Below are 52609 nucleotides of genomic sequence, written 5' to 3'. Positions count from 1 at the left end.
TGCGCGGCGGCCTTCTCCTTGGCGGTGAAGAGGCCGGTGCACTCGAGCGCGATGTCGACGCCGAGTTCCTTCCACGGCAGGGTCGAGGGATCGCGCACGGCGGTCACCTTGATCGGGCCGCGGCCGACGTCGATCGTGTCGCCGGCGACCGTCACGGTGCCGGGAAAGCGACCGTGGACCGAGTCGTAGCGCACGAGGTGCGCGTTGGTCTCGACCGGGCCGAGGTCGTTGATGGCGACGACCTCGATGTCGGTCCGGCCGGACTCGACGATGGCGCGGAGCACGTTGCGACCGATGCGACCGAAACCGTTGATGGCGACACGAACAGCCATGGAAATTCCTCCTGAGAGATCAGCATGTCCCGGCGAGGGACGGAAAAATCGAGGATGCGAGGGGGCACGCATCCCCGCCGACCGGACCCGCACCCTGGGGCGAATGGGCCGGTGCGGCCGACGGGGACACGGTTCTCATTCGGCCGCCTTGCGGCCACCCTTCTTCGGCGCCGGTTCGGAGGCGATCACCGCCGGCTTGGCGGCGATGACTTCCGGGGCCTCGACGTAGGGGCGGCCGTAGTAGCTGGCGAGCAGCAGGCTCTCGAGCTCGGAGATCAGCGGGAAGCGCGGGTTGGCGCCGGTGCACTGATCGTCGAAGGCCTCGACCGCGATCTTCTTGACGGCGGCCAGGAAGTCGGCCTCCGCCACGCCCGCCGCCTGGATCGACGGCTGGATGCCGAGGTGGGCCTTGAGGCCGTCCACCCAGGCGACCAGCTTCTCGACCTTGGCGCCGGTGCGGTCGCCCGCCTCGGTCAGGCCGAGGTGATCGGCGATCTCGGCATAGCGGCGACGGGCCTGCGGCCGGTCGTACTGCGAGAAAGCGGTCTGCTTGGTCGGGTTGTCGACCGCGTTGAAGCGGATGACGTTGGAGATCAAGAGCGCGTTGGCGAGGCCGTGCGGCAGATGGAAGGTCGCACCCAGCTTGTGCGCCATCGAGTGGCAGACGCCGAGGAAGGCGTTGGCGAAGGCGACGCCGGCGATGGTGGCACCCGAATGCACCTTCTCACGCGCCACCGCGTTGGCCGCGCCCTCGGTGTAGGAGGCCGGCAGATAGTCCTTCAGCAGCTTCAGCGCCTGCAGCGCCTGACCGTCGGAGAACTCGTTGGCCATCACCGAGACATAGGCCTCGAGCGCATGGGTCACCGCGTCGATGCCGCCGAAGGCGGTGAGCGACTTCGGGAGGTTCATCACGAAGTTGGCGTCGACGACCGCCATCGTCGGGGTGATCTCGTAGTCGGCGAGCGGATACTTCATGCCCTTGGTGTCGTCGGTGACGACGGCGAAGGGAGTGACCTCCGAGCCGGTGCCCGAGGTCGTCGGGATGGCGACCATCTCGGCCTTCACGCCCATCTTCGGGAACTTGTAGATGCGCTTGCGGATGTCCATGAAGCGCAGGGCGAGGTCCTCGAAGTGGACGTCGGGGTGCTCGTACATCACCCAGATGATCTTGGCGGCGTCCATCGGCGAGCCGCCGCCGAAGGCGACGATCAGGTCGGGCTTGAAGGCGGCCGCACGCTCGGCACCCTTCTTCACCGCGGTCAGGGTCGGATCGGCCTCGACGTCGGCGAAGACCTCGACCTCGATGCCGTTCTTCTTCAGGAGGCCGATGATCTCGTCGGCCATGCCGGTCTGGAACAGGAAGCGATCGGTGACCAGAAGCGCGCGCTTCTTGCCCTCGAGATCCTTCATAGCCTCGACGATCGCGCCGCGACGGAAGTAGATCGACTTGGGGAGCTTGTGCCAGAGCATGTTCTCGGCCCGCTTCGCCACCGTCTTCTTGTTGATCAGGTGCTTCGGCCCGACGTTGTCGGAGATGGAGTTGCCACCCCACGAGCCGCACCCGAGCGTCAGCGACGGCGCCAGGTTGAAGTTGTAGAGATCGCCGATGCCGCCGTGCGACGAGGGCGTGTTGATCAGGATGCGGGCGGTCTTCATCCGCTCGCCGAAGGCCATCACCCGCTCGGGATGACGGTCCTGGTCGGTGTAGAGCACCGAGGTGTGGCCGATGCCGCCGAGCGCCACCAGTTCGGCCGCGGCGTCGAGGGCGGCGGCGAAGTCGGCGCGGCGATAGAGCGCCAGCGTCGGCGACAGCTTCTCGTGGGCGAAGGGCTCCTCGTCGCCGACGGTCTCGACCTCGCCGATCAGCACCTTGGTGGTGGCCGGCACCGTGACGCCGGCGCGCGCGGCGATCTTGACCGCCGACTGGCCGACCACGTCGGCCGAGAGGTGGCCGTTCGGGAACACCACGCGACGCACCTTCTCCAGCTCGTCGGGCGACAGGATGTAGCCGCCGTGGGTGGAGAAGCGCTCGCGCACCGCGTCGTAGACCGAGGAGACCGCCACGACCGCCTGCTCGGAGGCGCAGATCATGCCGTTGTCGAAGGTCTTGGACATCAGGATCGAGGCGACGGCGCGCTTGATGTCGGCGTGCTCGTCGATGACCACCGGCGCGTTGCCGGCGCCGACGCCGATCGCCGGCTTGCCCGACGAATAGGCCGCCTTGACCATGGCCGGACCACCGGTCGCCAGGATCAGGTTGATCTCCGGATGCTTCATCAGCGCGTTGGAGAGCTCGACCGAGGGCGTGTCGATCCAGCCGATGATGTCGGCAGGGGCGCCTGCGGCGATCGCCGCGTCGAGCACCAGCTTGGCGGCGGCGCAGGTGGCGAACTTGGCGCGCGGATGGGGCGAGAAGACGATGCCGTTGCGGGTCTTCAACGCGATGAGCGACTTGAAGATCGCGGTCGAGGTCGGGTTGGTCGTCGGCACGATGCCGCAGATCAGGCCGATCGGCTCGGCGATGGTGACGGTACCGCCGACGGTGTCCTCGGCGACGATGCCGCAGGTCTTCTCGTCCTTGTAGGCGTTGTAGATGTATTCGGAGGCGAAGTGGTTCTTCACCACCTTGTCCTCGACCACGCCCATGCCGGTCTCCTCGGCCGCCATCATGGCGAGCGGGATGCGGGCATCGGCCGCGGCGAAGGCGGCGGCGCGGAAGATCGCGTCCACCTTCTCCTGGTCGAACGTGGCGTAGACCGCCTGGGCGGCCTTCACGCGTGCGACGAGGGCGTCGAGTTCGATGAGCGACGACACGGGCATTTCTGGGCTCCTCATGGATCGCCGAGGGCGGGCATTTTGCCTCTCGCCACCGGCGGCGACCCGAACCTCCGGGCCGCGGCGACGCACGCCTGTCGTGCGCCGGATGTTCGCGAAGATACGCCGTTTTCGTCGCGTCTTCGACTTTCTTCTAATGAAAACGATTTCACGTCATCCTGCAAGAGGGCGAAGAGCCCGAACGGCCCCAATGCGTATTCGCACCTAGCATTTGTGGCGGATCTCGCCGACCAGCCATGCAGAAACCGCGCCGCTCGCGATGAAAACGTTTTCATCATCTCCGTTCACATCCGCGCATCGGCAGCCGGACACGCGAATCCCCGCCGCGTGGGTGACGCGGCGGGGACAGGGTGCGGACAGACGATGTCGGAGCGACGACGGCCGCCTCAGGCGACGGCGCGCGGCAGCGAGCCGTCCTTGTAGCGCGCGGCCATGACCGACAGCGGCACGGGGTCGATCTTCGAGGCCTGGCCGGCCGCGCCGAACTGCTCGTAGCGCGTCTTGCACAGTGCCTTCATCGCCGCCATGGCGGGCTTCATGTAGGTGCGCGGGTCGAACTCGCCGGGCTTCTCGGCGAAGACCTTGCGGATCTGGCCGGTGATCGCCATGCGGCAGTCGGTGTCGATGTTGACCTTGCGCACGCCGTGGCGCGACGCCTCGAGGATCTCCTCGATCGGCACGCCGAAGGTCTGGGGCATCTCGCCGCCGTAGGCGTTGATGATGTCCTGCAGTTCCTGCGGCACCGACGACGAGCCGTGCATGACGAGATGCAGACCCGGCGCGCGCTTGTTGATCTCCTTGACCACGTGAAGGGCCAGGATGTCGCCGTCGGGCTTGCGGGTGAACTTGTAGGCGCCGTGCGAGGTGCCCATGGCGATGGCGAGCGCGTCGACGCCCGTCGCCTTGACGAAGGCGACCGCCTGATCGGGATCGGTGAGGAGCTGGGAGTGGTCGAGCACGCCCTCGGCGCCGTGACCGTCCTCCTTCTCGCCCATGCCGGTCTCGAGGGAGCCGAGCACGCCGAGTTCGCCTTCGACCGAGACGCCGACCATGTGCGAGGTCTCGACCACCTTGGAGGTGATCATGACGTTGTGGTCGAAGTCCGCCGGTGTCTTGCCGTCGGGCATCAGCGAGCCGTCCATCATCACCGACGAGAAGCCGTTGACGACGGCCGAGAGGCAGGTCTCGGGCGAGTTGCCGTGATCCTGATGCATGCACACCGGGATCTTCGGATAGAGTTCGATCGCCGCCTGGATCAGGTGCTTCAGGACGATGTCGTTGGCGAAGGCACGGGCGCCGCGGCTCGCCTGCAGGATCACCGGGGCATCGGCTTCCGCCGCCGCGCCCATGACCGAGAGCATCTGTTCCATGTTGTTGATGTTGAAGGCGGGCAGCGCATAGCCGTGCTCGGCGGCATGGTCGAGCAGCTGGCGCAGGGAGACGAGAGCCATCGTTCGAACTCCTTCCGGGGGTTCGTTGCAGGGAAGACGAATTGCGTGGGGTGCGAAGCGTCCGGGCCGACCGAGCCGGCGGGAGAGGCCGCCGGGCGGCGAACCGTCCGGCAGGCTGGCGAGAGACCGGGCGGACGCGCCGCCCGGCTCTGCGTGTCTCGGAGTCCTCACGCCGCCTTGGGCTTGAGGATGCGGAGCATGACGGCCGACAGGACGGTGCCGGCGACGATCGCGATGACGTAGCCCATCAGATGGGTGACGGCGTTCGGGATCGGCAGGACGAAGATGCCGCCGTGCGGGACCTTGAGTTCGGCACCGACGCCCATCGAGATCATGCCGGCCAGAGCCGAACCCGCCATCAGCGACGGGATGACCCGCAGCGGATCCTTCGCCGCGAAGGGGATCGCGCCCTCGGTGATGAAGGAGATGCCGAGGAAGAAGGCGGCGTTGCCGGCCTCGCGCTCGTCTTCGTTGAAGCGGTCGGCGAAGAGCTTGGTGGCGAGCGCCAGAGCCAGCGGCGGGGTCATGCCGGCGGCCATGGCGGCGGCCATCGGGCCGTAGACGGCGTTGTCGGCCGAGGCGATCAGGCCGGTGGCGAAGGTATAGGCCGCCTTGTTGACCGGGCCGCCCATGTCGAAGGCCATCATCGCACCGATGATCGCACCCAGCACGACCGCATTGGCGGTCTGCATGCCCTTGAGCCAGGCGGTCAGCGCCGACAGCGCCGAGGCGACCGGCTGGCCGATGACGTAGATCATCAGCAGGCCGACGATGGTGGTGCCGAGCAGCGGCAGGATCAGGACGGGCTTCAAGCCGTCGAGATTGCGGCCGAGGTTGATGTTGTCGTTGAGGAACTTGACGACGTAGCCGGCGAGGAAGCCGGCGAGGATGCCGCCGAGGAAGCCGGCACCGATGGTGCCCGCGAGCATGCCGCCGATGGCACCGGGGGCGATGCCGGGACGGTCGGCGATCGAATAGGCGATGAAGCCGGCGAGGATCGGCACCATCAGGGCGAAGCCGGACTTGGCGCCGATCTGGAACAGGGCCTGACCGAGCGTGCCGGCATGTTCGGGCTGGTAGACGTAGATGCCGCCCAGAGCAAACGCGATGGCGATGAGGAGACCGCCGGCGACGACGAAGGGCAGCATGTAGCTGACGCCGGTCATCAGGTGCTTGTAGACGCCGGCGCGATCGGCCGAGCGGGCGGCCTTCTCGGCGGCGACGCGGTCGGCGAGCGGCGTGGCGGCGGAGGCGGCGGCACCCTGGACGGTGGCCTCGGCGAAGGCCTTCTGGACGAGGGCCTTGCCGTCGCCGATGGCGGCCTTGGTGGAGGAGGAGAAGACGCGCTTGCCGGCGAAGCGGGCGAGGTCGACGTTGGTGTCGGCGGCGATGATCACGAGGTCGGCGCGGGCGATCTCCTCGGCCGTCAGCGCGTTCTGCGAACCGACAGAGCCCTGGGTTTCCACCTTGACCTCGTAGCCGAGCGCCTTGGCGCCGCTCTCGACACCTTCGGCGGCCATGAACGTATGCGCGATGCCCGTCGGGCAGGATGTTACGGCGACCACGAATTTCGACATCTGTTCCTCCTGGCGGGGTCGACCCCGCTCTTCCTCCTGGTGGAGATCAGGCCACCGGCGACGTCACCTCGACGGCGTCGGCGAGCTTTTCGACATCGGCCTTCGGCCCGAGATGGGGTCCGATCCGATCGAGTTTGGATGCGGGGAAGGCGACCGCGAGCCGCGCGATGCGCTCGAGATCGGCGCCTTCGACGAGGCCGGCGACGAGGCCGGCGACCATGCTGTCGCCGGCGCCGACGGTGGAGACCACGGTCTTGGGCGGCAGTTTCGCCGCGAGCATGCGCTCGGCGGTGACGAAGAGCGCGCCCTCCTCGCCGAGCGACACGACGACGAGGCCGATGCCGCGAGCGATCAGCATGCGCGCCGCCTCGACGAGGTCCTCGCGGCGGGAGAGCGACCGACCGACGGCGCTCTCGAGCTCGTGGCGGTTGGGCTTCACCGCGTGGATCGCCAGGCCGCTCGACAGCAGTCGCGCCAGCGGCGCGCCCGAGGTGTCGACCACGACGCGGGCGCCGTGCTTGACGAGATCCTCGGCGAGCACCGTCCAGGCGTCGTCGGGAAGCGATTCCGGCACCGAGCCGGCGAGCACCACCGGACGGCCGGGCACGACCGAACGCAGCAGCGCCGCGCGCACCGCGTCGAACGTGCCTTCCGAGATCTCGAGCCCCGGCAGGTTGATGTCGGTCGTCTCGCCGTTGGCGAGATTGGCGATCTTGATGTTGGTGCGGGTCTCGCCGGCGGTCCGCACGAAGCGGTCGCCGATACCCTTGGCGGCGAAGAACTCGGTGAAGCCGTCGTCGTTGGCCCGACCGAGAATGCCGGTGGCGGCCACCGGCACGCCCCAGTCGGCGAGGCAGCCGGCGACGTTGACGCCCTTGCCGCCGACGTTCGACAGGGCGGCGCGGGCGCGCTGCACGGTGCCGACGACGAAACGGTCGAGGGTGACGGTGAGGTCGATCGCCGGATTGAGCGTCACGGTGACGGCGAGCGGATGGGCGATGTCGGTCATGACTTCGCTCCTTCCAGCGCGCGCACCTGATCGGCGCTGTCGCAGGCGAGCGCCCTTGCGGCCAGCGCCTTCAGTTCGGCGACGGCGGCCGCGCGGATGCGGGCCTTGACGCCGGCGACGTCGCGCGGGGTCATCGACAGCTCGTGGACTCCGAGACCGGCGAGGATTGAGGCGCCGAAGGGATCGCCGGCGATGCCGCCGCACACGCCGACCCATTTGCCGGCCGCTTCCGCGCCCGCCACCGTCCGTTCGATCAGCCGCAGCACCGCCGGGTGCAGGCTGTCGGCCTCGCCGGCGAGATCGGGATGCTGCCGGTCGATCGCCAGCGCGTACTGGGTGAGGTCGTTGGTGCCGATCGAGAAGAAGTCGACATGCGGGGCGAGGACGTCGGCCATCAGGGCGGCGGCCGGGACCTCGACCATGATGCCGATCGGCACGACCGGCGCGTCGAGTTCGGCACGGACCCGTTCGCAGACGGCGCGCAGCGCGATGACTTCGCCGACCGAGGTGATCATCGGGAACATGATCAGCAGCTTCCGCCCGGTCTTGGCGGCGCGGTAGAGGGCGCGCAGCTGCGGCAGCATCAGATCGGGCCGGCGCAGCAGGAGACGCGCGCCGCGCACGCCGAGGAAGGGGTTCTCCTCCTTCGGCAGTTCGAGATGGGCGACCTGCTTGTCGCCGCCGATGTCGAGGGCGCGCACGATCAGCGGGCGATCGCCGAGCGCGTCGAGCATCGCGGCATAGATCTCGTACTGCTCGTCCTCGCTCGGCGTGGCGCCGCGCTCGAGGAAGAGGAATTCCGTCCGCATCAGGCCGACCCCCTCGGCGCCGAGGTCGATCGCCATGCCGACCTGATCGGGCGTGTTGACGTTGGCGGCGATCTCGAAGCGACGCCCGTCCGTGGTGGTGGCCGGCGCGGCACGATCCTCGGCCTCGCGCGAACGCTTGGCGGCATCGGCCGCGATCCGGGCGCGCGCCGCTTCCAGCGAAACCGCATCGGGCTGGAGCCAGAGGCGGGCGCCGCCACCGTCGATGATCGCCTCGACGCCTTCGGCGAGATCGAGCGCGGCATCGCCGGCCGCGACGATCGCCGGAAGACCCAGGGTGCGGGCGAGGATCGCGGTGTGCGAGGTCGGACCGCCACGGGCGGTGACGAGGCCGACGACGCGGGCGGTGTCGAGACCGGCGGTGTCGGACGGGGTGAGATCGTCGGCGACCAGGATCACCGGGCCGTCGAAGGCGACGGCGGCGGTCGCCGCTTCCAGCTCGGGGGCGAGTTCGAGCAGGACGCGGCGACCGACGTCGCGCAGATCGACCGCACGGGCGGCCAACAGAGGATTGCCGAGAGCGGCGAGCGAGGCGGCGGTGCGTTCGACCGCCTGATGCCACGACCACGCGGCGCCGTGGCCTTCGACCATCAGGCGGCAGGCGGCGGTGACGAGATCGGTGTCGGCGAGGAATTCGCCCTGCGCCTCGAAGATGGCGGCCTCAGCCCCGCCGAGACGGCGGCGGGTGTCGTCGGCGATCGCCGCGAGCTTCTGGCGGGTGGTGTCGAGGGCGCGATCGAGCGCGCCGCCGCCTTCGACCAGATCGACCGGCACGTCCGGCACGACGATCTCCGCCGCCCGCAGCACGTGGACGCGACCGATCGCCAGACCCGGCGAGGCCGAGATGCCCGGCAGCGCCGGCAGCGCCGACGGCGGCGTCCAGCCACCGACGACCGCGGCCTTGGCGGCGGCCTTGGCGGCATCGGCCTTTTCCTGGGCGGTCAACGCGACGATGGCGGCCTTCATCGCGGCGAGCGCCTCGGCGGCGCCTTCGCCCTCGGCCGAGACGACGACGGTCTCGCCGTCGCGCAGGCCGAGCTGGAGCAGGGAGACGAGATTGCGCGGATCGGCGACGACGTCGCCGGAGCGGACCTGGACGCGCGCCTTCTGGCGGCGCGCCGTCTCGATCCAATGGGCCGCCGGACGGGCATGGAGACCGTTCGGATAGTCGCAGACCCATTCGAACTTCTCGGCGAGGTCGCTCGCCGGCGCGGCGGGGGCGGCCGCGGCGGGCGTCTCGCCGAGCGCGGTGATGACCGCGGACGGATCCTCGGCCGCGATCACCGCCTCGAGCGCCGCCTCGTCCTGCAGGAGCCGGGTCAGACGGCGCAGGATCGAGATGTGGGCATCCGACTGGGCGGCGATGGCGACGACGAGGCGGACGGTCTGGCCGTCGTTCCAGGTCACGCCCTCGGGAATCTGGAGAATGGCGAGGCCGTTGTCGCGGATCAGCGCGCGGTCCTCGACCATGCCGTGGGGGATCGCGACGCCGCGGCCGAGATAGGTGTCGGCCACCTGCTCGCGACGCAGCATGGATTCGACATAGGCGGGATCGATGCGGCCGCTCGCCACGAGCAGCTGCGCCGCTTCGCGGATCGCCGCCACCTTGGACGCGGGAGCCCGAGTGCGACGCACCCGGTCGACGGAGAGAAGGCTGGAGCCGGACGCCATGGGATCATCCTCGATCGCAGGTACGGACTGAAAACGATTTCATTTCTCGATCGCGCATAAAGACCTTTGTCCCTGGCGCTGTAAACGGCGCACAAATGCGTATTGCGTAAAAAGATGGGGATGAGTTATGAATTTTGGATGGAAACGTTTTCACCCAACGCCGCGGGCACGCCCAATGCCGCGAGCCACCATGTCGTGGGCATCCGCGACGTCGCGACCCGCGCCGGCGTCTCGCCCGCCACCGTGTCGCGCGTGCTGACCGGCGGTCCTGCCAGTCGCGAGACGCGCGAGCGCGTCGAGGCCGCCGTCCGCGAGACCGGTTACCGCCCCAATCTCTCCGCCCGCCGCCTGCGCACCCGCGCCTCGCGCACGATCGGTCTGATCGTCTCCGACATCCGCAATCCGTTCTTCACCTCGCTGTCGCGCGCGGTGGAGGACGCCGCCTATCGCGCCGACATGCGGGTCGTCCTCTGCAACACCGACGAGAACCCGACCCGCGAGGCGATGTATCTGCGGCTGATGCAGGAAGAGCGGATCACCGGTCTGATCATCGCCCCGACGCGGGCGACCGCCGATCGGCTGGAGACCATGACCTTCGACTTCCCCGTCGTGCTGGTCGACCGCGCCGGTCCGACCGGCGCGCACGATTCCGTCGTCATCGACAACTCCGCCGCCGTCGACACGCTGATCTCGCATCTCCTGGGTCGCGGTCATCGCCGCATCGGCGGCCTCTTCGGCAACACCTCGTCGACCGCCCAGGAGCGCCATCGCGGCTATGCCGCCGCCATGCTCGCCCACGGTCTGGCGCCCGAGGCACGGATGATCGAACCCTCGGCGGAAGCCTCCGAGCGTGAACTCGCCCGCTGGCTGACCGAACCCGACCGCCCCGACGCCTTCGTCGGCTCCAACGGTCAGATCGTGCTGGGCATGGCCCGCGCCGTCCGCAGTGCCGGTCTCGCGATCGACGACGACGTCGTCCTCGCCGGTTTCGACAACGAGATGTGGACCGAGATGATCGGCCGCGGCCTGACCGTCATCGAACAGCCGGTCGAGGAGATCGGCCGCTCGGCGATGGACCTGCTCTTCCGCCGCCTCGAACGACCCGACGTCGCGCCCTGCAAGATCGTGCTCGCCGGCCGCCTGATCGACCGCGACGAAGCGACGGCGCCCCGCGCGGCGGAGTGAAGCGGCGCGAAGCCAGAAAAGCAGCGGCCGAATGGGCCGCCCATCTCGACCTCGAAGACAAAAAGAGCCCGGGTGGATCGCTCCACCCGGGCTCTTTTTTTGTCCATGACGTCGCCGTCAGATCTCGTCGTCTTCGGCCTCTTCCGGGCCCTTCATCGACTTGAGCTTGGCGAAGATCTTGTCGGCGTCGAGTTCGTCCTCTCGGCCCTCGCCGCGGATGCCCGAGCCGTAGTTGCCGGCGCCCTCGAGCGCATCCGGCGTCACCGTCTCGTCGACCGACAGCAGCGTCGCCGCGCCCGGATCGCCGGCCTCGCGGATCGGCATCGACTTCGCCGCCTTCTCGACCTCGAGGTCGAGCTCGAGCTGCGAGCAGAGGCCGAGCGTCACCGGATCGGACGGAGCGAGATTGGCGGCGTTCCAGTGGGTGCGCTCGCGAATCTGCTGGATCGTCGTCTTGGTGGTGCCGACGAGGCGCATGATCGCCGCGTCCTTGAGCTCGGGATGATTGCGCAGCAGCCACAGGATCGCGTTGGGGCGATCGTGACGGCGCGACACCGGCGTGTAGCGCGGACCGCGACGCTTGGCTTCCGGCACGCGCACCTTCGGATCGGCGAGCTTGAGGCGATGCGCCGGATCCTTGACCGCGCGATCGATCTCCTCGCGGGTGAGCTGGCCGGTGATCAGCGGGTCGAGACCCTTGATGCCCTGCGCCGCCTCGCCGTCGGCGATGGCCTTCACCTCGAGCGGATGCAGCCGGCAGAAGGCGGCGATCTGGTCGAAGGAGAGCGCGGTGTTCTCCACCAGCCACACGGCGGTGGCCTTGGGCATGAGAGGCGTATTGGTCGGGGTCGCCATCGGATGGACCTTCCTCGAGGCTTCTCCCGGCCGGCCGGCGGGGGGAAGCGGAACTGTCACCATGAAAGGGGATGCGCGTTCATAGCGCGAAACGATGCATGGTGCAAATCATCGGTTCGCGCCCCGTCCTGCCTCACCCGACCGTCAGCACGATCTTGCCGACGTGGGCGTTGGTCTCCATCCGCCGGTGCGCCTCGACCACTTGCGCGAGCGGAAAGGTCGAATCGATCACCGGCCTCACCGCCCCCGCCTCGACCAGCGGCCAGACCTTCTGGCGCAGCGCCTCGGCGATCGCGCCCTTGAAGGCGGCGTCGCGGGCGCGCAGCGTCGAGCCGGTGTGGGTGAGACGCTTCAGCATCACCCGCATGAAGTTGAGCGTCACCTTCGAGCCGCGCAGGAAGGCGATCTGGACGATCCGCCCTTCCACCGCCGCGGCCTCGTGGTTGCGCTCGATGTAGTCGCCGCCGACCATGTCGAGGATCACGTCGGCCCCGTGACCCTGGGTGAAGTCCTTGACCTCCTTGACGAAGTCCTGGTCGCGATAGTCGATCGCCAGATCGGCGCCGAGCGCGCGACAGCGCGCGCACTTCTCCGCCCCGCTCGCCGTGGCGATCACCGTGGCGCCGAAGGCCCTGGCCAACTGGATCGCCGCGACGCCGATGCCCGAGGTGCCGCCGTGGACGAGGAAGACCTCGCCGGCCTTCAGCCCCGCCCGGTCGAAGACGTTCGACCACACGGTGAAGACCGTCTCCGGCAGGCTCGCGCCCTCGACCATCGACAGCCCCTTGGGCAGCGGCAGGACGCAACGCGCGTCGACAGCAGCCCATTCGGCGTAACCGCCACCCTGGAGCAGCGCCACCACCGCGTCGCCGACCGCGAGCCCCGTCACGCCCGCGCCGAGGGCCGCGACGGTACCGGCGATCTCGAGGCCGGGGATGTCGGAGGCGCCCTTCGGCGGCGGATAGCCGCCCTCGCGCTGCAGCACGTCGGGCCGGTTGACGCCGGCCGCGGCCACCTTCACCAGCACCTCGCCCGGCCCCGGCGCCGGCACCGGCCGGGTTTCGAGCACGAGCGCCTCCGGTCCGCCGGGTTCGGGAATGGCGACGACGGTCTGCGTGGCGGGAATGTCGATCATGGAGGACCTCTCGGGGCCACGCCGCGTCACAGCGGCGAGCCGTCCTTGCGGGTGAAGACGAAGCGACCGTCGACGAAATTCGCCGCCAGATCGTCGTCGGGATAGCCGACCGCATCGCCGGGTGTGCGATCGCCGACCACCAGGATCAGCACGTCCTCGGCCGAGCGGTTGAGGAACTGGTGACCGTCGCCGGTCGCATGCGGGAAGCCGGCGCAGGCGCCGGGCTTCAGCACCTGCTCGCCGGCGTCGGTCACCAGCACCACCTCGCCCTCGAGCACCCAGACGAACTCGTCCTGCTCGGTGTGCCAGTGGCGGAACGACGACTGGCCGCCCGGCGCGATGCGCACGAGGTTGACGCCGAATCGGGTGATGCCGGCGTGTTCGCCGAGACGGCGATACCAGCGCTTGCGGTTGGGCGCGTCGTGCGGCGGCGGAACGGCGGAAGCGTTCGATTCCGGTACGTCGAAGGGATCGAAGGCGGGGGCGCGCGGTGCGGGCATGGCGTTTCTCCCTCGTCGAAGAACCGCCCGACCCTAGTCCGTCGCCCCCTCGCTGTCACTTGCGCGAAGGATTGATCGCCCCGACCCCGAGCACGCTCTCGACCACGCCGTTGGCGTGCACGGTCACGCGTTCGGGCGCCGTCGCCCAGCTCTTGCGCCCGCCGACCCACAGCGGCACGCCGCCGCCGAGCAGGATCGGAATCTGGAAGAGATGCAGGCGCTTGACGAGGCCGGCGTCGAGGAAGGCGCGGATCGGCCCGCCGCCGCCCACCACCCAGATCCGCCGGAACCCCGAGCGTTCGCAGTCGATGGCGATCTCGACCGCCGTGCGGTCGTCGAAGACGGCGAGCCCGTCCTCGTCGATCCGCCCCGACTTGGTCATGACGAAGGCCGCCTTGCCCGCATAGGGCCAATCGGGGAAACGTCGGCAGTCGCGATAGGTCGCCGACCCCATCACCACCGCGTCGATCCGCGCGGCGAAGGCGTCGTAGCCGTAGTCGACCGCCTCGAAGGGCTTCAGCCAGCCGATGCCGCCGTCGCGATCGGCGATGAAGCCGTCGACCGAATGGGCGATGTAGACGACGACCTCGGGCATGCGTTCTCCGACGTGTTCGGGCGACCCGGTTTGGCGTGCCGCCGGTCGAGTTCTATACTGAGTCGCGCGAACCGGCCTCTCCCGCCGGCGCCAAGACGGATCCGGCCATGGCCTTCATCGACGACGAACCCGTGAAGAAGAAGCTCGCCCACGAGATCGGGCAGGACGTGTCGCTGGTCTCGGCCGAGGAGCTCGAGGAGCGCATCGCGATCCTGCGCGCCGAGATCGAGCGGCTCGAGACCGAGGTCGGCAAGCGCCGCGCCTCGCGCTCGGCCGCCGAAGCCGTGTTCCGCCTTTGACCGAAGCGCTCGCCCAGATCACCCCGCCGGTGGAACCGCCGGCCGCCCGCGCCGCCCCCCGCGTCGCGGTCGTCGATCTGCGGCTGACCGACTTCCGCAACTATGCCGGCCTGACGCTCACCTGCGACACCCGCCACGTCGTGCTGACCGGTGAGAACGGCGCCGGCAAGACCAATCTGCTCGAGGCGCTGTCGCTGATGACGCCCGGTCGCGGCTTCCGTCGCGCCCGCCTCGACGAGATGGCCCGCCTCGGCGGCGCCGGATCCTGGTCGGTCTTCGCCCGCCTCGAAGGCCCCGACGGCGAGGTCCGCCTCGGCACCGGCGCCGAGGCCACACCGGGCGAGGACGAGACCCGCCAGCGCCGCGTCCGCATCGACGGTACGCAGGCCAAATCCGCCGACGATCTCCTCGAACACTGCCGCGTGCTGTGGCTGACCCCGGCGATGGACGGGCTCTTCTCCGGCCCCGCCGGCGACCGCCGTCGCTTCCTCGATCGGCTGGTGCTCGCCGTCGATCCCGGCCACGGCGCCCGCGTCTCGGCCTACGAGCGCGCCATGCGCGGGCGGAACCGGTTGCTCGAGGACGAACGCCTCGACCTCGACTGGATCGCCGCGATCGAGGAACAGATGGCCGAACTCGGCGTCGCCGTCGCCTCCGCCCGGGTCGAGACGGTCTCCTGTCTCGAACGGCTGATCGAGGCGACGCGGGCCGATGCCCCCTTCCCCCATGCCGAACTGGCGCTGGAGGGCGAGATCGAGGCGCTGGTCGCCCGCGGCGGTCCTTCCGCCGAGGCCGAGGACACGTTCCGCGCCCGCCTGCGCGACAGCCGCCGCCGCGACCGTGCCGCCGGCCGCACCCTCGACGGGCCGCATCGTGCCGATCTCGTCGTCCGCCACGGACCGAAGGCGATGCCGGCGCATCTCTCCTCGACCGGCGAGCAGAAGGCGCTGCTGCTCGGTCTGGTGCTGGCCCATGCCCGCCTCGTCGGCGAGACCGCCGGCCGGGCACCGCTCCTCCTCCTCGACGAGATCGCCGCCCATCTCGATCCCGTCCGCCGCGCCCAGCTCTTCGACGTGCTGGAGGCGCTCGGCGCGCAGTGCTGGATGACCGGGACGGATGCGAGCGCCTTCGCCGGCCTCGGCGACCGCGCGTCGCAGTTCGAGGTGAGCGGCGGCGCGGTATCCCGTCGCAGCTGATCGGAAACGGCGCGAATCCGCCGGCATCCGTATTCGACCGAAGCGGGAAGAACCCGCACCCCTTACCCGAAATCAAGAGCCGCGACCGGCCCCGACGTCATCTTCCGCTCGTTTTCGAGGGGAAACACATGTCCGTCGGTCTGCAACGTCGTGATCTGCTGCGCGGGCGCCTCGCCCGGCCGGCGATCGCCACTGCCCTGCGCCCACCCGGCGCGGTCGAGGAGGCGCTCTTCGCGACGCGCTGCGACGGTTGCGCCGCCTGTGCCTTCGCCTGCCCCGAGAAGGTGATCCGTCTCGATCGTGATCACCGGCCGATCCTGTCCTTCGCCCACGGCGAATGCACCTTCTGCGACGCCTGCGCCAAGGCCTGCCCGGCCGGCGCCATCGTCACCGAGGGCGGCCGCCCCTGGACGTTGCTCGCCGAGATCTCCGGCCGCTGCCTCGCCGTCGGCGGGGTCCACTGCCGCTCCTGCGGCGATGCCTGTCCGACCGCGGCGCTGCGGTTCGTGCCCATCGCCGACGGCCGCTTCCTGCCGCTCGTCGACGAGGCGACCTGCACCGGGTGCGGCGCCTGCGTCGCCCCCTGCCCGGTCGCCGCGATCACCATCGCGCCCGCCACCGTTTCCGAAGGAGTCCCCGCATGAACGTGATCGGTGTCCTCGTCCATGCGTTGCCGGACAACGTCGCCGACGTCTCCGCCGCGCTCGCGAGCATGGCCGGCGTCGATGTCCATGCCGCCACCGACGACGGTCGGCTGGTGGTGACCGCCACCGATGCCGACGGCCGCTGGGCCTCCGATGCCCTGATGGCGATGAACCAGATCGCCGGCGTGATCGGAACGTCGCTCGTCTACCACGCCCACGAATCCGAAACGTCCGAAGAACCGGCGGCCACCGCCGCCTGATCCGAAACCGCCGACCGGAGCCCGATCGCGGGCAAGCCCGCCGCGATCCGCCGACTGACCCCGAGGAGGTCGCCGAAGATGACGATCCATACCACCCGCCGCGACGTGCTGAAGGCCCAGGCCGCCGCCGCCACCGCCGCGGTGGCCGGCATTGCCGCCCCCGCCGCCGCCGCCCCCGTGGGCGACGCCGGCATCCGTTGGGACAAGGCGCCCTGCCGCTTCTGCGGCACCGGCTGCTCGGTCCTGGTCGGCACCCGCGACGGCCGAGTCGTCGCCACCCAGGGTGACCCGGAAGCCCCGGTCAACCGCGGCCTCAACTGCATCAAGGGCTACTTCCTGTCGAAGATCATGTACGGCCAGGACCGGCTGACCAGGCCGCTGCTGCGCATGAAGAACGGCAAGTTCGACAAGGACGGCGACTTCACGCCCGTCACCTGGGACCAGGCCTTCGACATCATGGCCGAGAAGTGGAAGGCCGCGCTGAAGGCCAAGGGCCCGTCGGCGGTCGGCATGTTCGGTTCCGGCCAGTGGACGGTGTGGGAGGGCTATGCCGCCTCCAAGCTCTACAAGGCCGGCTTCCGCTCCAACAACCTCGACCCCAACGCCCGTCACTGCATGGCCTCGGCCGTGGTCGGCTTCATGCGCACCTTCGGCATCGACGAGCCGATGGGCTGCTACGACGACCTCGAGCACGCCGACGCCTTCGTGCTGTGGGGTTCCAACATGGCCGAGATGCACCCGATCCTGTGGTCGCGTCTCACCAACACCCGCCTGACCAAGCCGGGCTCGGAAGTCCACGTGCTCTCGACCTTCGAGCACCGCTCCTTCGAGCTCGCCGACAACGGGATGATCTTCAACCCGCAGACCGACCTCGCCATCCTCAACTACATCGCCAACCACATCATCCAGACCGGGGCGGTGAACAAGGAATTCGTCGCGAAGAACGTCAACTTCACCAAGACCGCGACCGACATCGGCTACGGCCTGCGCCCGAAGCATCCGCTGGAAGAAAAGGCCGTCAACGCCTCCCACAAGGTCGACGCCGGCAAGATGGAGCCGATCACCTTCGAGCAGTACGCCGAACTGGTGAAGCCCTACACGCTCGAATACGTCGCCGAACTCTCCGGCGTTCCGGCCGAGAAGCTCGAGCGGCTGGCCAAGCTCTACGCCGATCCGAAGAAGAAGGTCATGAGCCTGTGGACCATGGGCTTCAACCAGCACGCCCGCGGCTCGTGGGTCAACTCGTTGATGTACAACGTCCATCTGCTCGTCGGTAAGATCTCCGAGCCGGGCAACTCGCCCTTCTCGCTGACCGGCCAGCCCTCGGCCTGCGGCACCGCCCGCGAGGTCGGCACCTTCTCCCATCGCCTGCCGGCCGACATGGTCGTGACCAATCCCGAGCACCGCAAGGTCGCGGAAGCCATCTGGAAGCTGCCGGAAGGCACCATTCCCGAGAAGGTCGGTCTGCACGCCGTCGCCCAGAACCGGGCGCTGAAGGACGGGACGCTGAACGCCTACTGGGTCCAGTGCACCAACAACATGCAGGCCGCCCCGAACATGAACGAGGAAGGCTACCCGGGCTATCGCAACCCGGCGAACTTCATCGTCGTGTCCGACCCCTATCCGACGGTGACGGCGCTCTCCGCCGACCTGATCCTGCCCACCGCCATGTGGGTGGAGAAGGAAGGCGCCTACGGCAACGCCGAGCGTCGCACCCAGTTCTGGCGCCAGCAGGTGACCGGCCCGGGCGAATCCCGCTCCGATCTCTGGCAGGTCGTCGAATTCTCCAAGCGCTTCAAGGTCGAGGAGGTCTGGCCCGCCGACCTCATCGCCAAGAAGCCCGAACTCGCCGGCAAGACCCTCTACGAGGTGCTGTTCAAGAACGGCCAAGTCGACAAGTACCCGGTCTCTGAGACCTACGAGGGCTTCGAGAACCAGGAATCGAAGGACTTCGGCTTCTACCTGCAGAAGGGCCTGTTCGAGGAATACGCGAGCTTCGGCCGCGGCCACGCGCACGACCTCGCGCCCTTCGACACCTACCACAAGGCCCGCGGCCTGAAGTGGCCGGTGGTCGACGGCAAGGAGACCAACTGGCGCTTCCGCGAAGGCTACGACCCCTACGTCAAGCAGGGCGAGGGCGTGAAGTTCTACGGCTACAAGGACGGCAGGGCGAAGATCATCTTCGCCCCCTACGAGCCCGCCGCCGAGAGCCCGGACAAGGATTGGCCGCTGTGGCTGGTCACCGGCCGCGTGCTCGAGCACTGGCATTCGGGTTCGATGACCCGCCGCGTGCCGGAACTCTACAAGTCCTTCCCCAACGCCGTCGTCTTCATGCACCCCGACGACGCCATGGCGCTGGGCCTGCGCCGCGGCCAGGAGATCCGCATCTCCACCCGTCGCGGCGAGGTGACGAGCCGCGTCGAGACCCGCGGACGCAACAAGCCGCCGAAGGGCGTCGTGTTCTTCCCGTGGTTCGACGAAGGCCAGCTCGTCAACAAGCTCACCCTCGACGCGACCTGCCCGCTGTCGAAGGAGACCGACTACAAGAAATGCGCCTGCAAGGTCGAGCGCGCCTGACGCGCCGATGTCGCAACGCCATTCCGGGGCGGGTCTCCCGCCCCGGATCGAGCCCCGAGAGCAGAGCACGCCCCCAATGTCCCGCACGCCACAGAGATCCCAAGGGCTCCGGAGCCCCGAACGCCGGAAGGTCCTCGAGACCGCCGCGCGCGGGATCGCCGGCGTCGGCGTGGCCGGCGCGCTGCTCGCGACCCATCAGCGTTCCGCCGAGGCCATGCCGACCCAGGCGATCCGCCCGCCGGGCGCGCTCGCCGACGAACGCGCCTTCCTCGCCGCCTGCTCGCGCTGCGGCCTGTGCGTCCGCGCCTGCCCCTACAAGACGCTGAAGCTCGCCGATCTCGGCGACCACGTCGCCTCCGGCACGCCCTTCTTCGTCGCTCGCGAGATCCCTTGCGAGATGTGCGAGGACATCCCTTGCGTGAAGGCCTGTCCGACCGGTGCGCTCGACCATGCGCTCGTCGACATCAACAAGGCCAAGATGGGCACCGCCGTCCTCGTCGACGAGGAGAACTGCCTGAACTTCCTCGGCCTCAGGTGCGACGTCTGCTATCGCGACTGCCCGGTGATCGACAAGGCGATCACCCTCGAGGTCGAGACCAACCCGCGCACCCGCAAACACGCGATCTTCCGCCCGACCGTCCATGCGGCCGACTGCACCGGCTGCGGCAAGTGCGAGAAGTCCTGCGTGCTGGAACAGGCCGCCATCAAGGTGCTGCCGCTGCGCGTCGCCCGCGGCGAGCTCGGCCGTCACTACCGGCTCGGCTGGGAGGAATTCAAGAAGAACCAGGGACCGCTGGTGAAGGGCATCGAGGACCTCCCCGATCGCGCCCCCGACGACGTCACGCCGCCCTCCGGCGTCCCCGACGCGCCGCCGATCATCGATCCGACGAAGCAGGGGAAGTGGAAGCCATGACCGCGCTCGCCCCCACCCCTGCCCCGGCTTCCGGCGACCGCCGCGACCACGCGACCCGCGTGGCCCAGAAGGGCGCCTCGACCCGCGGCTTCCTCGCCCGCAACCGTTTCCTGCTGCTGCGCCGCCTCTCGCAGGCGACCGTCTTCGCCCTGTTCCTGACCGGGCCGCTCTTCGGCCTGTGGATCGCCAAGGGCACCATCGCCTCGTCGATGACCTTCGGTGTGCTGCCGCTGACCGATCCGCTGGTGCTCGCCCAGATGCTCGCCGCCCGCCATGCGCCGGAAGGTCTGGCGATCCTCGGCGCCGCGATCGTCGTCGCCTTCTACGCGCTGGTCTCCGGCCGCGCCTATTGCGCCTGGGTCTGCCCGGTCAATCCGGTGACGGATCTGGCGCACTGGACCCGCGAGAGGCTCGGCCTCCAGACCAAGGGCTGGCAGCCGCGACCCGAGACCCGCTTCTTCGTGCTGGCGATGATCCTCGTCGTCTCGGGCGCAACCGGCACCATCGCCTTCGAGCTGGTCAACCCGATCACCCACGCCTTCCGCGTCGTGGTCTTCGGCGCCACCGCCTCGCTCGCCTTGGTCGCCGCGGTCTTCGTCTTCGATCTCTTCGTCGCCCGCCGCGGCTGGTGCTCGCACCTCTGCCCGGTCGGCGCCTTCTACGGGCTCCTGGGCTCGGGCGCGCTGGTCAAGGTCTCGGCGTCGAAGCGCGCGGCCTGCGACCACTGCATGGACTGCTACGCCGTCTGCCCCGAGCCGCACGTCATCTCGCCGGCCCTCGAGGGCGGCCGGAAGGGCCTCTCGCCCGTCGTCCTGTCCCGCGACTGCACCACCTGCGGCCGCTGCATCGACGTCTGCGACCGCGGCGTCTTCCACTTCACGCATCGTTTCGACGCATCCGAGACCACCGCGGTCCTCGCCGCCGGGTCGAACTCACCGGGAGAAAAACCATGAGGAAGCTCATGCTCGTCGCGGCGCTCGGCGCGGCCGCCCTCGCCTTCGGCATCGGCTCGGCGACGAGCCAGCAGGCGAGCGACGTCAAGTCGCTGCGCGGCAACTCGCCGATCGTCGACCTCGCGCCGGCCGACACGCCGCACCAGAACGTCTCCGGACGCTTCGACCGCGCCTATCGCCAGCAGCCGCCGCTGATCCCGCATCAGATCGATCGCTACCAGATCGACCTGAAGGCCAATCAGTGCCTGCAGTGCCACGACTGGTCGAACGCCGCCAAGAACGGCGCCCCGACCCTGTCGATGACCCACTATCTCGATCGCGACGGCCGTCAGACGGACACGGTCGCCGGCACCCGCTGGTTCTGCAACCAGTGCCACGTTCCCCAGGCCGACGCCAAGGAACTGGTCGAGAACACCTTCAAGCCGTCTCAGACCAAGTGACCGCGCGTCGAGGCACCCTCCTCCGCCGATCCGACGTTCGGAGCGACCAAAATGACCAATGAGACCTCACCCGCCGAACGCCCCGGCTTCCTCAAGCGCCTGTGGCGGCTGTTCTGGTCGCCGTCCGGCTCGATCGCCCTCGGCCTCCTGCTCGTCGTCGGCTTCGCCGTCGGCGTGCTCTTCTGGGGCGGCTTCAACTGGGCGCTCGAGATGACCAATCGCGAGGAGTTCTGCATCTCGTGTCACGAGATGAAGGACAACGTCTACGCCGAGTACAAGAACACGCCGCACTTCCAGAACCATTCCGGCGTGCGCGCCACCTGTCCCGACTGCCACGTGCCGAAGGACTGGCAGCACAAGATCGTGCGCAAGATCCAGGCGACCCAGGAGCTCTGGGGCCACTTCGTCACCCAGTCGATCTGGACCCGCGAGAAGTTCGTCGACCGCCGCATCGAGCTCGCCAAGCACGAATGGGCGCGGATGAAGAAGACCGACAGCCGCGAGTGCCGCAACTGCCACGGCTTCGACTACATGGACTTCACCAAGCAGGAGACCCGGGCCGGCAAGCAGCACCAGATCGCCATCGACACCGGCAAGACCTGCATCGACTGCCATCAGGGCATCGCCCATCGCCTGCCCGAAGGCGGCCGCGACGCCTACGAGAAGCTGATGAACGAGATGAAGTCCGGCGCCGATCTCGGTACCACCGACGCGTTGAAGAGTTACGCTTCGGCTCTTCCCAAGAAGTGAGATCCCCCCTCGGATCTCCTTCGGGAGCCGCCGCGATCGCCCCCTCGCGATCCGGCGGCTCTTCTCGTTTCGAGCCGACCGCGCAACACCCGGGAGCCCGCCCTTGCCGACCGTTCTCATCCCCCTCGGCCTCGCCTTCCTGATGTTCGTCGTCGGCACCGAGACGCGGCTCGCCGACTTCCCGACCCTGGTGCGCGAGCCGCGCGCCGTCGCCCTCGGCCTTCTCGCCCAGTTCGTGGCGCTGCCGCTCGTGGCCCTGCTCGTCGCCCGGCTCTTCGGCCTCGCCCCCGCCGACGCGATCGGCCTCGTCCTCGTCGCCGCCGTGCCGGCCGGCGTCACCGCCAACTTCGTGACGCTGATGGCGCGCGGCGAGGTCGCGCTCTCGGTGGTCGTGACGGTTGCGACCAGCCTCGCGGCACCGCTCGTCGTGCCCTTCTGGACGCGGCTCGCCTTCGCGACCTGGGCCGACGCGCGGGTCGACGTCGTGCTGCCGCTCGGGTCCACCATCGGCGCGATCCTGGTCGCCACCGTGCTGCCGCTCCTCCTCGGCATCGCCGCCGCGGCCCGCCGGCCCGAGGCGATCGCCGCCGCCCGCGTCGTCTTCCGCCGCGCCTCCGGCCTCGTCTTCGCAGTGATCGTGGCGACCGCGATCACCGCGCAATGGTCGATGCTCGGCCCCGCCGCCCTCGCCGTCGCCCCCGCCGCGATCGCCTGGAACCTCGCGACCCTCGCCCTCGTCACAGGCGCCGCCCGCCTCGCCGGCATCGCCCCCGCCCGCACCGCGGCGCTCATCCAGACCACCGGCCTGCGCAACGTCGCGCTCGCCCTGACCGTGGCGGTGACGCTGCTCGGCCGGGCGGACGTCGCGGTCGTCGCCGTCGTCCACGTCGCGGTGATGAACGCGGTGGCGCTGGTCCTCGCCGCCCGCGCCCGCCGCTTGTCGGAAGTCAAGGCGTGAGCGATCGTCGAGGGGTTGTATCGGCACATCGCGGGGTCCGCAGGAACGGAACACGATGACCGGACGACCGACGGGCAGGGGATGGATGACGACGCTGCGCCGCAGGGCGCATGCGCTGACCTGTGCCTTCCTCGTCGTCTTCGTCGTCGCCGGCCTGCGCGCCCAGGCGCTCGCCGCCGCGATCGGCGACGAGACCTGCATCGCCATGGGCGGCACGCTCGCACGCGCCCCCGCCCCGACGGCCGATCCGAGCGATCTCGCCGATCCCTGCCATGCCTGCTGCGACCTCGGCCTGTGCACGAGCGCGGCCGCCCTGCCGCCCTCCGAGCCGGCACGGCTCGCGATCCCGCACGCCTTCCGCGTCCGCGCCGCTTCGCCCGTCCGCCCGACGGCACCGCGTCGCCGCAGACGTCGCGGCCCCGCGCCCCGCGCCCCCCCGAGCCTCTGACGCCCGTTCCGGCGCGGCCCTTGCCGCCGGCCGACCCCGTGCCTCCGCCCGGTTCGTGGAGGAACGACGAGGCGCGCCGACGAGGCCACGCGAAACGCGAGGGAAGGCTGCCTGCTCGCCGCCCTCGCGGATCGCCCCGACCGCCCGGCCCCACTTTCCCGCCGAAACACCCGTCCACCCGCGGTTCTCCACCGCGGGAGAATGAATTTGCGCACGCCGCGGCGAGGCTTGACCATCGTCAAGGAAGCTGGACGGCCCCATGACATGGTCGGCACCGGAAAGGGACGCGGTTCGTCGGCCATGGTCGTCGAATCGAGAGACGGATCTCCGTCGCCTCGCCCGGACGCCGCGAAGCCGGACCCGCCGGCCCGCGTCGGCGGTCGCGCCCCGACCCGCGGAGAAACAGAGAGTTTCGCGAACCGAATGGACGTTCCGCCGCCGTCGCGCCCCGCGCCGGCGAAGGGAGAACGCGTGCCGTCGAACCGGGACGGAACGCGTCGCCGCGTCGCGTGGCCGAGCCTCGCGCCGGTGGTCGTCCGAAGGCTCGCGTCCCCGAGCAGGAGCGCGATCATGAGATCGATACTGAAGACGTCCGTGGCCCTGGCCTCCCTCCTCGGTCTGACGACCGTCGGAGCCTTGGCCGCCGACAACCTCGACGACGTGATGAAGCGGCGCGGCCTGAGCCAGAAGGACATTCTGGCCGCCGCCAAGACCTATACGCCCACCGGCAAGCGCGACGAGTTCATGGTCTTCTCGTCGGGCGGTCAGTCCGGCCAGATCATCGTCTACGGCGTGCCGTCGATGCGCATCCTGAAATACGTCTCGGTCTTCACGCCCGAGCCCTGGCAGGGCTACGGCTACGACGACGAGTCGAAGAAGATCCTCGACCAGGGCAAGATCGACGGCCGTCAGCCGAACTGGGGCGACACCCACCATCCGGGCCTGTCGGAGACCGACGGCAAGCCGGACGGCCAGTTCCTGTTCATCAACGACAAGGCCAATCCGCGCATCGCGGTGATCAACCTGCACGACTTCGAGACGCAGCAGATCGTGGTCAACCCGATCCTGCAGTCCGAGCACGGCGGCACCTTCGTCACGCCGAACACCGACTACGTGCTCGAGGCCGCCCAGTATCCGGGCGTGCTCGGCCGCGGCTACGCCCCGCTGTCGGAGTTCAACGACAAGTTCCGCGGCGCGATGACCTACTGGAAGTTCGACCGCTCGAAGGGCCGCATCGACGAGGCCAAGTCCTTCTCGATCGAACTGCCGCCCTACACCCAGGACCTGTCGGACGCCGGCAAGGGTCCCTCGGACGGCTGGTCCTTCACCAACTCGTTCTGCGCCGAGCGTTACGTCGGCGGCATCGAGAGCGGCAAGCCGCCGTTCGAGGCGGGCTGCTCGGCCAACGACGCCGACTATCTGCACGTCATCAACTGGAAGAAGGCCGCCGAACTGGTCGCGGCCGGCAAGTCCACCAAGATCAACGGCCACGACGTGCTGCCGATGAAGACGGCGATCGAAGAGGGCATTCTCTTCCTCATCGCCGAGCCGAAGTCGCCGCACGGTGCCGACGTCACCCCGGACGGCAAGTTCATCATCGTCGGTGGCAAGCTCGACACCAACGTGACCGTCTATTCGTGGGAGAAGATCAAGGCGGCGATCGACGCCAAGCAGTTCGCGTCGAAGGACACCTACGGGATCCCGATCCTCGACATGAAGCAGGTGGTCCACAAGCAGGTCCAGCTCGGCCTCGGCCCGCTGCACACGCAGTTCGATTCGAAGCCCTGCGTCGCCTACACCTCGCTCTACGTCGACAGCCAGGTCGCCAAGTACGACTATTGCGAAGGCAAGGTGCTCGACAAGATCTCGGTCCACTACAACATCGGCCATCTCATGGCGATGGAGGGCGAGTCGGCCACTCCGGCGGGCAAGTACCTGATCGCTCTCAACAAGCTCGCGATCGACCGCTTCAACCCGGTCGGCCCGCTGCATCCGCAGAACCATCAGCTCATCGACATCTCCGGCGACAAGATGGAACTGCTCTACGACATGCCGATCCCGCTCGGCGAACCGCACTACGCGGCGTCCATCTCGGCCGACAAGCTGAAGCCGGGCGTGCGCTACAAGTACGGCACCGACAGCCGCACCGGCGACACCAGCCCCTTCTCGGTCCGTCCGGGTTCGGAGAAGATCGTCAAGACCCCGGGCAAGGTGGAAGTCTTCGCCACCGCCATCCGTTCGCACTTCACGCCTGAAATCGTCGAAGTCAACGAGGGCGACGAGGTCACCTTCCACATCACCAACGCCGAGCGCGCCGAGGACGAGACCCACGGCTTCGCGGTGTCGACCTACATCGGCAACCTCAGCCTCGAGCCCGGCAAGACCGCGTCCGTCACCTTCAAGGCGGATCGCGCGGGTGCCTTCTCCTACTACTGCACCGAGTTCTGCTCGGCGCTCCATCTGGAGATGGAAGGCTACCTGATGGTCAAGCCGAAGGGCGCCGCCGACACCGGGCCGGACAAGGCCAAGGACGCGGTGACCTACACCAAGACCGACTTCGACAAGCAGTACAACACCAACATCGAGACCCAGAAGGTCATCGACTCGGTCGTCAAGTACATCATGTCGACGAACTACAAGGACTTCCCGACCGTCGTCGCCCTCGTCGAGGACGCCGTCGACCAGCTCAACTTCGCCAAGGACGCCAAGTCGAAGACCGACGACGCGGCCAAGAAGGAAGACTGGCAGCAGGGAACCCTGTGGGCGAACCAGTGGTGGCAGTACCAGGTCAAGGCCGCCGACATCGGTCTGCGCGTCAAGACCTACCTCGAGCAGAACGGCGCCAAGGTGGTCGCCAAGTGACGCTCGCCTGAGCCGAGACGGCGCGGGGGTCTCCCCCGCGCTCCCGCCGCCCTCCCCACGGGCGGCGACATTCCCGAACTCCGGAGGGGCGGGCGACCGCCCTTCTTCGTTCCGGTGCCGGGCAAGGGGCACCTCGGAACATCCGCTCGCGCGCCCGCGCGCGAACCCGATCATCCGACACCGAAACGAAGGTGCGACATGCTGCGTTCGACGATCATCGCCCTCGGCCTTCTCGCCGCGAACCTGGGCAGTGCCTCCGCCCAGCCCGCCGCCGCCGACGGCAAGACCCTGTTCGCCACCAAGAGCTGCGTCGCCTGTCACGGCCGCGGCGGCGCCAAGGCGATCCAGACCTATCCCGAACTCGCCGGCCAGGACGCCAAGTACCTGCTGGAACAGATGACCGCCATCGCCGAGGGCGCCCGCCTCTCCGGCCCCGATGCGCGCGGCTATCCCCGCACCCAGGGCATGAAGGACATCATGCATCTGGTGAACCCGGCCGAACGCCAGGCGATCGCCGAGTATCTCTCGAAGGAACCGGCGCCGAAGGTGCGTCCGCTCGACCCGCCGATCGACGAGGCCCGCATGGCGGCCGGTCGCGAGGCCTATCAGAAGGGCGGCTGCCAGACCTGCCACGGTGCCGACGGTCTCAAGCCGCTGCCGACCTATCCGATCATCGGCGGCATGAAACGCGACTATCTCGTCCTCCAGTTGACGGAAGTCAGGGACGGCGTCCGCCAGAACGGCAAGGTCAAGACGATGCTGCCGTTCGCCAAGAAGCTGGACGACGCCAAGATCGCCGCCATCGCCGACTATCTCTCGCAGATCGATCGGACGGCGAAGTGAAGACCCCGATACGCCCCGATCGGAGACCGGACATGAAGAAGACTTTCGCTCTCTCCCTCGCCCTCGGCGCGATGTTCGCGGCCGGCGCCGCCTTCGCCGCCGGCAATGCCGCCGTCGACCAGCAGAAGTTCGAGGAGAACAAGGCCAAGAAGGAATGGATGAGCCAGGGCGGCGAGCGCGAGGAAGCCCTCACGCTGAAGCCCGACCCGAAGAACGGCCGCGAGGTCTACGAGGTCTGCTCGGCCTGCCACATGCCGGAAGGCTGGGGCCTCACCGACGGCACCTTCCCGCAGCTCGCCGGCCAGCATCGCACGGTCATCATCAAGCAGCTCGCCGACATCCGCGACGGCCACCGCGACAACCCGACCATGTATCCCTTCGCCCTGCCTTCCGAGATCGGCGGCACCCAGGCGATCGCCGACGTGTCGGAATACATCGCCGGCCTGAAGATGAATCCCGACAACGGCGTCGGCAAGGGCGACGACCTCGAGCTCGGCAAGAAGCTCTATGCCGACAACTGCGTCCGCTGCCACGGTGCCAACGGCGAGGGCGATGCCGCCAAGTTCTATCCGCGCATCCAGGCGCAGCACTACGAGTATCTCGTGCGCCAGTATCGCTGGATCAAGGAAGGCAAGCGCCGCAACTCCAACCCCGAGATGGTCGAGCAGATCAAGAACTTCTCGGACCGCGACACGCTCGCCGTCCTCGACTACGTCTCGCGGCTGAAGCCGGCGCCGGAACTCGTCGCGCCGGCCGGTTGGAAGAACCCCGACTTCCAGTGATCGCGGTTCGCCCGCACCTCGTCGCCCGCGCGGCTCCTCCACCGTGCGGGCCACGCCCCGAGAGCCGCCGGATCGACGATCCGCGCGGCTCTCGCCGTCTCGTGCGACGCATGGCTCCCGCGTATCCATCAGCGGCTTAGCATATCTCAAGGACCCCGGCCGCCGCCGGATCCACTCTCTCGGCAACGAGGGGGTGCGTCGCCGGCACCTCGCCGAACGCAGCCGCCCAGGCGGCAGGAGATCGCCCGATGACGTCAACTTCCCCGGCCGCCGGCCGTCCGAGCACAGCTTCGGGACGCCCCGCCGTTCTCTTCCGCATCCTCGCACTGCTCGCCCTGCTGGCGCTCGGCGGCAGCTACTACGCGCCGGCCTGGTGGGTGTCGCTGAAGGCGCCGAACTATCCGGCCCAGACCTTCCCCGACGGCGTCAAGATCCTCTTCCACGTCGATCGCGTCGCCAACGGTTGTTCGCTGCGCCAGTCGACCGAGGTGGTGGAGAAGGAGGCCCTCGACTGCGTGCACGAGATGGACACGATCAACCATTTCGTCGGCATGTACCCGATCGCCTCGGGCGGTCCGGTCGAAAAGCTGCTGTCGCCCTTCCTCTTCGCCTTCATCGGCGTGCTGATCCTCGGCTTCGCCACGCCCGGAACCCGCAACCGCACCGTCGTCATGGGGCTGGGCTTCGCCGCCGTGGCGACCTGGATGCTGATGTCGGTCTATTCGGCGAACGGCGTGCAGTACGTCGGCCGCAGTTGGGTCGCCGGCCTCGTCGACAGTCTCGGCCGCGCCGAGGACGAGACCAAGGACGAGAACCTCCACCCGGTCGTCCGCCAGTTGAAGGAATCGCTCGCCAAGAGCGGCATCGTCGTCGACGTCAACGCCCCCAAGGCCGACGCGACCGCCACCAAGGCCCAGCTCGTCGAGGTCTTGAAGATCGTCCACGACATGAAGGCCCCGGTCGAGCTCGGCGTCGAGCCCAAGCCCTGGTCGAACCGCGGCATCGACGTCATGGCCTGGCACTACGAGGAGAGCCTCGGGCGCTGGTTCAACGAGCCGGTGAAGAACGGCCGCCTCGTCGCCATCATGCGCGTCGCGACGCATGTGACGGTCGCCGCCGTGCTGATCGCCATGGGCCTGTTCCTGTGGATCGCCCGTCGGCCGCGCTCGATCCTCTTCGCCGCCATCCCGGCGGTGCCGATGATCCTGCCGCTCGGCTTCATCGTCGAATACGCGTCCTGGCTCTGGTGGTACGGCCACAGCCTCAACGCCATGGGCGCCTTCACGCTGAAGCCCTTCATGCCGACCGTCTTCGGCGACGGCAAGGTGGCGCAGTTCTCCACCCACTCGTACCCTGCCCTCGGCTTCGGCCTGATGTGCGCCGTGGCGCTCCTGATGGCGATCGCGGCCCTGATGCGCCGCAATCTCCCCGAGGCGGCCAAGGACTGAGGCGGACCATGTCGCGCACCCTCCCCCTCGCGACCCTGCTGCGCTCCGTCGCCACGCTCGTGGCGACGGCGGGAGTGACGGTCTTCGTCGGCTGGGGCGCGATCCACTGGGCCGAGATGCGCGGCGTCGACGACCTCACCCGCGACGCCGGCTTCGCCGACCACCATCCCCCCGCCCCCGACCCGCGGTCGGAGGAGGAGATGGAGAACCTCCGGCAGTTCCCCGCCGGGGCGGTTGCCCTCCAGCCGCTGATCGACGCCACGCCGACCGGCGGCACGCTCCGCCTCGAGGCCCGGATCTACGCCGCGCCCGGCCGGATCGACCGGACGATGCGGATCGAGGGCACACAGGGTGGCACGATCGTCGACGGCGGCGGCATCGGCTCGATCCTGACGGTCGAGGCCGCCGACGTGCTGATCTCCGGCCTCACCCTGCGCAACTCCGGCGACCGCCACGAGACCACCGACAGCGCCGTCCGGCTGCGCGGCCGCAACGGCGTCTTCCGCGACAACGTCATCGAGGACTGCCTCTTCGGCTTCGAGCTGAAACAGGCCGACGGCAACGTCATCCGCCGCAACCGCATCGGCTCGAAGGACCTGCCGCAGGCGCTGCGCGGCGATTCGATCCGCGTCTGGTACTCGAACGGCAATCGCATCGAGGACAACGACATCACCGGCGTCCGCGACACGGTGATCTGGTACTCGAAGGGCAACAGCCTGACCGGCAACCGCATCGTCGACAGCCGCTACGGCATCCATCTGATGTATGCCCACGAGAACAGGCTGGAGAAGAACAGCTTCCTCTCCGACACCGTCGGCATCTTCCTGATGTATGCCAACGACAACGACGTGATCGACAACGTCGTCCACTGGGCGCAGGGGCCGTCGGGCATCGGCATCGGCTTCAAGGAATCGTCGGGCACCAAGGTGATCTCCAACGATCTCTTCGCCAACGCGCGCGGCATCTTCATGGACGCCTCGCCCTACGACCCCGACAGTTTCAACCTCTTCCGCGACAACCGCATCGCCTACAACGGCACCGGCATCGCCTTCCATTCCGACTGGGAGGGCAACACGTTCGAGCACAACGCCTTCCTCGGCAACCACGTCTCGGTGACGGTGCTGGGGACGGGCGGCGCGGCGCGCAACCGCTGGAACGCCAATCACTGGGACGACTGGCAGGGCTTCGACCGCAACCGCGACGGCACCGGCGACACGCCCTACGAGATGTGGAGCTGGGCCGACCGGCTGTGGATGGACGTGCCCGACGCCCAGTTCTTCCGCACCGCGCCCTCGCTCGAGCTGGTCGACTTCGTCGAGCGCCTCGGCTCGCTGGTCGAACCGCGTCTGATCATGCGCGACGCCGCCCCCCTCGTCGACCTGCCCGCGGGCGTCGGCGCCCACGGCGTCCGGTCTCCGGAGAAGAAGTCATGAGCGACCCAGACAGGCCCGAACCGCGTCTGACCAAGGGCGGCGAGGAGCGGCGACGCTTCCTGCGCACCGTGGCGGTCGGCACCGGCGTCGTCTGCGCCACGCTCGCCGGCCTCGCGCAGCATCGCTTCGCCCATGCCACGCCCTTCCTCCGACCGCCCGGCGCGCTCGACGAGGAGGCCTTCCTCGCCGCCTGCATCAAGTGCGGCCAGTGCGTCCAGGTCTGCCCGATCCAGGCGATCGAACTCGCCGACCTCGCGGCGGGCCTGTCGAACGGCACGCCCTACATCGTCGCCCGCGACCAGGCCTGCGACTTCTCCTGCGACGCCACCCAATGCATCCTCGCCTGCCCGACCGGCGCGCTCTCGCATGAGATCGACAGGAAGGAACAGGTGAAGATGGGCGTCGCGGCGCTCGCCCGTCCCGACGCCTGTCTGGCGCGCAAGGGCCAGGGCTGGAAGGGTCCGGCCCGCGGCGGCGACTTCGACGGCGTGCTGCGCTGGGCCGAGATCGACCGCTGGAAGGCCCAACCGATCGCCGGTCACCCCTACGACCTCGAGATCTGCGATCTCTGCGTCACCACCTGCCCGATCGACGGCGCCATCGCGCTCGAGCCGCTGAACCCGGCCGATCCCGCCGATCGCCGCCGCACTCCGGTGGTGAAGGCGTCCTGCGTCGGCTGCGGCGTCTGCGAGATGATGTGCCCGGTCGATCCCGTCGCCATCGCCGTCACCCCGACCCCGGTCGGCCGCGAGCCGGAAAGGAAGCGGTCATGAGCAACGGTTTCTTCTCCCGCCTCGTCGAGGGGCTGGCGCAGATGTTCGGCAAGACGCCGGAAAAGCCGGCGCTCGAGGACATGACGCCGGAGATGGTCGATCTCCTCGCCTTCAAGAAGTCGCCCGACGAGCGCAAGCGTCGCAAGGCTTTCCTGATCGCCGAGAAGATCGAGGGACACCCGACCTCCAACACCTGGCGCTGGCGCCGCTGGATCTCGATCCTGGTCGTCAACGGCCTCTTCGTCGCCTCCTACTGGGCCGACCTGCAGCTGATCGAGGGCGCGCTGACCGCCAGCCGCGTCTTCGGCTTCCACTTCGCCGACCTCAACTCGTCGCTGCAGCTGATGCTCGCCCACGGCCATGTCGTCATCAATCTGGTGATCGGCGTGACGACGGTGCTGGCGCTCTACGTGCTCGTCGGCGGCCGCACCTTCTGCTCCTGGGTCTGCCCCTACCATCTCCTCTCCGAGATCGCCGAGAAGCTGCACCTGAAGCTCGCCGAGAAGCGTCTGGTGAAGGACCACGCCCTCGATCGCCGCCTGCGGCCGATCCTCTTCGTGGTCTTCGCGGCCCTCGCCTTCTTCTCCGGCTACACGCTGTTCGAGACGATCTCGCCGGTGGGCATCCTGTCGCGGGCCATGACCTACGGCACCGCCGTCGGCCTGATCTGGGTGCTGTTGCTGCTGTCGATCGAGGTCCTGTGGTCGCGGCGCTTCTGGTGCCGCCACGTCTGCCCGATCGGCTTGACATATGGTATGGCAGGGGCCGTCGCTCCGGTCAGAATCCTCCATGTCGCCGAGCACTGTCTCCACGAGGGAAAATGCCGCGACGTGTGCCTGGTCCCCCATGTTCTGGAGGCGACCAAGCTGGGCTTTGGCCGCCGGACGGAAACCCCGATCGGACCCGACTGCACCCGCTGTGCGATGTGCGTCGACGTCTGTCCGACGGGCGCCCTGCGGTTCGACATCGTCGGTCTCACCAGGCGGCCGGAAGCCGCCCCGAGCGAGACCTGACGGGATTGGATGGGATCGCGCACAGGCCGAGGGGCCCGAGGCGCGATCGTGGCGGGGAAACCGCCCGGACGGACGGACGACATGATCTCGCTGAAGGGTGTCACCAAGGCCTTCGGATCGCAGACGACCCTCGACGGGATCGATCTCGACATCCCCGCCGGCCAACGCATCGCGCTGATCGGCTCCAACGGCGCCGGCAAGACGACGCTGTTCCGCTGCCTGCTCGGCGAATACGTCCATCAGGGCACGGTGACGATCGACGGCCTCGCGCCGCGCGACCACCGCACCGAGGTGCTGCGCCACGTCGGCTTCGTGCCGCAGATCGCACCGCGCCTCGAGATGCCGGTCGGCGCGCTGGTGCGCTGGGTGGCCGAAGTCGCCGAGACCCGCGCCGAGGACATCGAACGCGTCGCCGCCCGCATGGGCCTCGACCTCGCGCCGATCGCCCGCCGCCCCTTCGTCCGCCTCTCCGGCGGCATGAAACAGAAGCTCCTCATCGCCCTCGCCCTCGGCCGGCCGACGCGGCTCCTCGTCCTCGACGAGCCGGCCGCCAACCTCGACCCGGCGGCCCGCGCCAGCCTCTTCGACCTGCTCGCCGAGCGGCCGGAGGCGACGATGATCATCTCCTCGCACCGGATCGACGAGATCGCCGCGCTGGTCAATCGCGTCGTCGAACTCGAGCGCGGCCGCATCGTCCTCGACGACACCGTCACCGACGCCGGCAGCCTCGGCTCGACCTTCGCCGTCACGATCGAGACCGCCCGCGACGAGCCGAGCTTCGCCCGCGCCGCCGGCGACTGGGGTCTTTCCCGCGACGGCGCCCGCTGGACCGGCACCATCGCCGGTCCCGACCGCCTGCGCTTCCTCGGCTTCGTCGCCCGCCACGCCGGCCTCGTCTCGGCCTTCGCGCTGGAAGACGTCACCGCCGGCCGTGGCGCCGCAACCGACACCGCGGAGGTCGCCGATGTCCTCGCGGCCGATCGCTGACCTCTTCGCCCGCCGCGACGTGCTGCGTCTGATCGGCGGCACCTCGATCGCCGGGCTCGCGCCGCTCGCCGGCTGCGCCCCCGTGGAAGCCGCGCCGCGGCCGATCCGCTGGGGCCGCGACACCTGCGAGTTCTGCCACATGGTCTTCGCCGACCGGCGTTTTTCGGCCGAGGTCTGGGACCCGGAGGCCGGCCGCGCCCACATCTTCGACGACTTCGGCTGCGCCGTGCTCGCCACCTCCGAGAGCGGTCTCGTCGACCGCGCCGAGGTTCCCTTCTGGGTCAGCGACGACGCCGATCCCGCCCGCTTCGTCGATGCCCGCAAGGCGCGTTACCGCAACGACGCGACGACGCCGATGGGCTATTCCCATTCCGCCGGCACGAGCCCGAAACACCGCCTCGCCTTCGCCGAAGCCGTCTCGGCCATCCGCGACAAGGCGAACTGCGAACATCGCGGCTGAGCCCGAGGAGACATCATGCGCGCCCCCGACACCACCCCCGGCCAGATGCCTTCGCCCCGGCACGCCTTCCGCACCGGCTTCTTCGCCACGCTCCGGCTCGAGATCGCCGAGGCCTTCCGCGCCCGCTGGTTCGCCATCTACTCCGTGGTCTTCTTCGCGCTGGTCGGCGTGCTGCTGACCTTCGGCCTGACGGAGAGCCGCGTTCTCGGCTTCACCGGCCTGTCGCGCACGCTCGTCACCTACATCCAGCTGACCATGGCGATCGTGCCGATCTTCATCCTGATCACCACGGTGCGCTCGCTCGCCGGCGATCGCGAGGCCGGCGTCTTCGAATGGGTGCTCGGCCTGCCGGTCGGCATCGGCGCCTGGTACTTCGGCCGCTTCGCCGGCCGCTGCCTGCTCGCCGCCGCCCCCGTCGTCGGCGCGCTCGCCGTCGCCGTCCTCTACGGCGTGGCGCGTGGCGTCGCGGTGCCCTGGCTCGAACTCGGCTTCGACGTCGGCCTGCTGCTCGCGATGATCTTCGCCTTCGTCGGCATCGGCTTCCTCATCTCCGCCTTCGCCCGTTCGGTCGACACCGCCCAGACCGTCGCCTTCCTGCTGTGGCTGGCGCTGGTGCTGGCGCTCGACCTCGTCCTCCTCGGCGCGCTGATCCGCGGCCGCCTCGCGGTGGAGGGCGTCGTGGCGATTGCCATGCTGAACCCCTTGCAGGTCTTCCGAACCGGGTCGATGCTGTTGTTCGATCCGCAGTTGGTCCTCCTGGGTCCGACCGCCTTCACCGTCTTCGACATCTTCGGGCGCGTCGGCTTCATGATCTGGTCCTTCGCCTATCCCCTTCTCCTCGGCACGCTCGCCGCCGTCGGCGGCTGGGCGATCCTGCGCCGGGGCGATCTGCCGTGAAGGAACCGATCGTGTCCGATCTGACCCTCGCCCCCTCCGGACGCCTCGGCCTGTGGATCCGCGCGGTGCGCCCGCGCACGCTGACGATCTCGCTCGCCCCCATCCTCGTCGCCCTCGCCGAGGCCCATGCGGCGGGCGGGCGGATCGCCTGGATGCCGGTCGCCGCCGCGACGATCGCCGCCCTCGCCATCCAGATCGCCACCAATCTCGCCAACGACGCCACCGACGGCGAGCGCGGCCTCGACGGCCCCCGCCGCCTCGGTCCCACCCGCATGACCGGCTCCGGCCTGATGTCGGCGACGGAGGTTCGCCGCGGTGCGATCGTCGCGACCCTGATCGCCGCCGTCTCCGGCCTCGTCGCCGTCTGGTACGGCGGCCTGCCGATCCTCTTGATCGGCCTCGCCTCGATCGCCGCCGCCTGGGCCTATTCCGGCGGGCCGCGGCCGATTTCGGGAACGCCGCTCGGCGAGATCTTCGTCGTCGCCTGTTTCGGCGTCGCCGCCGTCGTCGGCATCGAATGGCTGGCAGTCCGCATGGTCACGGTCCATGCGGTGCTGGTCGGCGTGGCGATCGGCCTGCCTGCCGCCGCGGTGCTGACGGTCAACAACCACCGCGACCGCGTCGAGGACGAAGCCAACGGCCGCCGCACGCTGGCGATCCTGCTCGGCCCCGGCCGTACGGTGGCGCTCTATGCCGCCGAGACGATCGGCGCCGTGGCTCTCGCGGCGAGCCTCGCCCCCGACTGGCGCGGTGCGGCGCTGATTGCCCTGGCACTGGCGCCCGCATCGCTGATCGCTTGGCGTCTGACCCACGTGCCGATCGGCCGCGCCCTCAACGCCCATCTCGGCGCCACCGCCGGTTTCCAGATGGTGCTGGCGATCCTGATGGCCATGGCGCTCGGCGGAGGCGCCCCATGATCTCGCGGCGCGCCCTCCTCGCCGGCGGGCTGGCGCTGCTCGCGAGCCCGGCCCGCGCCGGCGATCTCGTGGCGGTCGAACCGCGCGCCGTCTCCTTCGCCGTCCAGGACCGCGAGGGCCGCGACGTCGCCGCGAGCGCCTTCGTCGGCCGTCCGGTGCTGGTGCATTTCTGGGCGAGCTGGTGCGGCTCCTGCCGGGTCGAATTCCCCGAACTCGACGCCTTCCGCCGTGACATCGCCGCACATGGCATCGACGTCGCCGCCGTCTCGCTCGACCGCCTCGGCTGGCCGGCGATCGACGCGACGACTTCCGCGCTCGGCATCCGCAATCTGGCGATCTTCCACGACCGCAACCGCGACGCCGCCCGCGGCCTCGGCATCGTCGGCCTGCCGACGACGCTGCTGGTCGACGCGAAGTCGCGCGAGATCGGCCGCATCGTCGGCTCGGGGGCCTGGGGCGAGGCGGCCTTCCGCGACCGCCTCGTCGGTCTCGTCAGGGCAGCCGGCTGAAACCGCGCCCCACGGCCTCCGCGACCGCCCGTGCCGCAGCTTCCGGATCGGCTGCCGTCATGATCGCCGAGACCACGGCGACGCCGTCGGCCCCCGCCGCGATCACGCCTTGCGCGCGGCTCGCGTCGATGCCGCCGATCGCCACGATCGGCAGCCGCGTCGCCGCCCAGATCGCCGAGAGCCCGTCGAGCCCCAGCGCCGGCGCCGCATCGGCCTTGGTGCCGGTCGGATAGACCGGACCGACGCCGATGTAGTCGACATGGGCGAGATCCTCCTCGACGAGGTCCTCGGTCCGGGTGATCGACAGGCCGATCACGGCCTCGTCGCCCATCAGCCGCCGCACGTCCGCCGGCCGCATGTCGGACTGGCCGACGTGGACATGGGTGATGCCCGCCGCCAGCGCCACGTCGACGCGGTCGTTGACGAAGAGCGGCACGCCGACCCCCGCCAATGCCGCCGAGAGGCTCCTCGCCCGCTCGACGAAGCGGCGGGTGTCGATCGCCTTCTCGCGCAGCTGCACCGAGGTGACGCCACCCCGGACCGCCGCCGCGACGATCGTCTCGATCGCCCGGTCGCCGGCCATGTCGGGGTCGGTCACGAGCATCACCGCGAGCGCGGCCCGGTCGAAGTCCCGCCCGCTCACGGCGCCACCCTGGTCGCCGCTGCGACCTCCTCCGGGGTGATCCGTGCCAGCGTGTCGAGGAAGGCGGTGCGGAAGGTGGCGGGGCCGCCGTCGGCGACCCTCGCCGCCCGCTCGCTCGCCGCGTTCCACAAGGCCAAGGCCGCGATCGCCGCGTCGAAGGGGTCTTCCGAGACGCCGGCGAAGGCGGCGACCGCCGCCGACAGCGCACAGCCGGTCGCGGTCACCCGCGTCGCCAGCACGTCGCCGCCGGAAAGCGCCACTTCGCGCCGCCCGTCGGTGACGTAGTCGATCGCGCCGGTGGCGATGACGACGGCGCCGCTGACGCGGGCCAGACGAATCGCCGCGTCGCGCGCCTCGTCGGTCGAGTTGCCGCTGTCGACGCCCTTGCCCGCCCCGGCCATGCCGGCGACGGCCATGATCTCGGAGGCATTGCCGCGCACCAGCGTCGGCTTCTCCGCCATCAGCCGTTCGACGGCGCGGTTGCGCAGCCCCGTCGCCCCGGCGCCGACCGGATCGAGCACCCAGGGCTTGCCGAGCGCGCGCGCCTTGGCCGCGGTCGCGACCATCGCGTCGATCCACGGCGTCGACAGCGTGCCGATGTTGATCACCAGCGCGCTCGAGAAGGCGACGAATTCCTCGACCTCCTCGATCGCGTGGACCATGGCGGGCGACGCCCCCATGGCGAGCAGCGCGTTGGCGGCGACGTCCATCGAGACGTAGTTGGTGATGTTGTGGACGAGAGGGCCCTGGCCACGCAGCCGGCCGAGCAGATCGGCGGCGACGCGGGCGGCGTGATCGTTCGAGACCGCCTCGAGCTTCGAGGCGGACGTGGGGATTCCGGACGTGGTCGACATGGCGCTCGTCTCCCTTCACCGGCATCCCGCCGGCCAGGTTCCACGGGTATCGATCTCAGCCCATGACCATGGGCACCCCGGGAGCGCGGCGGAGATTGGCGGCAGTCGGCGGAAAGATCAAGCCCGCGGAACGCGCGGCGTCGCGTCCGACCCGGCGAGCGGGTGATGGTCTTCGACCAGCGCCCGGAGGCGTTCATCGAGGACGTGGGTGTAGATCTGCGTCGTCGAGATGTCGGCATGGCCGAGCAACTGCTGGACGACGCGCAGATCCGCCCCGTGCGCCAGGATGTGGCTGGCGAAGGCATGCCGCAGCACGTGCGGCGACACCGCCGCCGCCGGCAGGCCGATGCGCATCGCCAGCGCCTTCAGATCGCGCGCGAAGGCCTGTCGCGTCACGTGGCCGCTCTCGCTCCACGACGGGAAGAGCCACTTTCCCCCGCCGCGCCCGGCCGCGCCGCAGGCGACGAGATGGGCCGAGAGCGCCGCCTTCGCCCGCGCCGACAGGGGCACCAGACGCTCCTTGTCGCCCTTGCCGCGGATCATCAGGAAGGGCGCCTCGCCGCGCACCGCGCTCGCCGGCAGCGAGACCAGTTCGGAGACGCGCATGCCGGTGGCATAGGCCGTCTCGACCAGCGCATGGAGCCGCGTCGCGCGCACCCGCTCGGCGGCGGTCGGCGGCGGATCGCGCGCGTCGTCGGCGTCGGCCCGCGCCGTCTCGATCAGGCGATCGACCTCCGCCTCGGTCAGGACCCGCGGCAGCGCCTGCCGCTTCTTCGGCGCGTCGATCGTGCCGGTCGGATCGTCGGGGCGGATGCCCTCGGCATAGAGGAACTTGTGAAACTGGCGGATCGCCGAGAGGTGCCGCGCCTGCGTCGTCGCCTCGAAACCGCGGGCGGCGAGTTCGCCGAGATGGGCGGCGACGTCTTCCGGCGTCGCCTTCTCCGGTCCCTGGCCGCGGCGGGCGAGGAAGCCGACCCAGTCGGCGAGATCGCGGCCGTAGCCGTCGAGCGTCGCCGCCGCGGCGCCGCGCTCCACCGCCATGCTCTCGAGGAAACTCTCGACGAGAAGACCAGCGCCCATCGGCCGCTCCTCGGTTCAGCGCGTCCCGATGCGCTCCTGGGGAACCTTGATCACCATCTCGCGCGGCTTGGGCTCGACGAAGGTGGCGAGCGCGTAGACCGCGCCCCCCGCGAGCCCGGCGAGCACGACGAGCACGACGAGGATCCGCGTCAGCGTCGGCATCGCATCATCTCCGGCATCGGTCTTCTCCGGCATCGAATCGCTCGGCGCGCCTCGGGCGCGTCCGCCCCGACCCTCTCCGATGCCGCCCCCCGACGCAAGTCGCGGCTGCCTCCCGCCGGCGATCCGCGCGCGCGATGCTTGACGGCGGCCCCGTCTTGGCCGCAAAGGACGGGAGCCGCGGCCCGGCCGGCCGCGCGGGAAGAGACCATGACCAACGACATCCGGCGCGTCGATGCGTCGACCCTCGATCGCCTCAAGGAAGCCCTCGGCAATCGCTCGCTCGTCTTCATCGGCATGATGGGCGCGGGCAAGACGACGCTCGGCCGTCGCGTCGCCGCGCGTCTCGACCTGCCCTTCGTCGACCTCGACCAGGAGATCGAGAAGGCGGCCGCCCTCAGCGTCACCGAGATCTTCGCCAGGCACGGCGAGGCCCATTTCCGCGACGGCGAGCGCAAGGTGATCGCCCGCCTGCTGCGCGACGGCCCGCAGGTGCTGGCGACCGGCGGCGGCGCCTTCATGAACGCCGAGACCCGTGCCGCCATCGCCGAGGCCGGCCTGTCGGTGTGGATCGAGGCCGATCCGGCCGTGCTCTTCCAGCGCATCCGCCACAAGCCGACGCGCCCCCTGCTGCAGAACCCCGACCCGGAGGGCGTGCTGCGCCGTCTGGTCGCCGAACGTTACCCCGTCTATGCGCTCGCCGACGTCACGGTGAAGTCGCGCGAGACCTCCAAGGACGTCATGACCGAAGAGATCCTCGCCACGCTCGCCGCCCACCTCGACGTCGCGTCCCCCGCCGGAGCCACGCCATGACCGCCCTTCCCCCGACCGTCGTCCCGGTCGATCTCGTCGATCGCGCCTACGACATCCTGATCGGTCCCGGCCTTCTCGCCCGCGCCGGCGAGGAACTCGCGCGCCGCTTCCCGGGCGCCCGCTTCGCCGTGATCACCGACGAGACCGTCGCCGAGCGCCACCTCGAGACGCTTGCCGCGAGCCTGACCGAGGCCGATCTCGGCTTCACCACCATCGTGGTGACGCCGGGCGAGGGCTCCAAGAGCTTCGAGATCCTGGAGAGCGTCGTCGACGGTGTGCTGTCGGCCCGGCTCGAGCGCGGCGACCTGCTGGTGGCGCTCGGCGGCGGCGTGATCGGCGACCTCGTCGGCTTCGCCGCCGGCATGGTTCGCCGCGGCATGCGCTTCGTGCAGATCCCGACGACGCTGCTGTCGCAGGTCGACAGCTCGGTCGGCGGCAAGACCGGCATCAACACCCGCCACGGCAAGAACCTCGTCGGCCTGTTCCACCAGCCGAGCCTCGTTCTCGCCGACACCGCCGTGCTCGACACGCTCGACCCGCGCCATCTGCGCGCCGGCTATGCCGAGGTGGCGAAATACGGCCTGATCGACGATCCGAAGTTCTTCGGCTGGCTCGAGCAGAACCACGCCGAGATCTTCGCCGGCGGCCCCGCCCGCATCGGCGCCATCGCCGCCGCCTGCCGCGCCAAGGCCGCCGTCGTCCGTCAGGACGAGAAGGAGACCGGCGTGCGCGCCCTGCTCAACCTCGGCCACACCTTCGGCCATGCCTTCGAGGTCGCGACCGACTACGACGCCGAACGGCTGGTGCACGGCGAGGGCGTGGCGCTCGGCATGGTGCTGGCGCATCGCTTCTCCGCCCGCCTCAACCTCGCCTCGCCCGACGACGCGAACCGCGTCGCCGCCCATCTCGCCGCCGTCGGCCTGCCGACGAGGATCGCCGACATTCCCGGCGGCGTCGGCTCGGTCGACGGGCTGATGCAGGCGATCTATCAGGACAAGAAGGTCAAGCGCGGCCGCCTGACCTTCATCCTCACCCGCGGCATCGGCGAGGCCTTCGTCGCCGACGACGTGGTGCCGGACGAGGTCCGCGGCTTCCTGGAGACCGAACTGGCGCGTTGATCAGGCCGGTTCCGCCTCGATCGACAGGGCATGGACGCGCTCGGCGAGCTCGTCCCTGACCACCTCGTTGATCATGCGATGACGCTGCAGCCGAGACGTCCCGGCGAAGGCCGGGGCGGCGATGCGGATCAGGAAATGCGTCTCGCCCTCGGCGTGCGAACCGCCGTGGCCATGGTGCTTCTCGGATTCGTCGATCACCTCGAGCCGGGTCGGGCTGAAGGCGGCGGCGAGCTTCTCGGTCATGCGGGAACGGTAGGACAAGGCGGTCTCCGGAAGATGGTGTCGTCAAGGAAATCTTAACCACGAGGGCGTCGGATCGGAACCGGTCCAGACGCCCGATCGATCACGCTTTCGCGCGACGATCTTGATGCGCCGCCCTCGAACCCTCAATATCGCCCGATGCCCTTGGATTTCGACCTCTTCGAGCACATCCGGATCAAGCCCGACCCCGAAATGGTCGCGCGCCGCACGCTGCCGCCCTGCGAATGGGAAGGCTGCGACGGCGCCGCGACCCATCGCGCCCCCAAGGGCCGCGGCCACGACGGCGAGTATCACCGCTTCTGCCTCGACCACGTCCGCCTCTACAACAAGTCCTACAACTACTTCTCCGGCATGCCGGAAGAAGCGGTCACCGACTATGTCGAGGAGGCCCGCACCGGCCATCGGCCGACCTGGAACATGGGCTCGAACCCTGATTCACGCGAGCGCCCCGCCCGCGCCGAGGACTTCGAGATCCCGCGGACCTGGACGCGCCGCTCCGGCGATCCGCGCATCCAGTTCGCCCGCTTCCGCGCCCAGCAGCAGGTCCGCAAGCAGCCGGCGCGCCGCGCCAGGCCGCTGGAGAAGAAGGCGCTGGAGACGCTGGGCCTCGACGAGACCGCGAGCGCCGAGGACATCCGCGCCCGCTACAAGGACCTGCTGAAGCGCCACCATCCGGACGCCAACGGCGGCGACCGTTCGCAGGAAGGCCGCCTTCAGGAGATCATCCACGCCCACAAGCTGCTGCGCGCCGCCGGCCTGTGCTGACGGCCGCCGGGGCGGCCGTCGCCGATCGGGGCGTCACGCCGCCTGCGCCTCGGCCGCCTCGTCGGCTTGCCCCTCCTTGCGGACGCGACCGCCCCACCAGCCGGCGAGCAGCGAGCCGGTGAAGTTGTGCCAGACCGAGAAGATCGCGCCGGGAACGGCGGCGACCGGGTCGAGATGGGCGATCGCCAACGCCACGGCGAGGCCGGAGTTCTCCATGCCGATCTCGAAGGCGATCGCCTTGGCCTTGCGGTGGTCCATGCCGACGCCGCGCGAGGCGCCGTAGCCGAGCGCCAGGCCGAGCCCGTTGTGCAGGGCGACGGCGGCGAAGGCGATCACCGCGACGGTCGCGAGCTTGGCGGCGGAGAGCGCCACGACGATGGCGATGATCAGGATGATCGCCACGACCGACACCAGCGGCACGAAGCGGGTCGCCCGCTTCAGGAGGTCGCCCGCCAGCATGTTGAGCGCCATGCCGAGGGCGATCGGCGCCAGCACCACCTTGACGATGTCGTAGAGCAGCGCGCCGGCGTCGATCGGGATCATCGTGCCGGCGAGCATCAGGAAGACGAAGGGCGTGACGATCGGCGCCAGGATGGTGTTGAAGCTCGACACCGTCACCGACAGCGCCGTGTCGCCCTCGGCGATGAAGGTCATGACGTTCGAGGCCGTGCCGCTCGGGCAGGCGCCGACCAGGATCAGGCCGGCGGCGAGCGACGGCGGCAGCGCCAGCAGCTTCGCCACGGCGAAGGCGACGGCCGGCATGATGGCGTAGCGCAGAGCCACGCCGGCGATCACGTCCTTCGGCCGCTTGAGCACGAGGGCGAAGTCCTCGAGGCTCATCGTCAGGCCCATGCCGAGCATCACCAGGCCGAGCAGCCACGGAATGGCGGGCGCGAACCCCTTGAAGGTGCCCGGCGCGAGATAGGCCGAGGCGGCACACAGCACCACCCACAGCGGGAACAGCCGGGTGAAGAGCTTGGCGAAGCGATCGATGCGTTCCATGCGACGACGTCCTGTCCGGGTCGGGGATCGCGCCGCGGTCGGCCGGCGGCGCGGCCCTGCGATAGGATGCCGTCCGCCCCTCGAGAACCGCCGTCGCCGGGACCCTGCCCGTCGCTGCCGTGCCGAACATCCGAAAAACGCCTGACCTGCTCCGCGCCTCGAGGCTGGTACAGCCGCGCCCGCCCGGCTAGAGTGCCATCCCGAACGCAACGACTTCCCGAGGCGGCGACACCGGCGCGGCTCCCCGCGCCTCTGGGCCAGCCTTGCCCCGGGACGGAGGAATGATGAGCGAATCCGTGAAGCCCGCCGGCCTGCCCGACACCACCGTCTCCGTCCGCGACACCTTCGGCTTCGAGAGCAACCTCACGGTACCGGCTTACCGCGAGGCGAACGAATACGTTCCCGAGCTCGACGCCGACTATCTGTTCGATCGCGACACGACGCTCGCCATTCTCGCCGGCTTCGCCAAGAACCGCCGCGTGATGGTCACCGGCTTCCACGGCACCGGCAAGTCGACCCACATCGAGCAGGTCGCCGCCCGCCTCAACTGGCCCTGCGTCCGCGTCAACCTCGACAGCCACATCTCCCGCATCGACCTGATCGGCAAGGACGCCATCGTCGTGCGCGACGGCATGCAGGTGACGGAATTCCGCGACGGCATCCTGCCCTGGGCCTACCAGAACAACGTCGCGCTGGTCTTCGACGAATACGACGCCGGCCGCCCGGACGTGATGTTCGTGATCCAGCGCGTGCTGGAGTCCTCCGGCCGCCTGACGCTGCTCGACCAGAACCGGGTGATCAAGCCGCATCCCGCCTTCCGTCTCTTCGCCACCGCGAACACGATCGGCCTCGGCGACACCTCGGGCCTCTACCACGGCACGCAGCAGATCAATCAGGCGCAGATGGACCGCTGGTCGATCGTCACCTCGCTGAACTATCTGCCGCACGACGAGGAAGTCGGCATCGTCCTGTCCAAGGCGAAGCACTACCGCGACAGCACCGAGGGTCGCGACATCGTCTCCAAGATGGTCCGCGTCGCCGACCTCACCCGCAACGCCTTCGTCGGCGGCGAGCTCTCCACCGTGATGAGCCCGCGCACCGTCATCACCTGGGCCGAGAACGCCGAGATCTTCGGCGACCTGGGCTTCGCGCTGCGCGTGACCTTCCTCAACAAGTGCGACGAGACCGAGCGCCCGAAGGTCGCCGAGTTCTATCAGCGCTGCTTCGGCAAGGAACTGCCGGAGAGCGCCGTCAACGTCGTGCTGAGCTGAGGAGACGTCGATGGTGGAGCGGATCACGCATCGAGGCGGCTGTCATTGCGGCGCCGTCGCCTTCGAGGTCGACATGGCGATCGAAGGCGTCGTCTCCTGCAACTGCTCGATCTGCACGAAGCGCGGTTCGCTGCTCGCCTTCGCACCGACGTCGGATTTCCGCCTGCTCGCGGGCGCCGACCGACTGAAGGACTATCAGTTCGGTTCGAAGCGGATCCATCATCTCTTCTGCACCGACTGCGGCACCGAATCCTTTGGCCGGGGTACCGCCCCCGACGGCCGGGAGATGGTGGCCGTAAACGTCCGCTGCCTCGAGGACGTCGACTTCGAGGCCCTGCCGGTGCGCCGTTTCGATGGCCGCGCCCTCTGACGTCCCCCTGCCGAGCCGCGCGATGCCCCCCAAGGACAAGTCTCCGCCGCCGAACGAACCCTTCAAGCAGGCGCTCACCGCCTGCGTCAGGGCGATTTCGCGCGTGCCGGATCTCGAGGTCGCCTTCGGCTCCGATCGTGCGGTGCTGACCGGCCACACCGTCCGCCTGCCCGAACCCACCCGCAAGCTCTCCCGCGAGGAGGCGCGCATCCTGCGCGGCCAGGCCGACAGCATGGCGCTGCGCCTCGCCGTCCATGACGCTTCCGTCCACCGCAGCTTCATGCCCGAGGGCGTCGACGCCCGCGCCGTCTGGGAAGCGGTCGAACAGGCCCGCTGCGAGGCCGTCGGCGCCCGCCGCATGGAGGGCGTGCGCACCAATCTCTCCGCCATGCTCGAGGCGAAATACGCCAAGGCGCATCTCGCCGAGGCCCACGACGTCTCCGAGGCGCCGATCGCCGATGCCCTCGCCCTCCTCGTGCGCGAGCGCCTGACCGGCGACGCCCCGCCGCCCTCGGCCGCCCGCGCCGTCGACCTGTGGCGGCCGCAGATCGAGCAGAAGGCGATGGAGGCCCTCGACCGGCTGGAAGGCACGATCGAGGACCAGCGCGCCTTCGCCCATGTCGTCCGCGACATCCTCTCCGCCCTCGAACTCGCCGAGGAACTCGGCGACGATCCCGAGCCCGACGAGGAGAACGAAGGCGGCGACGAGGCCCAGGGCGACAACGACGAGCAGGCCGGCGACCCCGAGATGCAGGACGGCTCCGACCGCTCCGAGGCCTCGGCGTCGGAGAGCGCCGGCGAAGATCAGGAAGAGGGCGAGGAACAGGCCGCCGACGGCTACACCGACGAGACCACCGACGACGACGGCACCGAGACCGAGGCCTCCTCCGAGGCCCGCCGGCCGGAGAACCCGATCCCGCCCAAGCCGCTCGACGACTACAAGGTCTACACCCCCCGCTTCGACGAGGTGGTCCACGCCGAGGATCTCTGCGAGATCCCCGAGCTCGAGCGCCTGCGCGCCCATCTCGACAAGCAGCTCGCACCGCTGCAGGGCGCCGTCGCGCGGCTCGCCAACCGTCTCCAGCGCAAGCTGATGGCGCAGCAGAACCGTTCGTGGATGTTCGACCTCGAGGAGGGCGTGCTCGACACCGCCCGTCTGGTCCGCGTCGTCATCGACCCGATGGCGCCGCTCTCCTTCAAGCGCGAGCGCGACACCGACTTCCGCGACACGATCGTCACCCTGCTGATCGACAATTCCGGCTCCATGCGCGGCCGGCCGATCACGGTGGCGGCGACCTGCGTCGACATTCTCGCCCGCACGCTCGAGCGCTGCGGCGTCAAGGTCGAGATCCTCGGCTTCACCACCCGGGCGTGGAAGGGCGGCCAGTCGCGCGAGAGCTGGCTCGCGGCCGGCAAGCCGGCGACCCCCGGCCGCCTCAACGACCTGCGCCACATCGTCTACAAGGCGGCGGACGCCCCCTGGCGGCGTTCGCGGCGCAACCTCGGCCTGATGATGCGCGAGGGGCTCCTGAAGGAGAACATCGACGGCGAGGCGCTGGCCTGGGCCCACGATCGACTGATCGCCCGGCCCGAGAGCCGCCGCATTCTGATGATGATCTCCGACGGTGCGCCGGTCGACGACTCGACTCTCTCGGTCAACCCCGGCAACTACCTCGAACGCCACCTGCGCCGCGTCATCGACGACATCGAGACGCGCTCGCCGGTGGAGCTGATCGCCATCGGCATCGGCCACGACGTGACCCGCTACTACCGGCGCGCCGTGACCATCGTCGATGCCGAGGAACTGGCCGGAGCCATGACCGACCAACTCGCCTCCCTGTTCGACGAGAACGCCCGCGACGATCGCGCGCCACGCGGGCGCAAGGTCGCCGGGCGTCGATGAACCGCATCAGCATCGGTCTCGCGACCGTCGGCGTCCTGGCGCTGGCGGTGGCCGGCGTGCCGCTGGTGCTGCCGCACGGCGCCACCGTCGAGGCCGCCTTCGAGGCGCCGCGCCCGCTGGTCGTCGAAGCCGCGCCGATCGCCGCCCTCCACCCGTCGGAACCGACGCGCCGGCGCTTCGGCGGGCTCGAGTTCGTCGGCGGCCTGGTGCTGTCGAGCCGCGACAAGGCCTTCGGCGGCCTCTCCGGTCTCCGGACGCTCGACGGCGGCCGTCGCCTCCTCTTCGTCGGCGATCAGGGCACCTGGGTCTCCGCCCGGCTCGAGACCGACACGTCCGGCCGACCGATCGCCCTCGCCGACGGCCGCATCGCGCCGCTCCTCGACGAGAACGGCCACCCCTTCCGCGGCAAGCAGAATCGCGACGCCGAGAGCCTGACGCTGCGCCGCACCGCGACCGGCCTCGAGGCCCGAGTCGGCTTCGAGCATCGCCACCGGGTACTCTCCTACCGCGTCGAGGGCCTTGATCCCGCGGCGCTTCTCGCCGCTCGCGGCCAGCCCGTCACCATGCCGGTCGAGATCGGTCGGCTGCCGCCGAACGAAGGCCTCGAGACCCTCGCCGACGCGCCCTCCGGTGCGCTGATCGCAATCGCCGAGACCGCCGAGAGCGGCACCGACGCCAATCCCGGTTGGATCGTCGGCGGCCGCGGCGCCGGCCGCTTCCACCTCGAGACCGCCGACGGCTATGCCGTCACCGACGCCGCCTTCCTGCCCGGGGGCGATCTCCTGGTGCTGGAGCGCCGCGTCTCCTACGTCGGCGCCTTCGGTGCCCGCCTCGTCCGCGTCGCCGCGAGCGACCTCGCGGCCGGGCGGACGATCAAGCCGATCCTCGTCTGGCAGTCGGAGACCGGCGACGAGATCGACAACATGGAAGGCCTCGCCGTCGACACCGCGCCCGACGGTTCGACGCTGGTGACGCTCGTCTCCGACGACAACTTCTTCTGGCTCGAGCGCACCCTGCTGCTGCGCTTCCGTCTCGTCGACGAGACCGCGAAAAAGCCGCCGGGTTAACCCTTCGATAAGGTTACCCCGCCACAAATGGGGTCATGCGGCATCGGCGCCTTCGCCGTGCCCTTTCGCCGTTTCGCGGCTTGTCCCGAGTTCGGAATTCGGAGGTGTCCAGCATGTGTGCCCGGGTCGCGTTCCTCGCCGGGACGACCATCGCAGGAGCGTCGCTCTTCCTCGCGCTCGCCGCGGCGCCCGTCGCCGCCGGCACGGTCGAGGCGAACTACGCCGCGACGCTCGGCGGTTTCCCCGTCGGCTCCGGCAGCCTGACCTTCGACGTCGGCCAGACCGGCGACTGGCGCGCCGACCTCTCCGCCCAGGTCCGCGGCCTCGCCGCCATCGTCGCCAACCGCTCGGCCTCCGCGACCGCCTCCGGCCGCGCCCAGCCCAAGGCGCAGACCTCCAAGGACTACGCCCTGCGCATCGAGGGCGGCGCCGAGCCGAACCACGTCGACATCGCCTTCGCCGGTCCGAACGTGAAGTCGGTCTCCGCCACCGAGCTGCACTTCCCCGGCTGGGACCGCCGCATCCCGCTGCTGCCCGAGCACAAGAAGGGCGTGATCGATCCGCTCGCCGCCTTCGTGCTGCCGCTCGCCCCGGGCCAGGACCCGATGGCCAAGTCGAACTGCGACCGCACCGCCAAGGTCTTCGACGGCCGCGTCCGCTACGACCTGCGCATGACCTACGGCTCGACCATGGAAGTGCAGGGCAAGGAGGGCTACTCCGGCCAGGCGCTGGTCTGCGCCGTCGCCTATCGCCCGATCGCCGGCTACCGCCCGCTGTCGCCGGCCGAGGAGAAGTTCGAGCGCAATCTCGAGTTCTCGATCTGGTTCGTGCCGGCCGGCGGCGACGCCCGCGTCATGATCCCCTACCGCGTGGTGGTCGGCACCCCCGTCGGCCTGCTGCAGGTCTACGCCCATTCCTTCCGCGTCACCGGCACCCGCACCGCGGCCGATGGCGCCGCCGAGACGACCGCCTCGATCCCCGCCGGCAACTGATCGGCCGGCGGCCGCGAAGAAGCTGACGAAACGAGAAAAGCCCCGGAGCGATCCGGGGCTTTCGTGTCTTCGGTGATGGTCGCGAGCGCCTCAGACGGCGGCCGGCATCCGGTCCGGGATCGGCCACAGGATGTTCATCAGCAGCCGGTAGGGCACCAGGAACAGCGCCGCGAAACCGAGCTTCACCGAGAAGTCGGCGATCGCCCAGCTGATCCAGCGGGCGGCCTCGACGCTCGCGAAGCCCATCAGCGGCGCCGTCTCGGCCGAGAAGGCGTCCGCTTCGCCGAGCACGCCGAAGACGGCGGCGAAGGCGAGCGAGAAGAACACCGCGGTGTCGGTGGCCGAGCCGAGCAGCGAGCCGACGAAGGGCGCCTTCCACCAGCGCATGCGGCGCAGACGATCGAAGATCGTCACGTCGAGCAGCTGGCCGATCAGGAAGGCCGTCGCCGAGGCGATGGCGATGCGCGGCGTCGCCAGCGCGACCGACAGCACGATCGCCATCACGAAGCCGACCACGATCACCCGACGGGCGACCGAGACGCCGAAGCGCCGATTGGTCAGGTCGGTGACGAGGAAGGCCGCCGGATAGGTGAAGGCACCCCAGGTGAGCAGGTCGGCGAGGTCGAGCCCGCCGATCGTCAGCTGCACCGGATACTGCACGGCGATGTTCGACGACACGACCACCAGCACCATCGCGGCGATGGCGGTGAACCAGGCCGAACGCGGAATGCCGCCCGCCGGGGTCCCGGGGGCGGCACCTTCGGTCACGGAGACCGACGAGACCGGCTCGTTCACGCGGCCGCCTTGGCCGCCTGCGCCTGAGCGATCTGACGCTTCAGGAGGCGAGCACGCGGGGAGAGTTCGAGATCCGTAGCCTTGGCCAGGAACGCGTCGATGCCGCCGCGATGCTCGACCGAGCGCAGAGCGTGAGCCGTGATGCGCAGACGAACGTTCTGGCCGAGAACCTCGGAGATGAGGGTCACGTTGACCAGATTGGGGAGGAAACGCCGACGGGTACGGTTGTTGGCGTGGCTGACGTTGTTGCCGGTGAGGACGGCCTTGCCGGTCAGTTCGCAGCGACGAGCCATGATGTCACATCCTTGTTGGTGCCGGTTCCCGTGTGGGACCGGGGTCCACGTCTCACGAGGTGGCGGAAAAGTCGCTCTCCTATAGTGACGACCGGCCGGCCCGTCAAGCCTTTCGGGCCGCTTCCGCCATGCCGTCCACGCCTCGCGCGCGCTTCCCCACGCGCGCGCGTGCCGTGAATTCGCCCTCTTCGCCTGTTCCGCTCGCCGCAAGGGGCGAAGCGCCGTCACGCCCTCGGAGACCGACGTCGTTGAAGAGCCTTCTCGCCGCCTCGCTCGTGGCCCTGCCCGTCCTCGCCCCCACCGCCGCATCGGCCGCCGAGGCGGCCCGGGACCCTGCCCGCCTCGCCTATTCGCTGACCCTCGCCGGCATCCCGATCGCCCGCGCCGACGTCGCTTTCGACGACCGCGGCGGCAAGTATGCCCTCGGCGTCGATTGGCACACCACCGGCCTCGTCGGCGTCTTCGCCGCCGCCTCCGGCTCGGTCGGTGCCGACGGTCGCCTCGTCGCCGGGCGGCCCCACCCGCGCAACTACCGCCTCTCCGAGCGCAAGGGCGACACGCCCTTCGAGGTCACGATGGCGCTCTCGGGCGGCCGCGTCGGCCGGCTCGAGGTCGAACCGCCGGCCAAGACCGGCGAGGACATCGTCCCCGTCACCGCCGCCCACCGGGTCGGCGTGATCGATCCGGTCTCCGCCGGCCTGATCCCCGGCTCGACCGCGCCCGATGCCGTCTGCAACCGCGTCCTGCCGGTCTTCGACGGCTGGAGCCGCTGGAACCTGCATCTCAGCCCCAAGACGATCGAGATCGAGGCTCCGGCCGGCATGATCGGCCCGGTCGCCGTCTGCGCCGTGCGCTGGGAGCCGGTCGCCGGCCATCGTTCCGGCCACCGCTCGGTGCGCTACATGGCCGAGAACCGCGACGTCGAGGTCCGCCTCGCCCGCCTGCCGGAGCGCAACGTCTGGCTGCCGGTCGAGACCTCGGTCGGCACCATGCTCGGCACCGCCCGGGTGACGCTGCAGTCCGTCTCCGCCCGCTGACGCCCCGCCCGCCGCGGACACATCGCACCCTTCCCGTCCCGGATCGAGACGGAAGGGTAAACGATTTCGCACATCCCGTTACCGGCTCCGCAACGTCCTCGACGAGGTCTGGTACCCTCGTACCCGAAAGACACGACATGTCGTCGGAACAAACACGGAACATCACGAAGTCGCCGATTCGTCGCCACCCCGTTCCCGCTTTCGCGAGGTTACGAACGGCGAGCCCCTCGCACCGGCAGCCCCTCTCGAGACTTTCTCGAGACCTCGCGCGCGACGTGCATCGCTCCACCCACCACCTTCGACCGTCTCGTCTCGGCACGGGAAGATGAACGCCGCCGAAGCGTCCGACGCGGCGGCGGAACGGAGCTCGGAGAGATCTCGAGGGCGGCACGTGGACCACCACGACATCTCGAGAGAACGGATCATGAAGATCGCGACTTCGCCGATTCGTCGCCGCTGCGTTCCCGCTTTTGCCGAATGGTGACCGGGCGAGCGGCACGTCACACGACCGCCCCCGCGCGCAGCGGCGAGGGCACGACGCGAACCGTCCCGCTTCGGGACGCGAGTGTTGACGAAGGCGACGGAACGAAGCGGTCCGACGTTCCGCTCCCGCAGCACGATCTCGAGATCTGGCGGGTCGGCACGCGCGAACGACGAGATCTCGTCGGAACGCCGCGCGAACATCTGGACTCTCGCGATTCGTCGCCGTGGCGTTCTCCGTTTCGCGCGAAGATGAAGCCGGATCCCGCCCGCAGATGCGAAAAGGGCGCGACGTCGCCGTCGCGCCCTCTCGTGTCTCGCTCGGACGCCGTCAGATCGACCAGTCGTCGCTCTCGCCGAAGACCGCAGCGACGATGCGGTCGGCGGCGGCCTCCGCCTCGACCTCGGTGGTGTCGACGTGCACCTCGGGCTTTTCCGGCGCCTCGTAGGGGCTGGAGATGCCGGTGAACTCCGGGATCTTCCCCGCCCTGGCCTTGGCATAGAGGCCCTTGACGTCGCGGGCCTCGCAGACCGCCAGCGGCGTGTCGACGTGGACCTCGACGAATTCGCCGGCCGCCACCATCGCCCGTACCATGTCGCGCTCGGCGCGGAACGGCGAGATGAACGACACCAGCACGATCAGGCCGGCGTCGGTCATCAGCTTCGCCACTTCGCCGACGCGGCGGATGTTCTCCACCCGGTCGGCGTCGGTGAAGCCGAGGTCGCGGTTGAGACCGTGGCGGACGTTGTCGCCGTCGAGCAGGAAGGTGTGGCGGCCCTGGCCGACGAGCTTCTTCTCCACCAGATTGGCGATCGTCGACTTGCCCGAACCCGAGAGCCCGGTGAACCAGACGATCTTCGCCTTCTGCCCCTTCTGGGCGGCGCGCGCCGCCGGCGTCACCTCGAGCGCCTGCCAATGGACGTTGTCGGCGCGCCGGAGCCCGTGCTCGATCATCCCGGCGGCGACCGTCGCGTTGGTCAGCCGGTCGATCACCACGAAGGCGCCGGTCTCGCGGTTCTCCGCATAAGGATCGAAGGCGATCGGCTCGGAAAGCGCGATCTCGACCCGCGCCACCTCGTTCAGGGCCAGCGTGTCGGCGGCGAGCTTGGCGAAGGAATTGACGTCGATCTTGTGGCGAATCGTCGAGACCGCCCCGCCGACCGTCTTCGAGCCGCACTTGAAGAGATAGGACCGCCCCGGCAGCAGCGCGTCCTCCGCCATCCAGACGAGCCGGGCGGCGAACTGGTCGGCGACCGTCGGCCGCGCCTTGGGATCGGCGAGCACGTCGCCGCGAGAGACGTCGATCTCGGCGTCGAGCGTCAGCGTGACGGCCTCGCCCGCCTCCGCCGCGTCGAGGTCGCCGTCGTAGGT

52 protein-coding genes are annotated in these 52609 nt (G+C 69.7%); 33 read left to right on the top strand and 19 right to left on the bottom strand.

The window, feature by feature from the left end:
- The 6 genes from ACT541_RS20290 to ptsP all read right to left on the bottom strand — a co-directional run.
- Window positions 1–332: glyceraldehyde 3-phosphate dehydrogenase NAD-binding domain-containing protein (locus ACT541_RS20290; RefSeq protein WP_476139171.1), on the bottom strand; the 332-nt coding region annotated here is incomplete at its 3' end.
- A gap of 135 nt (window positions 333–467) precedes the next feature.
- Window positions 468–3167: a bifunctional acetaldehyde-CoA/alcohol dehydrogenase gene (gene adhE / locus ACT541_RS20285; protein WP_476139169.1), complete on the bottom strand. Its 2700-nt coding sequence runs from the start codon at window positions 3165–3167 to the stop codon at window positions 468–470.
- A 386-nt stretch (window positions 3168–3553) separates the two neighbouring features.
- The gene (gene fba / locus ACT541_RS20280) at window positions 3554–4618 is read right to left on the bottom strand and encodes a class II fructose-bisphosphate aldolase (protein WP_476139167.1); all 1065 of its coding nucleotides are present in this window, start codon (window positions 4616–4618) and stop codon (window positions 3554–3556) included.
- Between the two features lie 167 nt (window positions 4619–4785).
- A complete protein-coding gene (locus tag ACT541_RS20275; protein WP_476139165.1) occupies window positions 4786–6195 on the bottom strand; it encodes a PTS fructose transporter subunit IIC in 1410 nt (469 codons plus the stop codon).
- A gap of 46 nt (window positions 6196–6241) precedes the next feature.
- A complete protein-coding gene (gene pfkB, locus ACT541_RS20270; protein ID WP_476139163.1) occupies window positions 6242–7204 on the bottom strand; it encodes a 1-phosphofructokinase in 963 nt (320 codons plus the stop codon).
- Window positions 7201–9702, bottom strand: coding sequence for a phosphoenolpyruvate--protein phosphotransferase (gene ptsP, locus ACT541_RS20265; RefSeq protein ID WP_476139161.1), 2502 nt, complete (start codon window positions 9700–9702; stop codon window positions 7201–7203). Before ptsP ends, pfkB begins: the two co-directional genes overlap by 4 nt.
- A gap of 120 nt (window positions 9703–9822) precedes the next feature.
- Between ptsP and ACT541_RS20260 the strand changes: the two genes are divergently transcribed.
- A complete protein-coding gene (locus tag ACT541_RS20260; RefSeq protein WP_476139159.1) occupies window positions 9823–10887 on the top strand; it encodes a LacI family DNA-binding transcriptional regulator in 1065 nt (354 codons plus the stop codon).
- Between the two features lie 117 nt (window positions 10888–11004).
- Here the strand turns inward: ACT541_RS20260 and ACT541_RS20255 are convergent, their stop codons facing one another.
- From ACT541_RS20255 to ACT541_RS20240, 4 genes are all read right to left on the bottom strand, one after another.
- On the bottom strand, window positions 11005–11742 hold the full coding sequence (locus tag ACT541_RS20255) for a DUF1013 domain-containing protein (protein WP_476139157.1): 738 nt from the start codon (window positions 11740–11742) through the stop codon (window positions 11005–11007).
- A gap of 133 nt (window positions 11743–11875) precedes the next feature.
- Window positions 11876–12877 carry an NAD(P)H-quinone oxidoreductase gene (locus ACT541_RS20250; RefSeq protein WP_476139155.1) on the bottom strand — a complete coding sequence of 334 codons (1002 nt, stop codon included), beginning with the start codon at window positions 12875–12877 and terminating at the stop codon, window positions 11876–11878.
- Between the two features lie 26 nt (window positions 12878–12903).
- Window positions 12904–13377, bottom strand: a complete 474-nt coding sequence (locus ACT541_RS20245; RefSeq protein ID WP_476139153.1) for a cupin domain-containing protein — start codon at window positions 13375–13377, stop codon at window positions 12904–12906.
- Window positions 13378–13432: 55 nt separating this feature from the next.
- The gene (locus tag ACT541_RS20240; protein WP_476139151.1) at window positions 13433–13972 is read right to left on the bottom strand and encodes a dihydrofolate reductase family protein; all 540 of its coding nucleotides are present in this window, start codon (window positions 13970–13972) and stop codon (window positions 13433–13435) included.
- Window positions 13973–14079: 107 nt separating this feature from the next.
- Between ACT541_RS20240 and ACT541_RS20235 the strand changes: the two genes are divergently transcribed.
- From ACT541_RS20235 to ACT541_RS20125, 23 genes are all read left to right on the top strand, one after another.
- Window positions 14080–14271 (top strand): DUF1192 domain-containing protein, encoded by a 192-nt coding sequence (locus tag ACT541_RS20235; protein ID WP_476139149.1) that lies wholly within the window; start codon window positions 14080–14082, stop codon window positions 14269–14271.
- Between the two features lie 29 nt (window positions 14272–14300).
- Window positions 14301–15467, top strand: coding sequence for a DNA replication/repair protein RecF (gene recF / locus ACT541_RS20230; protein ID WP_476139177.1), 1167 nt, complete (start codon window positions 14301–14303; stop codon window positions 15465–15467).
- Between the two features lie 128 nt (window positions 15468–15595).
- Window positions 15596–16111, top strand: a complete 516-nt coding sequence (napF, locus tag ACT541_RS20225; protein WP_476139147.1) for a ferredoxin-type protein NapF — start codon at window positions 15596–15598, stop codon at window positions 16109–16111.
- Entirely contained in the window at window positions 16108–16371 is a 264-nt protein-coding gene (locus ACT541_RS20220; protein WP_476139145.1) for a chaperone NapD, read from the top strand. The genes napF and ACT541_RS20220 overlap by 4 nt, the downstream gene beginning before the upstream one ends.
- Before the next feature lie 78 nt (window positions 16372–16449).
- Window positions 16450–18948, top strand: coding sequence for a nitrate reductase catalytic subunit NapA (napA, locus tag ACT541_RS20215; RefSeq protein ID WP_476139143.1), 2499 nt, complete (start codon window positions 16450–16452; stop codon window positions 18946–18948).
- A gap of 76 nt (window positions 18949–19024) precedes the next feature.
- Window positions 19025–19861 carry a ferredoxin-type protein NapG gene (gene napG / locus ACT541_RS20210; RefSeq protein WP_476139141.1) on the top strand — a complete coding sequence of 279 codons (837 nt, stop codon included), beginning with the start codon at window positions 19025–19027 and terminating at the stop codon, window positions 19859–19861.
- On the top strand, window positions 19858–20814 hold the full coding sequence (gene napH, locus ACT541_RS20205; RefSeq protein ID WP_476139139.1) for a quinol dehydrogenase ferredoxin subunit NapH: 957 nt from the start codon (window positions 19858–19860) through the stop codon (window positions 20812–20814). The genes napG and napH overlap by 4 nt, the downstream gene beginning before the upstream one ends.
- Window positions 20811–21254: a nitrate reductase cytochrome c-type subunit gene (locus tag ACT541_RS20200; protein WP_476139137.1), complete on the top strand. Its 444-nt coding sequence runs from the start codon at window positions 20811–20813 to the stop codon at window positions 21252–21254. The genes napH and ACT541_RS20200 overlap by 4 nt, the downstream gene beginning before the upstream one ends.
- Before the next feature lie 51 nt (window positions 21255–21305).
- The gene (locus ACT541_RS20195) at window positions 21306–22004 is read left to right on the top strand and encodes a NapC/NirT family cytochrome c (RefSeq protein WP_476139135.1); all 699 of its coding nucleotides are present in this window, start codon (window positions 21306–21308) and stop codon (window positions 22002–22004) included.
- 103 nt (window positions 22005–22107) lie between these two features.
- Window positions 22108–22962: a bile acid:sodium symporter family protein gene (locus ACT541_RS20190; protein ID WP_476139133.1), complete on the top strand. Its 855-nt coding sequence runs from the start codon at window positions 22108–22110 to the stop codon at window positions 22960–22962.
- Between the two features lie 55 nt (window positions 22963–23017).
- The gene (locus tag ACT541_RS20185) at window positions 23018–23410 is read left to right on the top strand and encodes a hypothetical protein (protein WP_476139131.1); all 393 of its coding nucleotides are present in this window, start codon (window positions 23018–23020) and stop codon (window positions 23408–23410) included.
- A 594-nt stretch (window positions 23411–24004) separates the two neighbouring features.
- Window positions 24005–26272 carry a Sec-dependent nitrous-oxide reductase gene (gene nosZ, locus ACT541_RS20180; RefSeq protein ID WP_476139129.1) on the top strand — a complete coding sequence of 756 codons (2268 nt, stop codon included), beginning with the start codon at window positions 24005–24007 and terminating at the stop codon, window positions 26270–26272.
- 198 nt (window positions 26273–26470) lie between these two features.
- Complete coding sequence (locus ACT541_RS20175) at window positions 26471–27115, top strand: c-type cytochrome (protein WP_476139127.1); 645 nt, start codon at window positions 26471–26473, stop codon at window positions 27113–27115.
- A gap of 32 nt (window positions 27116–27147) precedes the next feature.
- Window positions 27148–27897 (top strand): c-type cytochrome, encoded by a 750-nt coding sequence (locus tag ACT541_RS20170; RefSeq protein WP_476139125.1) that lies wholly within the window; start codon window positions 27148–27150, stop codon window positions 27895–27897.
- Between the two features lie 248 nt (window positions 27898–28145).
- Window positions 28146–29345 (top strand): hypothetical protein, encoded by a 1200-nt coding sequence (locus ACT541_RS20165; RefSeq protein WP_476139123.1) that lies wholly within the window; start codon window positions 28146–28148, stop codon window positions 29343–29345.
- 8 nt (window positions 29346–29353) lie between these two features.
- Window positions 29354–30778 (top strand): nitrous oxide reductase family maturation protein NosD, encoded by a 1425-nt coding sequence (gene nosD, locus ACT541_RS20160; RefSeq protein ID WP_476139121.1) that lies wholly within the window; start codon window positions 29354–29356, stop codon window positions 30776–30778.
- Complete coding sequence (locus ACT541_RS20155) at window positions 30775–31551, top strand: 4Fe-4S dicluster domain-containing protein (protein ID WP_476139119.1); 777 nt, start codon at window positions 30775–30777, stop codon at window positions 31549–31551. Before nosD ends, ACT541_RS20155 begins: the two co-directional genes overlap by 4 nt.
- On the top strand, window positions 31548–32564 hold the full coding sequence (locus ACT541_RS20150; RefSeq protein ID WP_476139117.1) for a NapH/MauN family ferredoxin-type protein: 1017 nt from the start codon (window positions 31548–31550) through the stop codon (window positions 32562–32564). The genes ACT541_RS20155 and ACT541_RS20150 overlap by 4 nt, the downstream gene beginning before the upstream one ends.
- A gap of 81 nt (window positions 32565–32645) precedes the next feature.
- Complete coding sequence (locus tag ACT541_RS20145) at window positions 32646–33551, top strand: ABC transporter ATP-binding protein (protein ID WP_476139115.1); 906 nt, start codon at window positions 32646–32648, stop codon at window positions 33549–33551.
- The gene (locus tag ACT541_RS20140) at window positions 33529–34011 is read left to right on the top strand and encodes a hypothetical protein (protein ID WP_476139113.1); all 483 of its coding nucleotides are present in this window, start codon (window positions 33529–33531) and stop codon (window positions 34009–34011) included. Before ACT541_RS20145 ends, ACT541_RS20140 begins: the two co-directional genes overlap by 23 nt.
- Before the next feature lie 15 nt (window positions 34012–34026).
- Complete coding sequence (locus ACT541_RS20135; protein WP_476139111.1) at window positions 34027–34908, top strand: ABC transporter permease; 882 nt, start codon at window positions 34027–34029, stop codon at window positions 34906–34908.
- Between the two features lie 11 nt (window positions 34909–34919).
- Window positions 34920–35825 carry a 1,4-dihydroxy-2-naphthoate octaprenyltransferase gene (menA, locus tag ACT541_RS20130; RefSeq protein ID WP_476139109.1) on the top strand — a complete coding sequence of 302 codons (906 nt, stop codon included), beginning with the start codon at window positions 34920–34922 and terminating at the stop codon, window positions 35823–35825.
- On the top strand, window positions 35822–36334 hold the full coding sequence (locus ACT541_RS20125) for a TlpA disulfide reductase family protein (protein WP_476139107.1): 513 nt from the start codon (window positions 35822–35824) through the stop codon (window positions 36332–36334). Before menA ends, ACT541_RS20125 begins: the two co-directional genes overlap by 4 nt.
- Here the strand turns inward: ACT541_RS20125 and thiE are convergent.
- The 4 genes from thiE to ACT541_RS20105 all read right to left on the bottom strand — a co-directional run bounded on the left by thiE (window position 36318) and on the right by ACT541_RS20105 (window position 39073).
- Entirely contained in the window at window positions 36318–36938 is a 621-nt protein-coding gene (thiE, locus tag ACT541_RS20120) for a thiamine phosphate synthase (RefSeq protein WP_476139175.1), read from the bottom strand. The genes ACT541_RS20125 and thiE overlap by 17 nt on opposite strands.
- Before the next feature lie 35 nt (window positions 36939–36973).
- A complete protein-coding gene (gene thiM, locus ACT541_RS20115) occupies window positions 36974–37831 on the bottom strand; it encodes a hydroxyethylthiazole kinase (protein WP_476139105.1) in 858 nt (285 codons plus the stop codon).
- Window positions 37832–37948: 117 nt separating this feature from the next.
- Window positions 37949–38911, bottom strand: a complete 963-nt coding sequence (locus ACT541_RS20110; RefSeq protein WP_476139103.1) for a site-specific tyrosine recombinase XerD — start codon at window positions 38909–38911, stop codon at window positions 37949–37951.
- A gap of 15 nt (window positions 38912–38926) precedes the next feature.
- Window positions 38927–39073 carry a hypothetical protein gene (locus ACT541_RS20105; protein ID WP_476139101.1) on the bottom strand — a complete coding sequence of 49 codons (147 nt, stop codon included), beginning with the start codon at window positions 39071–39073 and terminating at the stop codon, window positions 38927–38929.
- Window positions 39074–39280: 207 nt separating this feature from the next.
- On the opposite strand from ACT541_RS20105, the gene ACT541_RS20100 reads away from it, so the two are divergent.
- Entirely contained in the window at window positions 39281–39883 is a 603-nt protein-coding gene (locus tag ACT541_RS20100) for a shikimate kinase (RefSeq protein ID WP_476139099.1), read from the top strand.
- Window positions 39880–41001 carry a 3-dehydroquinate synthase gene (gene aroB, locus ACT541_RS20095; protein ID WP_476139097.1) on the top strand — a complete coding sequence of 374 codons (1122 nt, stop codon included), beginning with the start codon at window positions 39880–39882 and terminating at the stop codon, window positions 40999–41001. The genes ACT541_RS20100 and aroB overlap by 4 nt, the downstream gene beginning before the upstream one ends.
- Here aroB and ACT541_RS20090 read toward each other — a convergent pair whose 3' ends face one another.
- On the bottom strand, window positions 41002–41262 hold the full coding sequence (locus ACT541_RS20090) for a BolA family protein (RefSeq protein WP_476139095.1): 261 nt from the start codon (window positions 41260–41262) through the stop codon (window positions 41002–41004). It lies immediately after the preceding gene.
- Window positions 41263–41400: 138 nt separating this feature from the next.
- On the opposite strand from ACT541_RS20090, the gene ACT541_RS20085 reads away from it, so the two are divergent.
- Window positions 41401–42027: a DnaJ domain-containing protein gene (locus ACT541_RS20085; protein WP_476139093.1), complete on the top strand. Its 627-nt coding sequence runs from the start codon at window positions 41401–41403 to the stop codon at window positions 42025–42027.
- A 33-nt stretch (window positions 42028–42060) separates the two neighbouring features.
- On the opposite strand, the gene ACT541_RS20080 is transcribed toward ACT541_RS20085, so the two are convergent.
- Window positions 42061–43029, bottom strand: a complete 969-nt coding sequence (locus tag ACT541_RS20080) for a bile acid:sodium symporter family protein (protein WP_476139091.1) — start codon at window positions 43027–43029, stop codon at window positions 42061–42063.
- Window positions 43030–43310: 281 nt separating this feature from the next.
- Here ACT541_RS20080 and cobS point away from each other — a divergent pair, with 281 nt between their 5' ends.
- The 5 genes from cobS (at window position 43311) to ACT541_RS20055 (ending at window position 48632) form a co-directional block, all read left to right on the top strand.
- Window positions 43311–44300, top strand: a complete 990-nt coding sequence (gene cobS, locus ACT541_RS20075) for a cobaltochelatase subunit CobS (RefSeq protein WP_476139089.1) — start codon at window positions 43311–43313, stop codon at window positions 44298–44300.
- 10 nt (window positions 44301–44310) lie between these two features.
- Window positions 44311–44670, top strand: coding sequence for a GFA family protein (locus ACT541_RS20070; RefSeq protein WP_476139087.1), 360 nt, complete (start codon window positions 44311–44313; stop codon window positions 44668–44670).
- 22 nt (window positions 44671–44692) lie between these two features.
- The gene (cobT, locus tag ACT541_RS20065; protein WP_476139085.1) at window positions 44693–46573 is read left to right on the top strand and encodes a cobaltochelatase subunit CobT; all 1881 of its coding nucleotides are present in this window, start codon (window positions 44693–44695) and stop codon (window positions 46571–46573) included.
- Window positions 46570–47640: an esterase-like activity of phytase family protein gene (locus tag ACT541_RS20060; protein WP_476139084.1), complete on the top strand. Its 1071-nt coding sequence runs from the start codon at window positions 46570–46572 to the stop codon at window positions 47638–47640. The genes cobT and ACT541_RS20060 overlap by 4 nt, the downstream gene beginning before the upstream one ends.
- A 113-nt stretch (window positions 47641–47753) precedes the next feature.
- Window positions 47754–48632: a DUF3108 domain-containing protein gene (locus ACT541_RS20055; protein WP_476139082.1), complete on the top strand. Its 879-nt coding sequence runs from the start codon at window positions 47754–47756 to the stop codon at window positions 48630–48632.
- A gap of 90 nt (window positions 48633–48722) precedes the next feature.
- Here ACT541_RS20055 and ACT541_RS20050 read toward each other — a convergent pair whose 3' ends face one another.
- Entirely contained in the window at window positions 48723–49325 is a 603-nt protein-coding gene (locus ACT541_RS20050; protein WP_476139173.1) for a queuosine precursor transporter, read from the bottom strand.
- A gap of 98 nt (window positions 49326–49423) precedes the next feature.
- Window positions 49424–49720: a 50S ribosomal protein L28 gene (rpmB, locus tag ACT541_RS20045; protein WP_476139080.1), complete on the bottom strand. Its 297-nt coding sequence runs from the start codon at window positions 49718–49720 to the stop codon at window positions 49424–49426.
- A 248-nt stretch (window positions 49721–49968) separates the two neighbouring features.
- Here rpmB and ACT541_RS20040 point away from each other — a divergent pair, with 248 nt between their 5' ends.
- The gene (locus tag ACT541_RS20040) at window positions 49969–50757 is read left to right on the top strand and encodes a DUF3108 domain-containing protein (protein ID WP_476139078.1); all 789 of its coding nucleotides are present in this window, start codon (window positions 49969–49971) and stop codon (window positions 50755–50757) included.
- An 811-nt stretch (window positions 50758–51568) separates the two neighbouring features.
- Here the strand turns inward: ACT541_RS20040 and cysC are convergent.
- Window positions 51569–52609, bottom strand: a 1041-nt coding sequence (gene cysC / locus ACT541_RS20035) for an adenylyl-sulfate kinase (protein ID WP_476139076.1), incomplete at its 5' end; no start/stop codon positions are given.

The organism is Pinisolibacter sp. DMC100 (assembly GCF_056313705.1).
The sequence above is the reverse complement of the archived record's forward strand: the minus strand, read 5'-3'. Positions and strand labels throughout refer to the sequence as shown.

What these genes read in the sequence shown, in the direction of transcription:
- ACT541_RS20200 (WP_476139137.1), top strand. Translation starts at nt 20,811, where the DNA reads ATGAGGAAGCTCATGCTCGTCGCGGCGCTCGGCGCGGCCGCCCTCGCC.
- ACT541_RS20105 (WP_476139101.1), bottom strand. Translation starts at nt 39,073, where the DNA reads ATGCCGACGCTGACGCGGATCCTCGTCGTGCTCGTCGTGCTCGCCGGG.
- nosD (WP_476139121.1), top strand. Translation starts at nt 29,354, where the DNA reads ATGTCGCGCACCCTCCCCCTCGCGACCCTGCTGCGCTCCGTCGCCACG.
- aroB (WP_476139097.1), top strand. Translation starts at nt 39,880, where the DNA reads ATGACCGCCCTTCCCCCGACCGTCGTCCCGGTCGATCTCGTCGATCGC.
- cobT (WP_476139085.1), top strand. Translation starts at nt 44,693, where the DNA reads ATGCCCCCCAAGGACAAGTCTCCGCCGCCGAACGAACCCTTCAAGCAG.
- ACT541_RS20145 (WP_476139115.1), top strand. Translation starts at nt 32,646, where the DNA reads ATGATCTCGCTGAAGGGTGTCACCAAGGCCTTCGGATCGCAGACGACC.
- ACT541_RS20240 (WP_476139151.1), bottom strand. Translation starts at nt 13,972, where the DNA reads ATGCCCGAGGTCGTCGTCTACATCGCCCATTCGGTCGACGGCTTCATC.
- ACT541_RS20255 (WP_476139157.1), bottom strand. Translation starts at nt 11,742, where the DNA reads ATGGCGACCCCGACCAATACGCCTCTCATGCCCAAGGCCACCGCCGTG.
- napG (WP_476139141.1), top strand. Translation starts at nt 19,025, where the DNA reads ATGTCCCGCACGCCACAGAGATCCCAAGGGCTCCGGAGCCCCGAACGC.
- napF (WP_476139147.1), top strand. Translation starts at nt 15,596, where the DNA reads ATGTCCGTCGGTCTGCAACGTCGTGATCTGCTGCGCGGGCGCCTCGCC.
- ACT541_RS20150 (WP_476139117.1), top strand. Translation starts at nt 31,548, where the DNA reads ATGAGCAACGGTTTCTTCTCCCGCCTCGTCGAGGGGCTGGCGCAGATG.
- ACT541_RS20100 (WP_476139099.1), top strand. Translation starts at nt 39,281, where the DNA reads ATGACCAACGACATCCGGCGCGTCGATGCGTCGACCCTCGATCGCCTC.
- ACT541_RS20220 (WP_476139145.1), top strand. Translation starts at nt 16,108, where the DNA reads ATGAACGTGATCGGTGTCCTCGTCCATGCGTTGCCGGACAACGTCGCC.
- ACT541_RS20245 (WP_476139153.1), bottom strand. Translation starts at nt 13,377, where the DNA reads ATGCCCGCACCGCGCGCCCCCGCCTTCGATCCCTTCGACGTACCGGAA.
- ACT541_RS20155 (WP_476139119.1), top strand. Translation starts at nt 30,775, where the DNA reads ATGAGCGACCCAGACAGGCCCGAACCGCGTCTGACCAAGGGCGGCGAG.
- ACT541_RS20175 (WP_476139127.1), top strand. Translation starts at nt 26,471, where the DNA reads ATGCTGCGTTCGACGATCATCGCCCTCGGCCTTCTCGCCGCGAACCTG.
- rpmB (WP_476139080.1), bottom strand. Translation starts at nt 49,720, where the DNA reads ATGGCTCGTCGCTGCGAACTGACCGGCAAGGCCGTCCTCACCGGCAAC.
- ACT541_RS20080 (WP_476139091.1), bottom strand. Translation starts at nt 43,029, where the DNA reads ATGGAACGCATCGATCGCTTCGCCAAGCTCTTCACCCGGCTGTTCCCG.
- ACT541_RS20135 (WP_476139111.1), top strand. Translation starts at nt 34,027, where the DNA reads ATGCGCGCCCCCGACACCACCCCCGGCCAGATGCCTTCGCCCCGGCAC.
- napA (WP_476139143.1), top strand. Translation starts at nt 16,450, where the DNA reads ATGACGATCCATACCACCCGCCGCGACGTGCTGAAGGCCCAGGCCGCC.
- ACT541_RS20050 (WP_476139173.1), bottom strand. Translation starts at nt 49,325, where the DNA reads ATGGTGCTGGTGGTCGTGTCGTCGAACATCGCCGTGCAGTATCCGGTG.
- ptsP (WP_476139161.1), bottom strand. Translation starts at nt 9,702, where the DNA reads ATGGCGTCCGGCTCCAGCCTTCTCTCCGTCGACCGGGTGCGTCGCACT.
- ACT541_RS20055 (WP_476139082.1), top strand. Translation starts at nt 47,754, where the DNA reads ATGTGTGCCCGGGTCGCGTTCCTCGCCGGGACGACCATCGCAGGAGCG.
- ACT541_RS20235 (WP_476139149.1), top strand. Translation starts at nt 14,080, where the DNA reads ATGGCCTTCATCGACGACGAACCCGTGAAGAAGAAGCTCGCCCACGAG.
- ACT541_RS20085 (WP_476139093.1), top strand. Translation starts at nt 41,401, where the DNA reads ATGCCCTTGGATTTCGACCTCTTCGAGCACATCCGGATCAAGCCCGAC.
- ACT541_RS20125 (WP_476139107.1), top strand. Translation starts at nt 35,822, where the DNA reads ATGATCTCGCGGCGCGCCCTCCTCGCCGGCGGGCTGGCGCTGCTCGCG.
- fba (WP_476139167.1), bottom strand. Translation starts at nt 4,618, where the DNA reads ATGGCTCTCGTCTCCCTGCGCCAGCTGCTCGACCATGCCGCCGAGCAC.
- thiM (WP_476139105.1), bottom strand. Translation starts at nt 37,831, where the DNA reads ATGTCGACCACGTCCGGAATCCCCACGTCCGCCTCGAAGCTCGAGGCG.
- ACT541_RS20110 (WP_476139103.1), bottom strand. Translation starts at nt 38,911, where the DNA reads ATGGGCGCTGGTCTTCTCGTCGAGAGTTTCCTCGAGAGCATGGCGGTG.
- ACT541_RS20165 (WP_476139123.1), top strand. Translation starts at nt 28,146, where the DNA reads ATGACGTCAACTTCCCCGGCCGCCGGCCGTCCGAGCACAGCTTCGGGA.
- adhE (WP_476139169.1), bottom strand. Translation starts at nt 3,167, where the DNA reads ATGAGGAGCCCAGAAATGCCCGTGTCGTCGCTCATCGAACTCGACGCC.
- ACT541_RS20170 (WP_476139125.1), top strand. Translation starts at nt 27,148, where the DNA reads ATGAAGAAGACTTTCGCTCTCTCCCTCGCCCTCGGCGCGATGTTCGCG.
- ACT541_RS20195 (WP_476139135.1), top strand. Translation starts at nt 21,306, where the DNA reads ATGACCAATGAGACCTCACCCGCCGAACGCCCCGGCTTCCTCAAGCGC.
- ACT541_RS20275 (WP_476139165.1), bottom strand. Translation starts at nt 6,195, where the DNA reads ATGTCGAAATTCGTGGTCGCCGTAACATCCTGCCCGACGGGCATCGCG.
- pfkB (WP_476139163.1), bottom strand. Translation starts at nt 7,204, where the DNA reads ATGACCGACATCGCCCATCCGCTCGCCGTCACCGTGACGCTCAATCCG.
- ACT541_RS20140 (WP_476139113.1), top strand. Translation starts at nt 33,529, where the DNA reads ATGTCCTCGCGGCCGATCGCTGACCTCTTCGCCCGCCGCGACGTGCTG.
- napH (WP_476139139.1), top strand. Translation starts at nt 19,858, where the DNA reads ATGACCGCGCTCGCCCCCACCCCTGCCCCGGCTTCCGGCGACCGCCGC.
- ACT541_RS20070 (WP_476139087.1), top strand. Translation starts at nt 44,311, where the DNA reads ATGGTGGAGCGGATCACGCATCGAGGCGGCTGTCATTGCGGCGCCGTC.
- cobS (WP_476139089.1), top strand. Translation starts at nt 43,311, where the DNA reads ATGATGAGCGAATCCGTGAAGCCCGCCGGCCTGCCCGACACCACCGTC.
- ACT541_RS20185 (WP_476139131.1), top strand. Translation starts at nt 23,018, where the DNA reads ATGACCGGACGACCGACGGGCAGGGGATGGATGACGACGCTGCGCCGC.
- thiE (WP_476139175.1), bottom strand. Translation starts at nt 36,938, where the DNA reads ATGCTCGTGACCGACCCCGACATGGCCGGCGACCGGGCGATCGAGACG.
- ACT541_RS20260 (WP_476139159.1), top strand. Translation starts at nt 9,823, where the DNA reads ATGAGTTATGAATTTTGGATGGAAACGTTTTCACCCAACGCCGCGGGC.
- ACT541_RS20060 (WP_476139084.1), top strand. Translation starts at nt 46,570, where the DNA reads ATGAACCGCATCAGCATCGGTCTCGCGACCGTCGGCGTCCTGGCGCTG.
- ACT541_RS20250 (WP_476139155.1), bottom strand. Translation starts at nt 12,877, where the DNA reads ATGATCGACATTCCCGCCACGCAGACCGTCGTCGCCATTCCCGAACCC.